This window comes from Hydrogenophaga sp. PBL-H3, from assembly GCF_010104355.1.
Taxonomy (GTDB): domain Bacteria; phylum Pseudomonadota; class Gammaproteobacteria; order Burkholderiales; family Burkholderiaceae_C; genus Hydrogenophaga.
In genome coordinates this window covers 4,186,611-4,238,831 of record NZ_CP044972.1, presented here as the reverse complement: position 1 = coordinate 4,238,831, position 52,221 = coordinate 4,186,611, and the positions used below count along the sequence as shown (strand labels likewise).

Genomic DNA, 52,221 nt, shown 5'->3' with positions numbered 1-52,221 from the left:
CGCGCGCAGCGGCGCCATGGCCGCGCCCGCCAGCGGGAAGGCGGGCGCCACCGGGTTCATGGGGCCGAGTTCGCGCATCACCCGGTTGACGATGCCGCGCGCCGGGCGGCCCGTGAAGAGGTGGGTCAGGGCCGTGTGGTGCGCCGCCTCGCTTTGCAGCGCGGCGCGGTGCAGGGCGCTGGTGGTGGCCTCAAGGCTGCACAGGTAGGTCGTGCCCACCTGCACGCCCGAGGCGCCCAGCGCCATGGCCGCAGCCACGCCTGCCGCATCGGCAATGCTGCCCGCGGCAATCACTGGCAGGCTCACCGCCGCCACGATCTGCGGCAGCAATGCAAACGTGCCCACCTGCGTGGTGAGGTCGTCGGTGAGGAACATGCCGCGGTGGCCACCGGCCTCCACCCCCTGGGCAATGATCGCGTCGACGCCGAAGGCTTCCAGCCAGCGGGCCTCCTCCACCGTGGTGGCCGAGGACAGCACCACGCTGCCCCAGCTCTTCACGCGGTCCAGCAGGTCCAGGTCGGGCAGGCCGAAGTGAAAGCTCACCACCTTGGGCTTGAAACGCTCCAGGATGTCGGCCGCCGCGCGGTTGAAGGGCACGCGCCCGGGGCCGGCCGGCACGCTGTCGATGTCCAGCCCGGCCTCACGGTAGTAGGTGGCCAGCCAGGCGCGCCAGGCCGCTTCGCGCGCCTCGTCGGGCACGGGCGGTGTGTGACAGAAAAAGTTGACGTTGTAGGGGCGCGTGGTGCCGGCGGTCAGCGCGGTGAGTTCGCGCTCCATGGCCTCGGGCGTGAGCATGGCGCAGGGCAGCGAGCCGAGCGCGCCGGCGTTGCTCACGGCCACGGCCAGTGCGCAGTCCTGCACGCCGGCCATGGGCGCCTGGATCAGGGGGAAGTCGGTACCGATCAACGAGGTGAGTGCGTTCATGCGCGCATTCTCCGCGCCGGCCCCTGCCGGGTAAACCCTCAAACGTGTAACAGCGCATTCATTTAATATATTAACTAAATGAGTGAGCCCACCCCCTTCATCCACCGCAACCTGCCGCGCCTGCTGCTCGAAGCGCGCGAGGCCGTGATGCTGCACACCCGCCCCAGCCTGCGCGAACACGGTCTGAGCGACCAGCAGTGGCGCGTGCTGCGCGTGCTCGGTGAACACGCCCGCCTGCCCGGTGGCGTGGAAACCGGCCGCGTGGCGCGTGAGGCGTTTCTGCTCGGCCCCAGCCTCACCGGCGTGCTCACCCGCATGGAGCGCGACGGCCTGATCGCGCGCGGCCGTTGCCCGCAGGACGCGCGCCGCACCGTGGTGCGCGCCACACCCGCCGGTCTCAAGCTGGTCAAGCGCCTCTCCAGCACCATCGAGTCGCACTACGCGTGGATGGAAGAGCGCCTGGGCAAGGCGCGGCTGGCGCAGCTGTACGGCTTGCTCGACGAGGTGATCGCGCTGGAGTTGCCGGGCGACACCGACGAACAGGCCATCGAGGAAGACACCGAATGAACACCCACTGGATGCCCGAGGGCACGGTCTACGGCACGCTGCTGAACTTTCAGCGCGAGCACGCGCTGTGGGCGCCGCGCATGAACGAGGCCCCGTACAAGGCGCCGCCGAACGCGCCGGTGTTGTATGTGAAAACCGCCAACACCTTCACCGCCGCCGGCCACAGCATCGCCCTGCCCGCCGGCCAGCCGGTGGCGGTGGCCGCCACGCTCGGGCTGGTGATGGGCGCCACGGGTGTGGCCGGTGCCGTGCTGTTCAACGACGTGGCCATCGTGCACGAGAGCTACTACCGCCCGCCCGTGAAGTTCCAGTGTGTGGACGGCTTCCTGGGCGTGGGCCCCGAGTGCGTGCCGCTGCAGCGCCTGGGCGGGCTCAATGGTTTGTCGGCTTTGCAACTGGAGCTGCGCATCAACGGCGTTCACCGCCAGACCACCGCGCTGGCCGAGCTGATGCGCGACGCCGCCACGCTGCTGGCCGACGTGGGCGAGTTCATGACGCTGCGCCCTGGCGACGTGCTGATGCTGGGCAGCGACTGCCTGCCCGACGGCACACGACCCCGGGTGCACGACGGCGACACGGTGGAGATCAGCGCCGCCGGCTTCAAACCGGCCGTGCACAGCTTCCACGCGGAAGAGAAGCCATGAGGGACAAGCCATGAAACACGCCCGCATCGCCTGGGCCGGCGCGGTCCACGAGGCCGTGGAAGCCGATGGCCAACTGGAGTTGCGCACCCCCGCGTTCAAGGGTCGCCGCGTTGCCTTCGACGAGGTGGTGTGGCTGCCGCCGCTGGCGCCGAATCCACCCACGCGCCCGCGCACCATCCTCGCGCTCGGCCTGAACTACGCCGACCACGCCAGGGAACTTGCATTCAAGGCACCCGACGAACCGCTCGCCTTCCTCAAGGGTGAAGCCAGCCTCACCGGCCACCGCGGTTTCACCGTGCGCCCGGCCGGTGTGCAGCACATGCACTACGAATGCGAACTCGCCGTGGTGATCGGGCGCACCGCCACGCGTGTGAAAAAAGCCGACGCACTCGGCTTCGTGGCCGGCTACACCGTGGCCAACGACTACGCGATCCGCGACTACCTCGAAAACTGGTACCGGCCCAACCTGCGTGTGAAGAACCGCGACACCTGCACGCCCATCGGTCCCTGGTTGGTGGACGCGGCGGATGTGCATGAACGTCACGGTGGGCCGATGAACCTCGCGCTGCAGACCACCGTCAACGGCAAAGTCACGCAGCAGGGCAATACGCGCGACATGATCTTCGACGTGCCCACGCTGATCGAATATTTCAGCGCCTTCATGACCCTGCAACCCGGCGACCTGATCCTCACCGGCACGCCCGACGGCGTGGTCGACTGCCAGCCGGGCGACGTGGTCGTCACGTCCATCGAAGGTATCGGCGACCTGGTCAACACCATCACCTCACCCACCGCATCCGCATGACGATCCAGCACCTCATCAACGGCCAGTCCGTGGCCAGCGCCACCACCTTCGAGACGATCAACCCCGCCACGCAAGAGGTGCTCGCCGAGGTCAGCGCCGGGAGCGCCGACGAGATCAACGCAGCGGTGCAAGCCGCCAAAGACGCGTTCCCCAAGTGGGCCGGACTGCCCGCCACCGAGCGCGCCAAACTCATGCGCAAGCTCGGCGAACTGATCGCCGCGCACGTGCCCGAGATCGCGCAGACCGAGACCAACGACAGCGGCCAGGTGATTTCGCAGACCGGCAAGCAGTTGATCCCGCGCGCCGCGGACAACTTCCACTACTTCGCCGAGATGTGCACCCGCGTGGACGGCCACACCTACCCCACGCCCACGCACCTGAACTACACGCTGTTCCACCCGGTGGGCGTGTGCGCGCTCATCAGCCCGTGGAACGTGCCCTTCATGACGGCCACCTGGAAGGTCGCGCCGTGCCTGGCCTTCGGCAACACGGCGGTGCTGAAGATGAGCGAGCTCAGCCCACTCACCGCCGCGCGCCTGGGCGAACTGGCGCTGGAAGCCGGCATTCCGCCTGGCGTGTTGAACGTGGTGCACGGCATGGGCAAGGAAGCGGGCGAGCCGCTGTGCGCGCACCCGGACGTGCGCGCGATTTCCTTCACCGGGTCCACCGCCACGGGCAACCGCATCGTGCAAAGCGCGGGCCTCAAAAAGTTCAGCATGGAGCTCGGCGGCAAGAGCCCGTTTGTGATCTTTGACGACGCGGATCTGGACCGCGCGCTGGACGCCGCCGTGTTCATGATCTTCAGCAACAACGGCGAGCGCTGCACCGCAGGCAGCCGCATCCTGGTGCAGCAAAACATCTACGCCGACTTCGCGCAGAAGTTCGCTGAGCGCGCCAAGCGCATCACCGTGGGCGATCCGCTCGACGAGAAAACCATCGTCGGCCCGATGATCAGCCGGGCGCATCTGGCGAAGGTGCGCAGCTACATCGAGCTGGGTCCGAAAGAGGGCGCCACGCTGTTGTGTGGCGGGCTGGACCGGCCTTCTTACGCGGCTGAACTGCCGTCGCGCGTGGCCCAGGGCAACTACGTGTGGCCCACCGTGTTCGCCGACGTGGACAACCGCATGCGCATTGCACAAGAGGAAATCTTCGGCCCGGTGGCCTGCCTGATTCCGTTCCGCGACGAGGCGCATGCGATCGAGCTGGCCAACGACATCCAGTACGGTCTCTCCAGCTATGTGTGGACGGAGAACCTGGGGCGTGCGCACCGGGTGGCGGCTGCGGTGGAGGCGGGCATGTGTTTCGTGAATTCGCAAAACGTGCGGGATCTGCGTCAGCCGTTTGGCGGCACCAAGGCCAGTGGCACGGGGCGCGAAGGAGGCACCTGGAGTTATGAGGTGTTTCTGGAGCCCAAGAACGTTGCTGTTTCTCTTGGGTCGCATCACATTCCGCATTGGGGTGTTTGAGTGATCGCCTGTGTTTCGCGCCAGCGGGTTGGCGGGATCGAGAAGGTCGGCATCTCTTGCCTCGGAGCAAACAACAAACACAGGAGGAACAAGACATGGGAAAACTAGCACTCGTGGCCAAGGTCACCCATGTCCCTTCGATGTACTTGAGCGAACTCGACGGCCCCAGAAAAGGCACACGACAGGACGCCATCGACGGCCACAAAGAAATCAGCCGGCGCTGCAGAGAACTCGGTGTGGACACCATCGTCGTGTTCGACACCCACTGGCTCGTCAACGCCAGCTACCACCTCAACTGCGCGTCGCACTTTGAAGGCCGTTACACCAGCAACGAACTGCCTCACTTCATCAGCAACATGCCGTTTGAGATCCCGGGCAACCCGACGCTGGGACAACTGCTGGCGAAGGTGTGCAACGAACACGGCGTGGAAACCCTGGCCCACGACGCCACCACCCTCGGCCCCGAGTACGGGACGCTGGTACCCATGCGCTACATGAACGCCGACCAGCACTTCAAGGCCATCTCGGTCTCCGCGCTGTGCCAGGCGCATTACCTCAATGACAGCGCCCGCCTGGGCTGGGCCATGCGCCGCGCGGTGGAAGATCACTACGACGGCACCGTGGCGTTTCTCGCCAGTGGCTCACTCAGCCACCGCTTCGCACAGAACGGGTTGGCACCCGACTACGCGTTCAAGATCTGGAGCCCCTTCCTCGAAACGCTGGACCGCCGCGTGGTGCAGATGTGGGAGCAGGGTGAATGGAAAACCTTCTGCGAAATGCTGCCCGAGTACGCCGCCAAGGGCCATGGTGAAGGCTTCATGCACGACACCGCCATGATGCTGGGCGCGCTCGGCTGGAGCGACTACACCGGCCGGGCCGAGGTCATCACGCCCTACTTCGGCGCCTCCGGCACCGGCCAGATCAACGCCATCTTTCCTGTCACGCCGCAGACCGGCAACGCCATCCCCGCCGCGCAGGCCTCGGCTGCGAAAGGCTTCCAGACCGTCTCCCGACTCTGACCACCATGCCCCACCTCGTCATCCTCTACACCCCCAACCTCGACCAGCCCGAAGCCCAAGGCGGCATCGACATGAGCCGCCTGTGCCGCGCCCTGTGCGACGCCATGCTGGCCGTGCGAGACGAGGCGGACAAACAAGTCTTCCCAACGGGCGGCACACGCGTGCTGGCCTACCCGGCCGCGCACAGCGCCGTGGCCGACGGCGGTGCGGCCGGTGAGGCTGCGGGCCTGGGTGGTGACTACGCCTTCGTCTACATGAACGTGCGCATGGCCAAGGGCCGCAGCGCGCTCACGCACCAGCGCGTGGGCGACGCGCTGCAGGCTTGCGTGAAGACCCACTTCGCCGCGCAGCTGGCCGCGCGCCCCATCGGCATCACGGTGCAGGTGGACGAGGGCCACGAGGTGTTCGATGCCAAGAACAGCTCCATCCACCCGCTGTTCAACCGGTCATGAACCCGTTCTCCAATCGACCTTTGCAAGGACTTCGACAGGCTCAGTCCGAACGGGCTGGGTGGGCGCTCTTTCTTCCGAACCATCCCACAACCCACTCCGTTCGGGCTGAGCCTGTCGAAGCCCTCGCACACAACCATGTTTGACGACACCCTCATCCAGCAGCTCGCCGCTGAGCTTGACCACGCCGAGAAGACCCGCACGCCGCTGGAGCATTTCTCCCAACGCTTCCCCGGCATGACCATCGAAGACGGTTACCGCGTCGGCCGCGCCTGGGTCGCGTTGCAGGTGGCCGGCGGCAACCCGGTGATTGGCCACAAGATCGGCCTCACCAGCCGCGCCATGCAGATGGCCAGCCAGATCGACGAGCCCGACTTCGGCACCTTGCTGCAAAGCATGTTGTTCACCGCGCAGGCCGGCCAGGTGCTGGAGATTCCCGCCAGCCGCTTCATCGCGCCGCGCGTGGAGGTGGAGCTCGCTTTCGTGCTCAAGGCACCGCTGCAAGGCACCGGCGTGACCGTGGCCGACGTGATCAAGGCCACCGATTACGTGACGCCCGCCATTGAAATCATCGACGCGCGCATCGAACAGTTCGACCGCCACACCAAGGCCATGCGCAAGGTGTTCGACACCATCAGCGACAACGCGGCCAACGCCGGCATCGTGCTGGGTACGGGCGATGCGCGTTACCGCGCCGACCCGCTCACCACCGACCTGCCGTGGTGCGGCGCCGTGCTCAAGCAGAACGGCGTGGTGGAAGAAACGGGTCTGGCCGCCGGCGTGCAGGGCCACCCCGCCATCGGCATAGCGTGGCTCGCGCACAAGCTCGCGCCCTGGGGCGAATCGCTCAAGCCCGGCCAGATCGTGCTGGCTGGTTCATTCGCGCGGCCCGTGGCCGCGAAGGCGGGTGACCTTTTCGAGGCCGACTACGGCCCGCTCGGCTGCCTCAAGTTCAAGTTCGTTTGATCCCCACCATGCACACCCCCATCAACACCTTCAAACAGGCGCTTGCCGCCGGCACGCCGCAGATCGGTCTGTGGGCCGCGCTGGCCAGCGCCTACAGCACCGAGCTGCTGGCCGGCATCGGATACGACTGGCTGCTGATCGACGGCGAGCACGCGCCCAACGATGTGCGCAACACGCTGGCGCAGATGCAGGCCGTGGCCAGTGCGCAGCACGCGTTTGGCGACGCGCGTTCGCATCCGATCGTGCGCGTGCCGGTGGGCACGGGCGACGTGGGCGTGGCCCTCATCAAGCAGTACCTGGACATCGGCGCGCAGACCCTGCTGGTGCCCATGATCGACACCGTCGAGCAGGCCGAGCTGGTGGTGAAGGCCACGCGCTACGCACCCGCCGGTATCCGAGGCATGGGCAGTGCGCTGGCCCGCGCCTCGCGCTGGCAGACGCACGCGCGCTATGTTCACGAGGCGAACGACCAGGTGTGTGTGCTGGTGCAGGCCGAAACGGTGGAGGCCATGAAAAACCTCGACGCCATCGCCGCCACGCCGGGGGTGGACGGCGTCTTCATCGGTCCGGCCGACCTGAGTGCTTCCATGGGCCACCCGGGCAACGCGGCCCACCCCGATGTGCAGGCCGCCATTGCCGATGGCGTGCAACGCATCCGCGCCGCCGGCAAGGCGCCCGGCATCCTGGCCACCAGCCAGGCGAGCGCGCAGCAGTGGCTGGCCGCTGGCGCGCTGTTTGTGGCGGTGGGGGCCGACACGATGCTGCTGGCCTCCGGCGCCTCGCAGCTGCTCGCGCAGTTCAAGGGACCGGTGACGACCGGCCCCAACACCTACTGAAGGAGACCGCCATGAACGCTGCCCTGCAAGCCAGCACCGTGTTGCCCCCCGGCATGCACCCCGATGAGTGGGCCGCGCGCCTGGAGCTCGCCGCCTGCTACCGCGTGTTCGCCATGCTGGGCTGGACCGAGATGATCTACAACCACATCACGCTGCGGCTGCCCGATTCGGTGGCCGGGAGTGAAAAACAGTTTCTGATCAACCCGTTTGGCTTGCACTACGCCGAAGTCACGGCCAGCAACCTGGTCAAGATCAACCTGAGAGGCGAGGTGCTCGATGGTTCGGCGCACCGCGTCAACCCGGCCGGCTTCACGGTGCACGCCGCCATTCATGACGGCATCGAGGGGGCTCACTGCGTGATGCACACCCACACCACCGCCGGTGTGGCCGTGGCCTGCCTGAAAGACGGCCTGCAGCAGACCAACTTCTACACTGCGCAGCTGCACGGCATGCTCGCGTACCACGACTTCGAAGGCATCACCATCCACGCCGAGGAGGCGCCTCGCCTGCTCAGGAGCATCGGCCAGCAGCCAGCCGTGATCCTGCGCAACCACGGCTTGCTGGCCTGGGGTGCCACGGTGCCGCAGACCTTTGCCATCCTGTGGACGCTGCAGCGCGCCTGCGAGATCCAGATGGCCACCTTCAGCATGGGCGGGGCGGCGGCGGCCATCCCCGTTGCGCAGGCCATCGCTGAAAAATGCACGCGCGACGCGCTACAGTTCAGCCCCCACCACGGCGCAGGCCGTGACGTGTTTGACGCGCTGGTCCGGCAGGTGAACCGCCTGGACAGCAGCTACCTGGAGTGACCGCTTGACGCAAACCGATTTCCAGCGAGTGGCCATCGTCGGTGCCGGCGCCATCGGCGGCTGGCTGGGGGTGCTGCTCTCGCACACCGGCTGCATCGTCAGTGCGCTGGCCCGTGGTGACACGCTCGCGGTGCTCCAGCGCGAAGGCCTCCAGCTGCATGCGAACGGACGCCTCATCGGCGCGCCGGTGGAGGCCTCGGCGAACGCGGTGACCCTGGGCGTGCAAGACCTCGTGATCGTGGCGGTGAAGGCACCGGCGCTGGCCGAAGTGGCGCGCAGCATCGCCCCCCTGATCGGGCGCCACACGGTGGTGCTCACCGCCATGAACGGCGTGCCCTGGTGGTTCTTCAACGGCTTCGGCGGCGAACGTGCCGGAACAAAGCTGCAGTCGGTGGACCCCACCGGTGCGATCGACCAGGCCATTCCCGCGCGCAACGTGATCGGCGGGGTGGTGCACGCCAGCTGTTCGGTGGATGCGCCCGGCGTCATCCGCCACCACTTCGGCAACGGCTTGATCATCGGCGAGCCTTCTGGGGCGGCCAGCGAGCGCGTGGCTGCCCTGGCCGCGCTGCTGCAGCGCGCCGGGCTCAACGCCAGCGTGTCGCCGCAAATTCAGAAAGACGTCTGGTACAAGCTCTGGGGCAACATGACGGTGAACCCGGTGAGCGCGCTCACGGGCGCGACCACCGACCGCATCATGGGCGACGAACTCGTGCGCGGCTTCATCAGCAGCGTGATGCTGGAGGCCAAGGCCATCGGTGCCAGGATCGGCATCCCAATCGACCAGCAACCCGAGGACCGCCACGCCGTCACGCTCAAGCTGGGCGCCTTCAAGACCTCGATGCTGCAGGACGTGCAGGCGAAGAAGCCGGTGGAGCTCGATGCGCTGGTGACCGTGGTGCGCGAACTCGGCCAGCTCACCGGCGTGGCCACGCCGTTCACCGATGCGCTGCTGGGGCTGTCGCGCCTGCAGGCGCAGACGCTGGGGCTGTATCCGCAGTGAACAGCGTCGACAATCGAACAGCTCGGTTCGATTGTCGACGTAGGAATGGAGTTGTCGTGAAAATCGATCTGAAGCCATCGATTTCTTGACCGGCCTCGCTTCTGCGGAAAAAATCGATTCGACCCAATCGATTCAAGGTCGCCATGCAACTCCCTATCCGCTCCGTTTCCGATTTGGGGATGGCCGTGCGCGCCGTCCGCAATGAACAAGGTTTGCGCCAGGACGACACCGCGGGCAGCGCAGGCGTCGGCCATGTGTTCTTGCGCGATGTCGAGCGCGGCAAGGAGACTGTGCAGTTCGGTCTGGTGCTGAAGGTGCTGGATGAACTGGGCATTCAGATGAGCATCGACATCCCGGCTGAGTCCTTGGCGCGCCTCAACGAGCTTCGCGCCAAGGCCCTGAAACCCTTGCCAGGTGGTGGGGTGATTCGCCCATGAGCTCCGAGCGCAGTCTCTCGGTGTCCACCAACGACCGTGAGATCGGCGTGCTCCTGGAACATGACGGCAGCTGGACATGGGTCTACGCAGACAGCTGGCTTCATGCCCCGGACGCGTTCCCGCTCTCGCCAGCGCTCCCCCTGTCGGACAAGCCCATGCGCGACGGCTCAACGCAGCGAACGGTGCAGTGGTACTTCGACAACCTGTTGCCCGAGGAGCAGATGCGCGAACTGCTTGGCAGGGAGCAGAACGTCGGGGCCAGTGACGCCTTTGGCCTGCTGGAGCGGCTGGGCGCTGAATCGGCCGGCTCCCTCGTGCTGTCGCCCCCGGGCGGTCCGCAGCCCGAGCGGGGCGATCAGGCGCTGACCCTTGAGGAGCTTTCAGCGAGGATTCAGAACCTGCCGCGGGCCTCCCTCACGTCCCGGTCGCCCAAACGCATGTCGCTGGCCGGCGCCCAGCACAAGATGGTGGTCTTGTTCAACCCCAAGACCAGCGAGCTGCGCGAGCCCTGGAGGGCCAGTGCCTCATCGCACATCCTCAAGCCCAACAGCCGCGCCGAGCAGTACCCACATTCGGTGATCAATGAAGCTTTCACCATGCGCCTGGCGCGCCTGCTGGGCCTCAACGTGCCTGCGGTGCACCGCCTGTACCTGCCCGAGCCTGTGTACATCATCGAGCGCTTCGACCGCGCGTGGGACGATGAAGCCAAGGTGTGGACACGCAAACACGTGATCGATGCCTGCCAGTTGCTGGACCAGCCTGCGGTCTTCAAGTACAGCAACGCCAACCTGGACACGCTCACACGCCTGATCCATCTGTGCCGCTCGAAGGCGGCGGCGCGCATGGCGTTGTTTCGCTGGCTGCTGTTCAACACCCTGGTGGGCAACTCGGACAGCCACCTCAAGAACATCTCGTTCCTCATCAGCCACGAGGGCGTGCAGATCGCACCGTTCTACGACCTGCTGCGGCAACCCGTGAGGTGGCGAAGCTGGTTCAGCAATTGCCGCTGGCTGCAGATGCGCTCATGGTTGAGATGGAGCGCGAGTTCGAAGCGCTCAAGGCCGCGTCCCCTCAGACCGAAGCCTTGCGCGCCATCCAGGGCTCAGAAGCTCACCTGTTGCGCGGGGTGCGAAAACTCGTGATCTCCGACATGCTCAAGCGCGTGTCTTGAGCGCTGCCGGCATTCAACCCAGCAGAGCTGGAAACAGCTTCACCAGCCCGGTGGCCATCACCTCCACCGACAACGCCGCGAGGATCAACCCCATCAAGCGCGTCATCACGTTGATGCCGGTCTGCCCCAGAAAGCGCGCGATCGGCTCGGCCAGCGTGAAGCAGATGGCGGTGGCCAGCGCGATCACCACGCCATAACCGACCAGCGCGGCGTGCTGGAAAAAAGTCTTGGCCTGGTCGGCGTAGATCACCACGGTGGACATGGTGGCCGGGCCGGTGAGCAGCGGAATGGTGAGCGGGACCACGGCGATCGAGGCGCGAGCGGAGGCGTCGCTCACCTCCTGCTCGTTGGTCTTAGCTTCGGCCGGTTGTGCGTTCAGCATGGACAGCGCCGAGGTCAGCAACAGCATGCCGCCGCCGACCTGGAAGCTGGCCAGCGAGATGCTGAAGAACTCCAGGATCTGCAGGCCGATGATGGCGCAGGTGGCGATCACCGCGAACGCACTGATGGACGAAATCATCACCGTGCGTCGCCGCTGCTTGCGGCTGAAACCCTGCGTGTAATGGATGAAAAACGGCACGATCGCCAACGGGTTGACGATGGCCAGCAGGGTGATGAGCGGCTTGAAATCCATGCTGGATTGTGACCCACCCCCGCCGCGCTGCGCGCGTCCCCCTCAAGGGGTCTACGGCTGTCCCGGCTCCCGTCGTCTGAACATGCCGTAGCCTTCCATGAACAACACCTTGTCCCCATGCTGGTTGAACATCTCCCAGGTGGTGCGCACCAGGCCCACGTCCAGCCTTTTGCTCATGGGCCGTTTTTCCAGAACGGTGTGCTGCAGGCGCAGCGTGTCGCCGGGGAACACCGGCTTGAGCCATTTCAGACTCTCCAGCCCGGGCGAGCCCAGGCTGGAGCTCTCATTCAGGAAGTTGGTCACCATCAGCCGCATGGCCATGGCGCAGGTGTGCCAGCCGCTGGCACTCAGCGCGCCGAACACCGAGGCCTGGGCGGCTTCGTGGTCCAGGTGAAACGGCTGTGGGTCGAACTGGCGCGCGAAGGCCAGGGTCTCTTCTTCGGTCGGGGTGATGGTGCCGAGGTCGCGTGTGCTGCCTACCTCAAGGTCTTCCCACCAGTACTTGATATGTGATGTGTTCATGATGTTTCGCCGCCGGGCCGCCCCAAGGCGAAATGCGCCCCCTTGGGGAGCAGCGACCCGCGCAGCGGCGGAGCGTGGGGGTTGTCCATCACGTGGGGGTTGTCCATCATCTTCCTCCAGACACGTCCAACAAACTCATGGTGGTGTAGCTCGCCGCGTCCGACAGCAGCCACACGATGGCCTGCGCCACCTCGTCGGCCGTGCCGCCGCGCTGCATGGGCACCAGGTGCTGCAGGTCGCGCACCCGGGTGGGCAGGCCGCCCGAGGCGTGGATCTCGGTCTCGATCAAGCCCGGGCGCACCGCATTCACGCGAATGCCTTCAGTCGCCACCTCCTTGGCCAGGCCGATGGTGAAGGCGTCGATGGCGCCCTTGGCCGCAGCGTAGTCCACGTACTGGCCGGGCGAGCCCAGGCGAGACGCAGCGCTGGACACGTTGACGATCGCGCCCCCCTCGCCGCCGTGTTTCGTGCTCATGCGGCGCACCGCTTCCCGCGCGCACAGCATTGAGCCGATCACGTTGATGTCGAACATGCGGCGCCAGCGCGCCACGCTCATCTCGTCGATCCGCGCGCTCACATCGACCACGCCCGCGTTGTTCACCAGTCCGCTCAGGCGGCCGAGCTTGGCGTCGATCTTCTGGAACATCGCCAGCACCTGGGCTTCGTCCGCCACATCGGCCTGCGCCGTGATGGCCGTGCCGCCGAGCTCGCGGATGGCGCGCACCACCTCGTCGGCGGCCAGCGAGTTCGCGGTGTAGTTCACCGCCACCGCCCAGCCCTGGGAGGCCGCCAGCCGCGCCGTGGCCGCGCCAATGCCGCGCCCACCACCGGTGACCAGCAACACCCGGCCACTCACCTTGTCCATAACCTGTCTCCTGCAGAAAGTGGTGGCATCGCGTACAACACTGGCTCGCCACGAAACAACCATTACAACAGCGCGAGGAGACCCGCATGCGTCACACAGTCGACTACTTCCTGGCCCCGCAGAGCCCCTGGACCTACCTGGGCCACGAGCGTTTTGCCGCCCTGGTGCGTGAGACCGGCTCAGCAGTGCGCGTGCGGCCCATGGACCTGGGCAAGATCTTTCCCCTCTCGGGCGGCCTGCCGCTGCCCAAGCGCGCGCCACAGCGCCAGGCCTACCGGCTGCTGGAGCTGCGCCGCTTCAGCGAAGCGCTCGGTGTGCCACTGCACCCGCAGCCGCGCTTCTTCCCGGTGGCCGGCGATCCGGCTGCGCGTCTGATCACCGCAGTGGCCCTGCACGACGGCGCCGACGCTGCGATGAAGCTGACCGGTGCGGTGACCACCGCCGTGTGGGCGCAGGAGCGTGACATCGCCGACCCGGGCACGCTGGCCGCCCTGCTCGCCGAGTGCGCACTGGATGAGACCCGGCTGGGCCAGTCGGAGCAGCCCGACGTGCAGGCCCTTTATGACGAAAACACACAGGCCGCGATCGACGCCAGCGTGTTCGGCGCGCCAAGCTATGTGATCGACGGCGAGCTGTTCTGGGGCCAGGACCGGCTCGACTTCGTGGCGCGCAAGCTGCGCACCTGATTCTTTTCAACCAACAACAGGAGCCATCCCATGGGACACATGATCGAACTCAAGGCCGCCGACGGCACTACCTTTCCCGCTTACGTGGCCGGGCCCGCCGGCAATCCCAAAGCCAAGGGTGGCCTGGTCGTGCTGCAGGAAATTTTCGGCGTCAATTCGCACATCCGCTCGGTGGCCGACGGTTACGCGGCCGATGGCTATTTCGTGGTCGCACCGGCCACCTTTCACCGCGTGAAGGCCGGGGTGGACCTGGGCTACACCGAGGCCGACATGGGCACCGGTTTCGGTTTCAAGACCGCTGTGGAAGCACTGCCCGCACCCGGCGTGATGGCCGACATCCAGGCCGCCATCGACCACGCCGCGCAGGCCGGCAAGGTCGGCATCGTGGGTTACTGCTGGGGTGGCCTGCTCACATGGCGTGCGGCCTGCGCGCTCAAGGGCTTGTCCGCCGCCGCGCCGTACTACGGTGGCGGCATGACCGGTGAAGCCGATGCCCACCGCGTGCCGCAGGTGCCGGTGCTGGCGCATTTCGGCGACCAGGACCACTGGATTCCGCTCGACACGGTCGAGGCGTTCAAGAAGGCGCAGCCCGGCGTGACGGTGCACGTCTACAACGCCAACCACGGCTTCAACTGCGACCAGCGTGGTTCGTACAACGAAGCCGCCGCGAAGCTCGCGCGCCAGCGCACGCTGGCTTTCTTCGCCCAGCACATCGGTTGACGCCATGTGGCGCGCTGGGCTGCTCAGTGGTCTGATGGCGGTCTGTGTGGGCGCGGCGAACGCCGCCGACTACAGCGGCCCGTTGTTCGATGCCCACCTGCACTACAACGACGAGGCCTGCGTGCACACCATGCCGACGCCGGGCTGTCCCCACCCGCTGGCCGATGTGCTGGAGCGCATGCAGAAAAATGGCGTGCGTGCCATCGTGGCCAACTCGCGACCCAACGATGGCACCAGGGTATTGGCCAGCGCACGCGATCAGACGCGGGCGGCCGGCGTCACCGTGGTGCCCTTCGTGCGCCTGTACCGCGACCGCGCCGACTACAGCAACTGGTTCCGCGACCCCACCATCGTGGACATGGTGCAGACCGAACTGGCGCGCGGCACACCCGCCGGTCCTTACCGCGGCCTGGGGGAGTTCCACCTGTACGACAGCGCGAACGCCAACGGCCCGGTGGCCCGGCAGCTCATGGCGCTGGCCGAGGAGAAGAGCCTCGCCATCCTCGCGCACGTGGACGACGCGGCGATCGACCTGCTGATGGCGAACACGCCCTCCAAGGGTCAGAAGCTGGGCTTGATCTGGGCACACACCGGCATTGGTGGCTCGTCGGTCGCCCGGGTGGACGAGCTGCTCTCGCGCTATCCGAGGCTGATGGGGGAGCTGTCCTACCGCCCGGGCCTCACCTGCGGCGACGGCCAGCTGTGCCCCGAGTGGCGCGCTCTGCTGCTCAAGCACCCGGACCGCTTCATGATCGGCTCCGACACCTGGGTGAACCAGCGCTGGCAGTCTTATGGCGAGCTCATGCGGGGCTACCGCACCTGGCTGGGTGGCCTGCCGGTCGATGTTGCGCGGCGCATCGCGTGGGACAACGGCGCAAGACTCTTTGGTCTGCCCACACCGACACCCTGAACGTGATCCAGCTGCACTTCGCTCCCAGCACCGCGGCCATGGTGCCGCACATCCTGCTCGAAGACATCGGTGTGCCTTACGAGCGCGTGCCGGTCGACAGGCTGAACGGTGGGCACAAGACGCCGGAGCACCTCGCGCTCAACCCCAATGGGCTGATCCCGGTGCTGGTCGATGGCGATACGGTGCTGTATGAGACAGCTGCGATCTGCCTGCACCTGTGCGACACCCATCCGCAGGCCGGGCTGCTGCCCGCGCCAGGCACGCCGGAGCGAGCTCAGGCCTACAAATGGCTGGTGTGGCTCACCAACACGCTGCAGGCCACGCTCATCGTTTACTTCTACCCCGAGCGCTGGATGAACGAAGGCAACACCGCCGGCGTGGCCGAGCTCAAAGCCCACGCGCAGGCGCGTGTGGGTCCCTTGCTCGACCAGCTCGACGCCGAACTCGCGCGCCATGGCGGGCCGTGGTTCATGGGGTCCGCCTACTCGGCGCTCGACCCCTATGTTTTCACGCTGTGCCGCTGGACGCGCAACTTCTCCAGCGCGCCGGCGCGCGAACGTGCTCACCTGGGCCCGTACCTGCGGCGCGTGCTGGAGCGCCCAGCGGTCCAGCGCATGTTGGCCAACGAAGGCCTGAGCGCACCGTATTTCTGAGGCGTTCAGCGCGCCGTGCGCGCCAGGTAGCGCTTGCGCCAGAACACCACGCCCAGCACCGCGGCAGTGAGCGCCATGGAGCCCATGGCCCACCAGAAACCACTCTTCAGGTGGGTCAGCGGGATGAACTCGAAGTTCATGCCGAAGATGCCGGCGATCAGGTTCAGCGGCAGGAAGATCGCAGTGAGTGCCGTGAGCGTGCGCATGATGTCGTTCGTGCGGTTGCTCTGGGCCGAGAAGTGCATCTGCACGGCGGTCTCGGCGTTCTGCTCCAGCCGGCGCACGTGGTGCACCACACGCTCGATGTGTTCGAGCACGTCGCGCGAACGCACCTTGAGCAGCTCCAGCCCGCGCTGGCCGCCGTTGTGCTCGTTGGGCTCCCAGGTGTTCAGTGCCTCGATCCAGTCCTGGATCGCCGAGCGCTGGTCTTCGCAGATTTCGTCGAGGTGGTGCAGTGAGATGCGGGCATCCAGCAGGGAGCCCCAGTTGCTGAAGCGCGCGCGCGGGCTCAGCAGTTCTCCTTGCCAGTGGTCGAGCTGGCGCGTGAGTTCGCGCCGCAGGTCCAGGTAACCGTCGACCATCTGGTTGACGATGCGCAGCATCAGGTCGGCCGGGCTCGGCGGCAGGGCAATGCCGGCGGCGCGAGAGGCTGCGGTGGTCGCTGTCATGAGCCGTGTGGCGTAGTGGTCCAGCACCTGGCAACCCGCGGGGTGGACGGTGAGCAGCACGCGGTCGAACACCGCGAACCCGACCGGGCTGGTGTCGATGCGCCGCAGCACCGGGGGGCCGCCGCGTTTGAGGGTCTGCGTCAACACCGCGCCCGGGTGGGCCAGGTCGGTTTCGCTGTGGCCCGTGGTGAGCCGCCGGAACACCAAGATGTCGTACTGCGAGGTGTAGTCGTAGTGCGAGGGCAGCTGGTTGTTGAGCAGGTCCGAGATGTGCAGGTCCACCAGCGTCATGCCCGACAGCACCTGCAAAGTGGATTGCACCGCGCCTTGCTCCAGCTCGAATTCCCGCCGCCCGCAGGCGATCCAGACGTAGCCTTTGGCGGGCAGCACCATCGGCAGGTTCGTGGACTCGCTCACCGAGCCGGGCAGGATGTGGAAGACGCGCATGGGGTGGGACCTCAGCCGCGCAGCAGCCGGGCGGCGTCGCGCGCGAAATAGGTCAGTACACCGTCCGCGCCCGCGCGCTTGAAGGCCAGCAGGCTCTCCATCATCACCGCGTCGTGGTCCAGCCAGCCGTTGAGGGCGGCAGCCTTGAGCATGGCGTACTCGCCGCTGACCTGGTAGGCGAAGGTGGGCACGGCGAACTCGTCTTTTACCCGGCGCACGATGTCCAGATAGGGCATGCCGGGTTTGACCATCACCATGTCGGCGCCTTCGGCCAGATCCAGGGCCACCTCGCGCAGGGCCTCGTTGGAATTGCCCGGGTCCATCTGGTAGACCTTCTTGTCGGCCTTGCCCAGGTTGGCGGCCGAGCCCACCGCGTCGCGGAACGGGCCGTAGAACGCGCTGGCGTACTTGGCGCTGTAGGCCATGATCTTCGTGTGCACCAGGCCGTGGGCCTCGAGCGCGGCGCGAATGGCGCCGATGCGCCCGTCCATCATGTCGCTGGGCGCGACCATGTCCACGCCCGCCTGGGCCTGGTTCACAGCCTGCTTCACCAGGATCTCCACCGTGGGGTCGTTCAGGATGTAGTTGTGCTCGTCGAGCAGCCCGTCCTGACCGTGGCTGGTGTAGGGGTCGAGCGCCACGTCGGTCATCACGCCGAGCTGCGGGAAGCGCCTTTTCAGCTCGCGCACCACGCGCGGTACAAGGCCGTCGGGGTTCAGCGCCTCCTGGCCGTCGGGCGTCTTCAGCGACTGGTCGATCACCGGGAACAGCGCCATCACCGGAATGCCCAGCGCCACACACTCTTCGGCCACCGGCAGCAGCAGGTCCAGGCTCAGGCGTTCCACGCCCGGCATGGAGCTCACCGCCTCGCGGCGGTTCGCGCCGTCGAGCACGAACACGGGGTAGATCAGGTCGGCCGCGCTCAGCCGGTGTTCACGCACCAGATCGCGGGTGAACGGATCCCGGCGCAGGCGGCGGGGGCGGCTGAAGGGGTAGGGGGCGGGGGTGTGCATCGGCCTATTGTGGCAAACAGAAGCGCCCGGCGTGTGTCGCACGGGTCCCCGTTTCGGGGCGCAGGCGAGGTGTCCAGGATCTAAAAGTTGGCGCCATTGTGTTGAACTCCACAGTAAGAAGAAATGATTGATACCTCCCCACGGTTCACACCGGGCGCACGGTGATATTTTCGGGTCCCAGCCTGCGTGCGCCCCACTCCAACGTCCCATGCTCTCAGTCAAAAAGAACATTGCCAGCGTGCCTGCCGCCGTGAAACCGGGCAGTCAAGCCGATCTGCCCTGGTCACTGGAAGAGCACTGGCCCGTCCTGGTGGCGGGTCTGGCCGACCAGATCACCGAAGGCATCAGCGCGCTGCAAAACAGCATCGACCTTCTGCTTTCCAAGGAGCGCATCACCCGTCTGGAGCACCGTGCATTGAGCATTCCCACCGAGCGTCTGAAGGTGGCCGGGATCAGCGCGCAGCAAATCAACCGTTTCTACGGTGGTCGCATCCGCCAGTCGCATGAAAAGGTCGACATGGCTCAGTTGGTCGAAGGCGTGTTGCAGGAGCGCAAGAACGAGTTCAGCGTGCTCGGCATCGAATTGCGCCGCAAGCTCAAGCCGGTGGAAGTGCTGGTGGATCCCACGGTGGGTTACACATTCGTGAACGCGGTACTCGACTGGGGGCTGCCCTTTGGCAGTCGCATCGATGTGCGAATGGACTTGAACGCATGGCCAAAACACGCTCGACTGCAGGTTCGCGTCTCCAACGACGGCCTGCCGCCTTCCAGCACCGCCATGATGGACAGCCTGAGCTGGGTGCTTATCCGCCAGATTGCACAGACCGCGGGCGGCATTGAAATCGACCGCGAGACCACCGACGATGGCGTGAACTTCACGGCCATGTTCACGCGCACGGTGCAGGCCGTGGATGGCATCTCCGCCGTAGAACTCTCCGACGACCATTCGTCGATGTTCAAGTCGCTCTCCGGGGTCTATGTGTTGACGGTTTCGTCGGCCCTGCAGATCCGTGCCGACGTGCGCGATGCCCTGCGCGAGATCGGCGTCATGTCCGACAGCGTGGTCGATTTCGAGCAAGCGCGTCAGGCAGTCCGCAGCCGCATGCCCAACCTGATCGTTGTGGATGCGGGGCTCAAGGGCGATGCCTTTGAATTGTTCCGGCGCGAACTGCTGCGCGAAGTTTTCGAGTTCCCTTTCGTCGAAATTTCACCGGATGACAGCTCGTTCGACATGTCGGGTTTTGGAGAGCTGTCCATGGCCAAGGTGGGGCGCGGCAACATTCGTGAAGCGCTGGGCACGGCCGTCATGTTCGAGCTCGCCAAGATGATGTAGCAAGATTTTCTTACACCATATTTTCCGCCATTTCAATGTCAAAGTTGACAGGTCAAAGTTGGATATCCGATTTGATTGGTGTACCATTTCAGCGGGCTGCTGCGAGGTAGCTCCCCGCTTTTCCTCCCTGAGCGGGTGCCTTAGTGTGTGACAGCAAAAAGGCTTCCCAACCCGGCCCAACTGGCCGGGTTTTTTTTGTCTGCCCGTTGGCGGTGCTCCGTGCGATACCCGGTCAATGCCGACACTGCGCACTACACTGACCCACATGCTCTGGGTCAAATCCTTTCACATCGTTTTCGTGGCCAGCTGGTTTGCCGGTCTCTTTTACCTGCCCCGAATTTTCGTGAATCTGGCGATGGTTCCACCCGAAAGTGTGGCCGAGCGTGAGCGCTTGCTCTTGATGGCGCGCAAGCTGATGCGCTTCACCAGTCTGTTGGCGGTTCCCGCGTTGGCTCTTGGTCTGTGGCTGTGGCTGGGTTATGGCATCGGCATGGGCGCTGGCAACGGATGGATGCATGCCAAGCTGTTCGTGGTCCTGCTGGTCCTGGGCTACCACCACACATGCGGCGTGATGCTCCGGCAGTTCGCACGGGGCGCCAACCGCCGCAACCATGTCTGGTACCGCTGGTTCAACGAGGCCCCGGTGATCTTGCTGGTGGCAGCGGTGGTGCTGGTGGTCGTCAAGCCGTTCTGACGTTTTGAATGCGCGCTCATCCGCCTGGCCGCTGGCGTTTCTGTTCGCCTGCCTGGTGGTGTACGCCAGCCTGTACCCGTTCACCGGCTGGCGCGACCAGGGCGTGGTGCCGCTCGCGTTCCTGCAGGCACCTTTGCCCCAGTACTGGACGGGCTTTGACATTGCCTCCAACTTGGTCGGGTATGCCCCGCTGGGATTCCTGTTGGCGCTGGCATCGCAGCGCTCCGGCACCGGAGCCGCCCGCTGGTCGTGGGTGGTGGCGCTGGGTCTGCCGACGTTGCTGTCCTTGGCGGTGGAAATGTTGCAGAGCTACCTGCCCATGCGGGTGTCTTCCAATGTGGATCTGGTTTTGAACGTCGCAGGCGCTGCCCTGGGGGTGGCGCTGGCGCTGTTGATCGAGCGCCTGGGAGCGCTGCGCCGCTGGAGCCAGATCCGCGCCAACTGGTTCGAGCCTTCGGCACACGGGAGTCTTGTGCTGCTGGCGCTGTGGCCTTTTGCCCTGCTGTATCCCCAACCGGTTCCATTCGGCCTTGGTCATGTCTGGGACCGCCTTGAATCGGGCCTCACCGCGTTGCTGATCGACACGCCGTTTCTGGAGTGGGTGCCTGTGCGCGAGTTCGCTCCCGTTCCCCTGAGTCCGCTGGCAGAGGCGTTCTGCATTGGTCTGAGCGTGCTGGCTCCCCTCCTCATGGGCTATGCCGACATGCGTTCGCGTGCTCGTCGTTTGGTGTTCTGCGGTTTGCTGCTGGGCGGCGCCGTGTGCGTGGCGGGCCTGTCGGCTGCCCTGACCTACGGCCCTGACCATGCCTGGGCCTGGATCACGCCGCAAGCCCAGCTCGGCCTGGCTGCGACCCTGGTTGCGGGAGTGCTTTTTGTGGCCATGCCGCGCCGGATGTGCAACGTGGTAATGCTGTTGTGCTTGGCGGTGTCGCTGAGCCTTCTTAATGGCGCGCCCATCAGTCCCTACTTCGCCCAGTCTCTGGAGGCTTGGGAGCAGGGACGATTCATCCGTTTCCACGGCTTGTCCCAATGGCTGGGCTGGTTGTGGCCCTTTGCCGCACTCGTGTTCGGCCTGCTGGCAGTGTCCCGCTCAACGTATGTGTCCTCGCACACCTCTAAAATCGATCTATGAGTGAAAACAAGTCTTATTACGAACGCCACATTTTCTTCTGTCTCAATCAGCGGAACAACGGCGAAGCCTCCTGCGCCGACCACAATGCTCAGGCGGCATTCGACCGCTGTAAATCACAGGCCAAGGCGCAGGGGCTTCTGGGCGCGGGCAAGGTTCGCGTGAACAAGGCGGGTTGCCTGGATCGCTGTGCAGGTGGTCCGATCGCCGTGGTTTACCCGGAAGCCGTCTGGTACAGCTACGTTGACGAGCACGACATTGATGATATTGTGCAGTCGCATCTGCGCGATGGCGTGGTGGTCCAGCGGCTGGTGACGCCGTCCGATGTGGGGCGCTGAGCCTCCGGTGTCTGCCCGTTGCATGGTGAATCCAGACCCCAAGGCAGGAGCATGAACGCCCAGACCGAAAGCTTGACGATGGCTGGCCCTGCGGGGCAGATTGAGCTGGCCATTGACCGGCCCGATGGTGCGGCGCGGGGTACCGCGGTCATCGCGCACCCCCATCCGCTGCATGGCGGCACGCTGACCAACAAGGTGGTGCAAACGCTGGCCCGGGCCAGTGTGTTGGCGGGCTGGACAGCGGTGCGGTTCAATTTCAGGGGCGTGGGCGCCAGCGAGGGCGTGTACGACGAAGGTCGTGGTGAACTCGACGACCTGCTGGCTGTGGTCGCCGCTCACGCGGCCGAGGGCCCGCTGTGTCTGGCAGGCTTCTCGTTTGGGGCCTTTGTCACCAGCCACGCTGCCGCGAACCTGCATGCTTCGCGCGACATCCAGCGCCTGGTGCTCGTCGGCACGGCAACCAGCCGATTCGACGCCGCCCCCGTTCCTGCGGAACTCCACACCCGAACCCTGGTCGTTCATGGGGAGCAGGACGATACTGTCCCACTGGCCAGCGTGATGGACTGGGCCAGGCCCCAGGTGCTGCCAGTGCTGGTGGTGCCGGGTGGAGGTCATTTTTTTCACGGCCAGCTCCCGATGTTGCGGGAACTGGTGTTGCGTCACCTGCGCGCCTGAGGGCGCGCCGGCTTTTCTTTTTGATTCCCCTCTAAGGACCGGATTTTGTTGCGTCGTCTTTCTTCTCTCCTCTTGTCTGCCTGCCTGATCGTTGGCTCGGCGTTGCCCGCATCGGCCCAGATGCCCCAAGCCCCCGAGGTGGCTGCCAAGGCTTACCTCTTGATGGATGTGACGTCCGGGCAGGTTCTGGCCTCCATGAATCCCGACCAGGCTGTGGAGCCGGCATCGCTGACCAAGCTGATGACGGCCTACATCGTTTTTGACGCCCTCAAGGCCGGCAAGATCAGCCTCACGCAGACCATGCCTGTGAGCGAGCGCGCCTGGAAGATGCCCGGATCGCGCATGTTCATCGACCCCAAGATGCAAGTCCCGGTGGAAGACCTCATCAAAGGCATGATCGTGCAGTCGGGTAACGATGCCACCGTGGCCCTGGCCGAAGGCGTGGCGGGTTCGGTGGAGCGTTTTGTGGAGCTCATGAACGCTCAGGCCAAATCCCTGGGCATGACGGCGACCGGCTATCGCAACGCGGAAGGCTTGACCGAAGCGGGGCACACCACCACCGCCCGCGATCTGGCCACCCTGGCCAACCGCCTGATGACCGACTTCCCGCAATACGTTCCGTACTACGCGATCCAGCGATACCGCTACCCCGGCACGCCGGCGACCAACGACACCAACCGCAACCTCCTGTTGTTTCGCGATCCCAGCGTCGACGGCTTGAAGACGGGTCACACCAGCGCGGCCGGTTATTGCCTGGTAGCAACCGCACGCCGCCAGGTGCCTGGCCTGGGCGAGGGCGCACAAGGCCAGCGACGCCTCATCAGCATCCTGCTGGGTGCATCCAGCGAAAACGCCCGCGCAGCCGAAACCCAGAAGCTCCTGAACTGGGGCTACACGGCCTTTGACGCCGTGCGCCTGTTTCCTGCGGGCCAACCCGTGGCCACACCGCGGGTCTGGAAGGGCAAAGCCGAACAAGTGCGCCTCGGGCGTCCTGAAGGCGTGGTCGTTTCCGTGCCGGCGGGCGAAGGCGCCAAGCTCAAGACTGAGGTGGTCCGCCCTGACCCCCTGGTGGCACCGCTCAACCGCGGTGACGCTCTGGGCACGCTGCGCGTGAGCCTGGCCAGCGGCACGAAAGTGGCCGACATTCCCCTGGTCGTCATGGACACGGTGGAAGAAAGCGGCGTATTCGGCCGCGCCTGGGACGCCATCCGCCTCTGGATTCAGTGACACAACCGGCCCCTGCATTGCCAGGGTGCCACCCCCGTGCTACATTAGCGGGCTTTTCGGAATTTTCCGAAGAGCTTTCCGTTTTCGCTTTTTTCAAACGTTTAGGGACGTTTTCAATGCCAACCATCAATCAACTCGTGCGCCACGGCCGGGAGGTCGAAAAGACCAAATCCAAGAGCCCGGCCATGGAAAACTCTCCGCAGCGTCGCGGTGTGTGCACCCGTGTGTACACCACGACCCCCAAGAAGCCCAACTCCGCTCTGCGTAAAGTCGCCAAAGTGCGCCTGACCAACGGTTTTGAGGTGATCTCCTACATCGGCGGCGAAGGCCACAACCTCCAGGAACACAGCGTCGTGCTGGTTCGCGGTGGTCGTGTCAAGGACTTGCCCGGTGTGCGTTATCACATCGTGCGTGGCTCGCTCGACTTGCAAGGCGTGAAAGACCGCAAGCAGTCGCGCTCCAAGTACGGTGCGAAGAAGCCCAAGGCCAAGTAATCTGGTTTGAATTCAAGGTGCTGTTTCCCGCGTGGCGCGGTGAATCAGCGTAGTGACCCCAAGCACGGAATTGTCCGTGTGGGTCGAGTAAGTGGGGGTTCCAATGACCTCCGCGGTGTCTGCCAAGGCGCCAACTGAAGCAATATGAGGTGAAAAAATGCCACGTCGTCGCGAAGTCCCTAAACGTGAAATCCTGCCGGATCCCAAGTTCGGCAATGTCGAGCTCTCCAAGTTCATGAACGTGATCATGGAAGGCGGCAAGAAAGCTGTCGCCGAGCGCATCATTTATGGCGCGCTGGAGCAGATCGAGAAGAAGAGCGGCAAAGACCCTGTCGAAATCTTCTCGGTCGCCATCAACAACGTCAAGCCCATGGTGGAAGTGAAGTCCCGCCGTGTTGGTGGCGCCAACTACCAGGTGCCCGTTGAAGTGCGCCCTGTCCGTCGTCTGGCGCTCTCCATGCGCTGGATCAAGGAAGCCGCGCGCAAGCGCAGCGAAAAGTCCATGGCCCTGCGCCTGGCGAACGAACTGATTGAAGCCACCGAAGGCCGTGGCGGCGCCATGAAAAAGCGCGATGAAGTGCACCGCATGGCCGAGGCCAACAAGGCCTTCAGCCACTTCCGCTTCTGATCCGGGCCACCGCCCCTTAGAGCATCCAGAACCGAGAGCCCGCATCCCTTGTTCCAAGGGTGGCGGGCTCGATCCCTTTTCGGAGTATTTCCATGTCCCGCATCACGCCCCTCGAGCGCTATCGCAACATTGGTATTTCCGCGCACATCGATGCCGGCAAGACCACCACCACCGAACGCATCCTGTTCTACACCGGTGTGAACCACAAGATCGGTGAAGTTCACGATGGCGCTGCCACCATGGACTGGATGGAGCAGGAGCAGGAGCGCGGCATCACGATCACCTCGGCTGCCACCACCTGCTTCTGGAAGGGCATGGACATGTCCTTCCCCGAGCACCGCATCAACATCATCGACACCCCCGGCCACGTGGACTTCACCATCGAGGTGGAGCGTTCCATGCGCGTGCTGGACGGTGCCTGCATGGTGTACTGCGCCGTGGGTGGCGTGCAGCCCCAGTCGGAAACCGTCTGGCGCCAAGCCAACAAGTACAAGGTGCCGCGCCTGGCCTTCGTGAACAAGATGGACCGCACCGGTGCCAACTTCTTCAAGGTCGTCGAGCAGATGAAGCTGCGCCTGAAGGCCAACCCCGTGCCGATCGTGATCCCGATCGGCGCCGAGGAAAACTTCACCGGCGTGGTTGACCTGCGCAAGATGAAAGCCATCATCTGGGACGAAGCTTCGCAGGGCATGAAGTTCGAATTCCAGGAAATTCCGGCCGAGCTGCTCGAGACCGCCAAGATCTGGCGCGAGAAGATGGTCGAGGCTGCTGCCGAGGCGTCCGAAGAGCTGATGAACAAGTACCTGGAAGAGGGCGACCTCTCCGAGGAAGAGATCACCCACGGCCTGCGCGTGCGCACGCTGGCGGTCGAGATCCAGCCGATGCTGTGTGGCACCGCGTTCAAGAACAAGGGTGTGCAACGCATGTTGGACGCCGTGATCGAACTCATGCCTTCGCCAGTGGACATCGCCGACGTCAAGGGCACGGATGACGACGAAGAAGTCACGACCCGCAAGGCCGACGACAACGAGAAGTTTTCTGCTCTGGCATTCAAGCTCATGACCGACCCGTACGTGGGCCAGCTCACGTTCGTGCGCGTGTACTCGGGCGTGATGAAAAAAGGCGACTCCGTCTACAACCCCATCAAGGGCAAGAAAGAGCGTATCGGCCGTATCGTGCAGATGCACGCCAACAACCGCCAGGAAGTCGAAGAAATTCGCGCCGGCGACATTGCTGCCTGCGTGGGCCTGAAAGACGTGACCACGGGCGAAACCCTGTGCGATCCGGACGCCATCATCATGCTCGAGCGCATGGTCTTCCCCGAGCCGGTGATTGCACAGGCCGTGGAACCCAAGACCAAGGCCGACCAGGAAAAGATGGGCATCGCCCTGCAGCGCCTGGCCGCTGAAGATCCTTCGTTCCGCGTCAAGACCGACGAAGAATCGGGCCAGACCATCATCGCCGGCATGGGCGAGCTCCACCTGGAAATTCTGGTGGACCGCATGAAGCGTGAATTCGGCGTGGAAGCTAACGTGGGCAAGCCTCAGGTGGCCTACCGCGAAACCATCCGCAAGACGGTGGAAGATTCCGAAGGCAAGTTCGTTCGCCAGTCGGGCGGCAAGGGCCAGTACGGTCACGTGGTGTTCAAGATCGAACCCAACGAAGCCGGCAAGGGCTTCGAGTTCGTCGATGCCATCAAGGGCGGTGTGGTGCCGCGCGAGTACATCCCTGCGGTGGAAAAGGGCGTCATCGAAGCGCTGACCACGGGCGTGCTGGCCGGTTATCCGGTGGTGGACGTCAAGGTCACCCTGCATTTCGGTTCGTACCACGACGTGGACTCGTCCGAAATGGCCTTCAAGATGGCCGCCATCTTCGGTTTCAAGGAAGGCTGCCGCAAGGCAAGCCCGGTGATCCTGGAGCCCATGATGGCCGTGGAAGTGGAAACGCCTGAAGACTACGCCGGCAACGTGATGGGCGATCTGTCCAGCCGCCGCGGCATGGTGCAGGGCATGGAAGACATGGTGGGTGGCGGCAAGGCCATCAAGGCCGAAGTGCCCCTGTCCGAAATGTTCGGCTACTCCACGACCCTGCGTTCGATGTCGCAAGGCCGTGCCACGTACTCGATGGAGTTCAAGCACTACGCAGAAGCACCGCGCAACGTGGCTGAAGCCATCGTTGCCGCGCGCGCCAAGTAAGTTTTTAGCCGGTCTGCGATCACGCGCCGCCCTGTCCCCGTGCGGGGCGAACCAGCAGTGTGATGCAGACCTTAAACCGTGACACGGGTTTGTTCTTTAGGAATTGAAAAATGGCAAAAGAGAAATTTGAGCGGACCAAGCCGCACGTGAACGTGGGCACGATTGGTCACGTTGACCACGGCAAGACGACGCTGACGGCGGCGATCACGACCGTGCTGGCGGCCAAGTTTGGCGGTGCCGCCAAGGCCTACGACCAGATCGATGCAGCGCCCGAAGAGAAGGCCCGCGGCATCACGATCAACACCGCACACGTGGAATACGAGACGGCCAACCGCCACTACGCCCACGTTGACTGCCCCGGCCACGCCGACTACGTGAAGAACATGATCACCGGTGCTGCCCAGATGGACGGCGCCGTGCTGGTGTGCTCGGCCGCTGACGGCCCGATGCCCCAGACCCGCGAGCACATCCTGCTGGCCCGTCAGGTGGGCGTGCCTTACATCATCGTGTTCCTGAACAAGTGCGACATGGTCGACGACGCCGAGTTGCTCGAGCTGGTCGAAATGGAAGTGCGCGAGCTTCTGGACAAGTACGACTTCCCAGGCGACGCCACCCCCATCATCCACGGCTCGGCCAAGCTCGCCCTGGAAGGCGACAAGGGCCCGCTGGGTGAAGAGGCCATCATGAAGCTGGCCGAAGCACTGGACACCTACATTCCGCTGCCAGAGCGTGCCGTTGATGGCGCGTTCCTGATGCCAGTGGAAGACGTGTTCTCCATCTCGGGTCGCGGCACCGTGGTGACCGGCCGTATCGAGCGCGGCATCATCAAGGTCGGCGAAGAAATTGAGATCGTTGGCATCTCCGACACCCAGAAGACCACCTGCACCGGCGTGGAAATGTTCCGCAAGCTGCTGGACCAGGGCCAGGCGGGCGACAACGTCGGTATCTTGCTGCGCGGCACCAAGCGCGAAGACGTGCAGCGCGGCCAGGTGCTGTGCAAGCCCGGTTCGATCAAGCCGCACACGCACTTCACCGGCGAGATCTACGTGCTGTCCAAAGACGAAGGTGGCCGTCACACGCCGTTCTTCAACAACTACCGCCCGCAGTTCTACTTCCGCACGACCGACGTGACTGGCTCGATCGAGCTGCCCGAAGGCAAGGAAATGGTCATGCCGGGTGACAACGTGTCGATCACGGTGAAGCTGATCAACCCCATCGCCATGGAAGAAGGCCTGCGCTTCGCCATCCGCGAAGGTGGCCGCACCGTCGGTGCCGGCGTCGTTGCGAAAATCATCGCCTAAGGAGCGGACATGTCTACCAAGCAGAAAATCCGCATCCGCCTGAAAGCGTTTGACTACAAACTGATCGACAGCTCTGCCGCCGAGATCGTCGACACCGCCAAGCGCACCGGCGCGATCGTCAAGGGCCCAGTGCCTCTGCCGACCCGCATGAAGCGCTTCGACATCCTGCGTTCGCCACACGTCAACAAGACCAGCCGCGACCAGCTCGAAATCCGCACGCACCAGCGTCTGATGGACATCGTGGACCCGACCGACAAAACGGTTGACGCCCTGATGAAGCTCGACCTGCCGGCTGGCGTGGACGTCGAAATCAAGCTGCAGTAATTGCGGTTTTCAAGCCGGTCGGCGCACCATGCGCTGGTCGGCTTGCACAAACAAAGCCTGCTGGTTATACTGGCAGGCTCTTCCGGATTTCGGTCCGGGGAGTTCGGCTTTGCCGATGCGGCTTGTCAATGATGCAAGTCGTACCTTTAAAACGTGTCGGCGCCCTTCGGGGAGAGTCGATGCACCATCAGCCCCGGCCAATTGAAGTCGGGAACGGAGAAAACAATGAGTCTTAGCAACTCCCTCGGGTTGTTGGGTCGCAAGGTGGGCATGATGCGCCTGTTCACCGATGACGGGGACGCAGTTCCTGTCACGGTGGTCGATGTGTCGAACAACCGCGTGACTCAGGTCAAAACCCTGGCCCATGATGGCTACGATGCGCTGCAGGTCACCTTTGGTGCCCGCCGCGCTTCCCGCGTGACCAAGCCCGAAGCGGGCCACCTGGCCAAAGCCGGTGTTGAAGCGGGCGAGATCATCCAGGAATTCCGCGTCGCTTCTGACGTTGCTGCCCAGTACCAGCCCGGTGCCGTGGTGGCCCCCAACGCGATTTTCGCGGTGGGCCAGAAGGTTGACGTGCAAGGCACCTCGATCGGTAAAGGCTTCGCCGGCACCATCAAGCGCCACAACTTCAAATCCCAGCGCGCGTCGCACGGCAACAGCCGTTCGCACAACGTGCCAGGTTCCATCTCCATGGCCCAGGATCCGGGTCGCGTGTTTCCGGGCAAGAAGATGACCGGTCACATGGGTGATGACACCAAAACCATCCAGAACCTCGACATCGTGCGCGTGGACGAAGCCCGTCAACTGCTCATGATCCGTGGCGCTGTGCCCGGCTCGAACGGCGGTTTCCTGACCGTGCGCCCAGCCATCAAGGCCAAATCCAAGGGAGCAAACTGATGCAAGTTGAACTCCTGAACGACCAGGGTCAGTCATCGTCCAACGTGGACGTGCCTGAGACCGTGTTTGGTCGCGATTACAACGAAGCCCTGATCCACCAACTCGTGGTGGCCTACCAGGCGAACGCCCGTCAAGGCACGCGTGCACAAAAAGACCGCCAGATGGTCAAGCACTCGACCAAGAAGCCGTTCAAGCAAAAAGGCACGGGCCGCGCCCGCGCTGGTATGACGTCTTCGCCTCTGTGGCGTGGCGGTGGTCGGATTTTCCCGAACAGCCCCGACGAGAACTTCACCCAGAAGATCAACAAGAAGATGTACCGCGCCGGCATGGCCTCCATCTTCTCGCAGCTGGTGCGTGAAGGCCGTCTGGCCGTGGTCGACTCCATGAAAGTGGACTCGCCCAAGACCAAGCAGCTGGCCGACAAGTTCAAGGCCATGAACCTGCAATCGGTTCTGGTGATCGCCGAAGAAGTCGACGAGAACCTGTACCTCGCCTCGCGCAACCTGCCCAACGTGCTGGTGGTCGAGCCGCGTTACGCCGATCCGCTGTCGCTGGTGCATTACAAGAAGGTCATCGTCACCAAGGCGGCGATCGACCAGCTCAAGGAGATGTTCGCATGAGCGTCACAAAATACGACGAAGGCCGCCTGATGCAGGTCCTCGTGGCACCCATCGTGTCCGAGAAGGCCACTCAAGTAGCCGAGCAGACCAATGCCGTGATGTTCAAGGTGTTGCGCGATGCTTCCAAGCCCGAGATCAAGGCCGCTGTTGAACTGATGTTCAAGGTACAGGTCAAGGGCGTTTCCGTGCTCAACCAAAAGGGCAAGGCCAAACGCTTTGGCAAGACCGTGGGTCGTCGCGACCACGTTCGCAAAGCGTATGTGACCCTCATGCCGGGTCAAGAGCTGAACTTCGGCGGGGAGGGCGTTTAATCATGGCAGTCATCAAGATGAAACCCACCTCACCAGGCCGTCGTGGCATGGTGAAGGTGACGCGTGACCACCTGCACAAGGGTGAAGGCTACGCGCCGCTGCTGGAACCCCAGTTCCAGAAAGCAGGCCGCAACAACAACGGCCACATCACCACCCGCCACAAGGGCGGTGGTCACAAGCACCACTACCGCGTTGTCGATTTCCGTCGCAACAAGGATGGCATTCCGGCCAAGGTCGAACGCATCGAGTACGACCCGAACCGCACTGCGCACATTGCGCTGGTGTGCTACGCCGACGGCGAGCGTCGCTACATCATCGCCCCGCGTGGCGTTGAGGTGGGCGCAACCCTGCTGTCCGGCTCGGAGTCGCCGATCCGCGTGGGCAACACCCTGCCGATCCGCAACATCCCGGTCGGCTCGACCATCCACTGCATCGAGTTGCAGGTCGGCAAGGGCGCACAAATCGCCCGTTCCGCCGGCGCCTCGGCCGTGCTGCTTGCTCGCGAAGGCATCTACGCCCAGGTCCGCATGCGTTCCGGCGAGGTCCGCAAGGTCCACGTGGATTGCCGCGCCACCATCGGCGAAGTGTCCAACCAGGAACACAGCCTGCGCCAGTTGGGCAAGGCTGGTGTAAAGCGTCACATGGGCATTCGCCCGACCGTTCGCGGTACCGCGATGAACCCGATCGACCACCCGCACGGTGGTGGTGAAGGCAAGACCGGCGAAGGCCGCGCTCCGGTGGATCCGTGGGGCAACCTGACCAAGGGCTACCGCACCCGCAACAACCGCCGCACGCAGTCGATGATCGTCTCGCGTCGCAAGAAGTAAAGGGTTGACAACATGACTCGCTCACTGAAAAAAGGCCCTTTCGTTGACCATCACCTGATGGCCAAAGTGGAAAAGGCCGTGTCCACCAAGGACAAAAAGCCCGTCAAGACCTGGTCGCGTCGCTCGATGATCCTGCCCGATTTCATCGGCCTGACCATTGCCGTGCACAACGGCAAGCAGCACGTGCCCGTGTACATCACCGATCAGATGGTTGGACACAAGCTCGGCGAGTTTTCGCTGACGCGCACGTTCAAAGGCCATCCGGCCGACAAAAAAGCGAAGAAGTAAGGAACAACCATGGAAACCCGTTCAATCGTTCGAGGCGTTCGCCTCTCGGTCGACAAAGGCCGACTGGTTGCCGACCTGATTCGCGGCAAAAAAGTCGACCAGGCCCTCAACATCCTGGCGTTCACGCAGAAGAAGGCCGCTGGCATCGTCAAGAAAGCTCTTGAGTCCGCCATCGCCAATGCTGAACACAACGACGGCGCCGATATCGACGAACTGAAGGTCACGACCATCTACGTCGAGCAAGGCACCACGCTCAAGCGCTTCTCGGCCCGCGCCAAAGGCCGCGGCAACCGCATCAGCAAACCCACGTGTCACATCTACGTGACGGTTGGCAACTGAAGAGGTCACAGGAATATGGGACAAAAAATCAACCCCACCGGGTTCCGCCTCGCCGTTTCGCGCAACTGGGCCAGCCGCTGGTACGCGAGCAACCGTGACTTCGCCGGCATGCTGGCCGAAGACATCAAGGTGCGTGAGTACCTCAAGGGCAAGCTGAAGAACGCCGCCGTTTCGCGCGTCGTGATCGAGCGTCCTGCCAAGAACGCCCGCATCACCATTTACTCGGCACGTCCGGGCGTGGTGATCGGCAAGAAGGGCGAAGACATCGAGAAGCTGAAGAAAGAACTGGCCGCCAAGCTGGGCGTGCCGGTTGCGGTCAACATCGAAGAAGTGCGCAAGCCCGAGATCGATGCCAAGCTGATCGCCGACAGCATCACGCAACAGCTCGAAAAACGCATCATGTTCCGCCGCGCCATGAAGCGCGCCATGCAGAACGCGATGCGCCTGGGCGCACAGGGCATCAAGATCATGTCGTCGGGTCGCCTGAACGGCATCGAGATCGCCCGTTGCGAGTGGTACCGCGAAGGTCGCGTGCCACTTCACACCCTGCGTGCAGACATCGACTACGGTACGTCCGAAGCCAAGACCACCTACGGCATCATTGGTGTCAAGGTCTGGGTCTACAAGGGCGACACCCTGGGCCGCAACGATGCGCCCGTGGCCGCCGAGCCCCGTGTTGAAGAAGAGCGCCGCCCACGTGGTCCGCGCCGTGAGCGTCCTGCAGGTCCTCCTGCTCGCGCTGCGGTTCGTCGCCCCGGTGCGAACGCTGCTCCGGCCGATGGCAGCGACAAGCCTGCCGAAGCCACGACCGGAACCGAAACCAAACCCGCCGTTAAGCGCGTTCGCAAAGACGCCGCGCCCGCATCTGCAGCTGCGGACGGCAAAGGAGAATAACCATGTTGCAACCTGCTCGCCGCAAATTCCGCAAGGAACAAAAAGGCCGCAATACCGGTGTCGCCACCAGCGGCGCCACCGTCGCGTTTGGTGACTTCGGTCTGAAGTCCACCGACCGCGGTCGCCTGACGGCCCGCCAGATCGAAGCCGCGCGTCGCGCGATTTCCCGTCACGTCAAACGTGGCGGCCGCATCTGGATCCGCGTGTTCCCGGACAAGCCGATCTCCCAGAAACCTGCCGAAGTCCGCATGGGCAACGGCAAGGGTTCGGTGGAGTACTACGTGGCCGAGATCCAGCCCGGCAAGGTGCTGTACGAGATCGTCGGCGTGCCGGAACAGCTGGCCCGTGAGGCGTTCCAGCTGGCCGCCGCCAAACTTCCCCTGCGCACCACGTTCGTGACGCGCTTGTTGGGTCAGTGATTCAGGAGAACACAAGATGAAAACTGCTGAACTGCGCCAAAAGGATGTGGCCGGCCTCGAAGCCGAAGTGAAATCGCTGCAAAAGGCCCACTTCGGTCTGCGCATGCAAAAAGCCACGCAACAACTCAACAACAACGCCGTGCTGGGCGACACCCGCCGCGCCATCGCTCGTGCCAAGACCATTCTTGCCGAGAAGCAGCGCAACGCGGCTTCTGCCAAATAAGGAGTGACCATGACGGAAGCTAAAACATCCCTCAAGCGCACCTTGATCGGCAAGGTCGTCAGTGACAAGCGCGCAAAGACCGTGACGGTTCTGGTCGAGCGCCGTGTGAAGCACGAGCTCTACGACAAGATCGTGGCGAAGTCGAGCAAGTACCACGCCCATGACGAAAAGGGCGAGTACAAGACCGGCGATACGATCGAGATCACCGAGAGCCGCCCGCTGTCGAAGACGAAAAACTGGGTCGCCACCCGCCTGGTCCAAAAAGCCGAGCTGGTTTAAGCGCGATTCGCGCTGCCTGCAGCGCCGAACTGAAAAGCGACCGACAATGCCGGTCGCTTTTTCTTTTTCCGGGCTCGATTCCTGAGCCCTCACACTAAGGCCCAAGGGCCCAAATCCACGAGGAGCACAGCATGATTCAGGTTGGCGAAAAGATCCCCGCAGCAACGTTGATGGAGTACAGCGAGGTTGAAGGCAACGGTTGCAGCATCGGGCCCAACGCCGTGGATGCCCAAAAAGCAGCAGCCGGAAAGACGATCGCTGTGTTCGCGTTGCCCGGCGCGTTCACACCGACCTGCTCTGCCAAACACGTGCCCGGTTTTGTCGAGCACGCGGCTGACTTCAAGGCTGCCGGCGTGGACGAGATCTGGTGCCTGAGTGTGAACGACGCCTTCGTGATGGGTGCCTGGGCGCGCGATCAGAAGACCGGCGACAAGGTGCGCATGCTGGCCGATGGCAGCGCCGACTTTGCCAAGGCCACCGGTCTGACGCTGGACCTGACCGGCCGCGGCATGGGTCTGCGCAGCAACCGCTACTCGATGTTGATCAAGGACGGCGTGGTCAAGGCGCTGAACGTCGAAGGTCCGGGCAAGTTCGAAGTGAGCGACGCTGCCACCCTGCTGGCCCAGGCCAAAGCCGGCGTCTGATCGCAGGCTGACTCAAAAAAAAAGCCGGCGGTGGCAACACCGGCGGCTTTTTTCATGGTGTCTGCCCTGGCTACGGATTCAGAGATCGACCTTCAGGTAGTGGGCGCCGGGAATGGGGTTGTGGTAGTAGGGTGCGACCTCCACAAAGCCCGATTCCTGGTAGAGGGCGCGCGCCGTTTCCATGTCGCTGAGCGTGTCCAGCAGCATGGTGGTGTAGCCGGCGAGCCGCGCGTCGCCCAGGACCCGCTCGACCAGCAAGCGGCCAAGGCCGAAGCCCCGGAACGCGCGGCGCACGAACAGGCGTTTCATTTCGCATGCGTCGAGGTGGTCGGTGTTGGTGAGGGCGCGAAAGGCACAGCAGCCGGCGGGCTCGTCGTCCACACTGGCCAGAAAAACGGAGCCGTTCGGTGGTGCGTATTCACCGGGCAGGCCGGCCAGCTCGGCGTCAAAGCCCTGAAAACACAGATCGATGCCCATGTCGGCCTGGTAGTCCAGGAACAGCGACCTGACCGTCGACAGGTCGGCGGGAAACTGGGCCAACCTGAGCGTGACGCTGGCAGTCTCGGAGGGTTTCATGCGAGGGAGATGCGGACGGGGCCGAAAGATCGGCCGGGCGCTCACTATACGACAGGCGCTGCACTTCAGAAGGCATTGCCCTGCCGGACCAGCCACGTCACCGCGCCGCCACACAAGGCCAACACCAGCAGGGCCAGAGCGCGGGTGGAGGTCGAATCGCGGGTTTCAGGAACGTTCGCGACGCGGGTCACATGCTTGTCGCCCACCACCATGGGACGGATCAGGTTGTCCTTCTTCACCCACTTGTAAAAGAAGACGGCCAGGACGTGCAAGACGACCAGACCGATCACGATGAACTTGCCGACGTTCTTGTGGTAACCCGTGGCCAGGGCCACCGTGTCGCCGGAGACGAAACGCACCAGGGGACCGAAGAAGGCGATCTCGTCGTCGCTCATCAGCCCCGTGCCCACCTGGGCCAGCAGCACCGTCAGCAGGGCGAACACCGACAGGGCACCCAAGGGGGAGTGACCCACCCTGTGTTCGGGCTGGGTCTTTCCACGCAAGTACGAAACGACCGTGGATGGCGCAAACAGGAAACTGCCGAAGCGCGACCAATGACCGCCCACAAAACCCCAAACCACGCGGAACAACAGCAGGGCCAGCACCGCATAGCCCAGGCGCAAGTGCCAGTTCATCCAGTTGCCGCCGATGTTGGCTGTGATGACAAGGCCCACGACGGCGGCCGCGAGCAGCCAGTGGAACAGGCGGGTGGGCAGGTCCCAGACGCGAATGGTTTGCATGGTTGGCAGTGGAAAAGTCAAAGAGAAGTGGAGCCGCAGACTTCAAGACAGTTCCGGCGGAACTTAATACCGGGTCGAACACTCACGCGGTGGTAGCTGTTGTGCTACGTTTTTTGTATCAAGTATTCAACCACGCTCAGGAGTGTTCATGAAATTTCTTGCCCCGTTGGCCATGGCCGTTGCAATCACCGGCCTGTCCGCCCCGGCTTTCGCCCAGTTCCAGAAACCTGAAGATGCGATCAAGTACCGCAAGGCGACCTTCACGGTGATGGCCAGCCATTTCGGCCGCCTGGGTGCCATGGCCAGCGGGCGTGCGCCGTTCGACGCCAAGGTGGCGGCCGAGAGCGCCGCCATCGTCGAGACCATGAGCAAGCTGCCGTGGGAGGGCTTTGGCCCCGGCACCGATAAGGGCGACACCCGCGCACTGCCTGCGATCTGGACCGAGCAGGCCAAGTTCAAGGAAAGCGCCGGCAAACTGCAAGCCGAGACGACCAAACTGAGCGCAGCCGCCAAGACGGGCAATCTGGACGCGGTGAAGACCGCCTTCGGCGCCGCAGGTCAGACCTGCAAGGCCTGTCACGACGCTTTCCGCAAAGAGTGACGTCCCATCTGGTGTGAGCCGGAATGCAAAAAGCCGGGACCTGGGTCCCGGCTTTTTGCTGTGTGGGGCACGGATTGCCTCAGGTTTGCGCCAGCAGTTTTTCGATGAGCTGGTGCAGGGCAGCGAAGTCGGGCTCTCCCACGAACCGTTTGACGATGCGCCCCTGCTTGTCCACCAGGTAGGTGGTGGGGGTGAGTTTGACGTCGCCCCATTGCTGGGCGATCTCGCCAGTGTTGTCGAGCGCGACCTTGAACGGCAACTGGCGGCTCTGCGCGAAATTGAGCACCCAGTTGGGTGGGTCGTATTCCATGGCCACGGCCACGGTGTCGAAGCCCTGACCCTGGTACTTGTTCCAGGTGGCGACGATCTGCGGCATTTCCTTCACGCACGACACGCAGGTGGTGGCCCAGAAATTCACCAAGGTCACCTTGCCTTTGAGGTCGGCGGTGGTGGCCTTGGAGCCGTCGAGCAGCACGAAGGTCGATTGGGGCGCGGCCTCGCCACCGGCGCAGCCGGCCAGACCCATCACGGCGGCAGCGCCCAGCGCAGCCACCACGGCCATGCCGCGGCGGCGCAAGAGGCCAGGTCGATCAAGTTCGGTCATTGTGTTTTCATTTCCCGGGGACTACATTGCCCCACGTCGTTCGTTCATCCGCATCTCAGGAGACACCGCATGCAGCGCCGCCAGTTTACCCAGTCCACCGCCGCCATCGGCCTTCTCATCCTGGCCGCCCATCAGCAGGCGCGAGCCTTGTCGTTGGGCGATCTCACCGAAGGCGACGCCAGCAAGGGCATCAAGGCGGCTCTGGAAAAGGGGGCTCTTGCGGCCGTGGCGCTGCTGGGCAAGACCGATGGATTCCTGGGCAACCCGAAAGTTCGGATTCCTTTGCCGGGATTTCTCGAAGACGCGTCCAAGCTGCTGAAAATGACCGGCCAGGGCAAGCGGGTCGACGAACTCGTCACCAGCATGAACCGCGCGGCCGAAGCGGCCGTGCCCATGGGCAAGGACCTGCTGGTCGGCGCGGTGAAGTCCATGAGCGTGACCGATGCCAAGAACATCCTGGGGGGCGGCGACGACTCCGTGACCCGCTTTTTTGCCGAAAAAACCCGCACGCCCCTGGGCGAGAAGTTCCTGCCGGTGGTGACCAAGGCCACCGAAAAGGTGGGCCTGGCCAACCAGTACAACAAGGTGGCGGGCAAGGCCGCAGGCATCGGTCTCGTCAAATCCGAAGACGCCAACATCCAGAAGTACGTGACCGGCAAGTCGCTGGACGGCCTCTACACCATCATCGGCGAGGAAGAGCGCAAGATTCGCCAGGACCCGGTGGGCACCGGCAGTGCCATTCTGCAAAAGGTGTTCGGTGCACTGAAGTGAGCGCCGGCTGTCGTTGCATCTTCAGTTTTTCTTGAGCTTACTGCGCGCCTCGGTCAGGCGCGCGTTCAGGTACTCGCCGAAGAAGTCGGGCACGGCCACACCCACCAGGCGCTCGGCGAGTTCCTGGCCGTCGGGGCCGAAGAACATCACCGTGGGCGTGAAGCGCGCCTTCCAGGCCCGGGCCTGATCGGCTGGCGTGGTCATGTCGCCGGCAAAGCCCTGCAGGTTGGTCTGGCGGTCCTGGACGTCGATCTGCACCGCCACCAGCTCGCCATCTCGGCGCATCGGCGCCAGGTAGTTGTTGCGCACCAACTCGCAGTAAACGCAGCCTTTGAGCGTGGTCATGACCACCAGAGGCTCGCCGCGCGCGGCCGCGGCCTGGGCGGCGCCGCGCAACGAGGCGGGTGTGGGCAGGTTCGGCGCAGCGGTGGCCATGGTGGTTCGGCTCAGACCGCGCCGCTTCGTTGCAGCTCGGTCAGCTGCTCGGGTGTGCTGCCCAGCCAGTCGCCCAGCACCTCGGCGGTGTGCTGACCGAGCAGCGGTGGGGGAAGGTCGTTGCGCACGGGGGTGACGCTCAGTTTGAGCGGGCTGGCGACCAGATCCACCTGATCGGCCAGCGGGTGCGACCAGCGCTGCACCATGCCACGCGACACCACGTGTTCGTCGGCAAACACCTCGGCCAGGTTGTTGATCGGACCGCAGGGCACCTTGGCGGCTTCCAGCGCCGCGAGCCAGTCGGCTTTGCTGCGGGTCTTGAGGATGGTTTCAAGCAGTGGCACCAGCTCGGCGCGGTGGCGCACGCGGTTCTGGTTCTGGGCATATCTTGGGTCCAGCGCCAGCTCGGGCTGGCCCGCCACGGCGCAGAACTTGGCGAACTGGCCGTCGTTGCCCACCGCCAGGATGATGTGTTGCGCCTGGCCCTGTGCATCGGGCGCCACCTCGAACACCTGGTAGGGAACGATGTTGGCATGGGCGTTGCCTGCGCGGCCCGGTACCTTGCCGTCTTCGCGACCGCGCACGAGGTAGTTGGCGCCCAGGTTGGCCAGCATGGCCACCTGCGTGTCGAGCAGGGCCATGTCGATGTGCTGGCCCTCGCCCGTGCGCTCGGCGTGGCGCAGCGCGGCCTGGATGGCCACCGTGGCGTACAGGCCGGTGAACAGATCGGCCACGGCCACGCCCACTTTCTGCGGGCCACCGCCGGCCAGGTCGTCGCGCTCGCCGGTCACGCTCATGAGGCCGCCCATGGCCTGGATGGCGAAGTCGTAGCCCGCGCGATCCTTGTACGGGCCTGTCTGGCCGAAGCCGGTGATGGAGCAGTACACCAGCTTGGGGTTGATGGCACGCAGACTCTCGAAGTCAAGCCCATAGCGCGCCATGTCGCCGACCTTGTAGTTCTCCACGAACACATCGGCCTTGGCCGCGAGTTCGCGGATCAGCGCCTGGCCCGCGGGCGTGGCGATGTCGCAGGTGATGGAGCGCTTGTTGCGGTTGGCACCCAGGTAATAGGCGGCCTCGGCCGTGTCCGCCCCATCGCGTCCGCGCAGGAAGGGCGGACCCCAGCCGCGCGTGTCGTCACCCCCAGGGTGGTTGTCGCCGGGCGGGCGTTCGACCTTCACCACATCGGCGCCCAGATCGGCCAGCGTCTGCGTGCACCAGGGGCCGGCGAGCACGCGGGACAAATCGAGTATGCGGATACCATCCAGAGCATTCATGTTTGCCATTGTGCGCGACGCTGCCGGCACTGCGCTGTCCCCACGGTGGCGTGCTCCACCCCATCCCATGTCATCAAATGCATACCGCCACGCGATGCGCCGACGCGGGCTCATCGGCGCGCTGATAGCCTTGGCTCTGACCGCCTGCAACCCCACTTTCAACTGGCGCGAATGGCGCCCCGAGGGCACGCCGCTGCAGGCGCTCATGCCGTGCAAGCCCGAGACCGCCGAACGCTCGGTGCCCCTGGGTGGTTCGCCCACCGTGCTGCACATGCACAGCTGCCAGGCCGGCGGCCTCACCTTTGCGCTGGCCTGGGCCGATGCACCCGACGCCGCTGCCGTGCCCGCCACGCTGATCGACTGGCAACGCGCCGCGCTCGCCGCGATCCGTGTGGACCCGGCGCTGCAGGCCGATCCGGGCCACCGCTGGACCACGACTGTGGCCGGCGCCACGCTGACGCAAGGCATCGTCGCGCAGGGCACCGATCCACAAGGCCAGTCCGTGCAGACCCGGGCGGTGTACTTCGCGCGTGGTGCGCAGGTGTTCCAGGCCGCGATCTATGGCCCGACCATCACCGACGAGGTGCGCACCACCTTTGTTGACGGACTGAAGCTGCCATGACAAGCGCGCCGACAGACACGCGCGGCGACGCGCTGGGGACGCGCGCCGCGGTCATCGTTTTCCTCACGTTTGCGGTCGCGTACTTTTTCTCCGCCCTGGTGCGCGCCATCACGGCCACGCTCTCGCCCACCCTGAGCCGGGAACTCGACCTCAACGCTGGCGACCTCGGCCTGCTCGCGGGTGGCTACTTCCTGGGCTTCGCCATGACCCAGCTGCCGTTGGGCAATTGGCTGGACCGCCACGGGCCGCGCAAGGTGATCCTGGCCTTTCTCACGGTGGCCGTGCTCGGCTGCATGGCGTTTGCGCTGGCCACGAGTTTCTCGGGCTTGCTGGCCGCGCGCGTGCTCACCGGCATGGGGGTGAGCGCCTGCCTGATGGCGCCGCTCACCGGCTTTCGCCGCTGGCTCACGCCGGCCACACAACTGCGCGCGAACTCGTGGATGCTCATGACCGGTTCGCTGGGCATGGTGGCGGCCACGCTGCCGGTGCAGTGGTTGATGCCCTACACCGGCTGGCGCGGGCTGTTCTGGCTGCTGGCCGGGCTGATTGCGCTGTCGATGATCGGTATTGCGATCACCGTGCCACGATGGCGTCAGGCGACGCCGGCGCAGTCCGAAAGCCAGCCGTTGCCGTCCGGGGGGTACGGCCTGATCTGGCGCAACCCTTACTTTCGCCAGATGTTGCCAATCGGTTTCGTCAACTACGGTGGCATGGTAGCCGTGCAGACCCTGTGGGCCGGGCCGTGGATGGTGAAAGTGGCGGGCTACACCCCGCAGGAGGCAGCCGCTGGCCTGTTCGGCATCAACCTGTCGATGCTCTGCACCTTCTGGCTCTGGGGCGTGGTCAACCCCCACCTGGCGCGCCGTGGCTTGCGGCCCGAGCGGCTGATCGCCTGGGGATTGCCCGCGAGCTTCCTTGTGCTGGCCGCCATCGTGCTGCTGGGCGCAGGCGCGGGCTGGGAGCTGTGGGCCCTGTTCTGCGTGACCAGCACATTCGTGTCGCTGTCGCAGCCGGCGGTGGCGCTGGCGTTGCCGCCCGAAGCCGCCGGGCGCGCCCTGTCGGCGTACAACCTGGCCATCTTCGCCGGGGTCTTCGGTGTGCAGTGGGGCATTGGCCTGCTGATCGAGGCGCTCACGGTGTTCGGTTGGAGCGAGTCTGTTCGTTACCGGGGTGCCATGGCCTTCTTCGGCGTGTGTTGCGTGTTCGCCTACCTGGCTTTCTGGCGTGCCTGGCGAGCCCGCCCGCGCACCCAGGCCGGCTAAACTGCGCTCATGAACGGCATCCTCATCATCGCGCACGCGCCTCTGGCTTCGGCCTTGCGCCAGTGCGTCATGCATGTGTTCCCCGACAGCGCCGAGGCCGTCTCGGCGCTGGATGTCCAACCCAACGTACCGCCTGAAGAATCGCTGGCACAGGCGCGCGCACTCATGCGCCAGATGCACCTGCCCCAAACCCTGGTGGTGACCGACGTGTTCGGCGCCACGCCATGCAACGTGGCGCAGAAACTCATCGACGGCATCAACTCCAAGTTGATCACCGGCGTGAACCTGCCCATGTTGCTGCGCACCGTGTCTTACCGCCACGAGTCGCTGGACGCGCTGATCTCGCGCGCCATGATCGGTGCCACGCAGGGGGTGATTCAGGTGGCGGTGACCGCTCCGCAGAACCAGGCCAGACGAGCCACCCATGATCAAGACCACCGTGACCATCAGCAATAAGCTCGGGCTGCACGCACGCGCCTCGGCCAAACTCACCAAACTCGCGGGCAGCTTCGCCAGCGATGTGTGGATGTCCCGGGGTGATCGCCGCGTCAATGCCAAAAGCATCATGGGCGTGATGATGTTGGCCGCGGGTCTGGGCAGCACCGTCGAGGTGGAGACCATCGGGGCGGACGAGGCGGTGGCCATGGACGCTCTCGTTGCACTCATCAACGACAAGTTCGGCGAGGGCGAATGAGCTTCTCCGTCCACGGTCTCGCCGTCTCCCGGGGCATTGCCATCGGGCGGGCGGTGATCGTGGCGTCGAGCCGGATCGATGTGGCGCACTACTTCGTGCAGGCCGAGCAGGTTCAGGGCGAGATCGAGCGGCTGCGCCATGCGCGCAACGAGGTGGCCGCAGAAATCCTGAAGGTGCAGCAGAGCCTGCATGAGCTGGGTCCCTCGGATGCGCATCCCGAACTCACCGCCCTGCTCGACGTGCACCTCATGCTGTTGCAGGACGAGCAGCTCACCGGCGGCGTGAAACACTGGATCGTCGAGCGCCACTACAACGCCGAATGGGCGCTCACCACGCAGCTGGAGGTGATCGCGCGCCAGTTTGACGAGATGGAAGACCCCTACCTGCGCGAGCGCAAGGCCGACCTGGAACAGGTGGTCGAGCGCATCCTGCGCGTGATGCGCGGCGTGGCATCGCCCGTGGGTGCCGGCCAGTCGCGCCCCGGGCAGGACAGCGCGGTCGACGTGCCGCTGGTGCTGATCGCGCACGACCTCTCGCCGGCCGACATGCTGCAGTTCAAGCAAAGCGTGTTTGCCGGCTTCGTCACCGACGTGGGTGGCAAGACCAGCCACACCGCTATCGTCGCGCGCAGCATGGACATCCCTGCCGTGGTCGGTGCGCGTTCGGCCAGCCAGCTGATCGAGCAGGACGACTGGGTCATCATCGACGGCGATGCCGGCGTGGTGGTGGTCGATCCCTCACCCATCCTGTTGGCCGAATACGGCTTCAAGCAGCGCCAGGGTGAAGTCGAGCGCGAGCGCCTCTCGCGCCTGAAGAACACGCCCGCCGTCACGCTCGACGGACAAAAGATCGAACTGCTGGCCAACATCGAACAGCCCGAAGACGCCGTGGGCGCCCTCAAAGCCGGTGCCGTGGGCGTGGGGCTGTTCCGCAGCGAGTTCCTGTTCATGGGGCGCAATGGCAAGCTGCCCGACGAGGAGGAGCAGTACCAGGCCTACAAGCGCGCGGTGGAGGGCATGCAGGGCCTGCCGGTGACCATCCGCACCGTGGACGTGGGCGCCGACAAGCCGCTGGACCGCGTGGCCCCGCGCGCTGGCGAAGACCACCTCAACCCGGCGCTGGGCCTGCGCGCCATCCGCTGGAGCCTGGCCGACCCCGCCATGTTTCTCGCGCAGTTGCGCGCCATCTTGCGCGCAGCCGCGCACGGCCCGGTGCACCTGCTCATTCCCATGCTCGCGCACGCCAGCGAAATCCGCCAGACGCTGGCGCTGGTGCACCGTGCGCGCGAACAGCTGCTGGCCGCCGGCGTGACCCATGGCGCGGTGAAGCTGGGCGCCATGATCGAGGTGCCGGCGGCGGCGCTCACCATCCCGCTGTTCCTCAAGCACTTCGACTTTCTCTCCATCGGCACCAACGACCTGATCCAGTACACGCTGGCCATCGACCGCGCCGACGAGGCCGTGTCTCACCTGTACGACCCGGTGCACCCCGCTGTGCTGCAGCTGCTGGCCAGCACCATCACGCAATGTCACGCGCAGGGCAAGGGCGTGAGCGTGTGCGGCGAAATGGCGGGCGACGTGGCCATGACGCGCCTCCTGCTTGGCCTGGGCTTGCGCAGCTTCTCCATGCACCCGTCGCAGATCCTGGCGGTCAAGCAGCAGATATTGCGCTGCGACACGACCCGCCTGCAGACCTGGGCCCAGACCGTGCTGTCGGCGGAAGATCCCGCCGCGCTCATGACCGACTGATCCGTTGGCCCCCGCGCTGCGCTGCGCGGGTCGTCCGTCAGCGGCGCGTGGCCATCACCGCCGCACCCACGATCATCAGCGCCGCCAGTCCGATCGCAGGACTCGGCATCTCCCCCCGAAGCAACAGCAGTGTCAGCGTGGAGAGCAGCGGCGTGAGAAAACTCAGCACACCGATCTGGCGCGCGTCGCCGCGTTTGAGGGCGGCGTCCCACAGAAAGAATGCACCACCGAGCGGACCCAGGCCCAGCACGGCGATGAGCAGCATGTCCTGGGTCGAGAGCGAGACGGCGGGCTCCAGCAGCGCGTGGCAGAACAGCGAGAGCACGCCCGACAGCAAGGCGAAGCTGCCGATGGCCGCGGTGGGAAAGGCGCGCACGCGCTTGGTCATCAACGAATAGCTCGCCCACATGAAGGCCGAGGCCAGCGCCGGGATGTAGCCCCAGGCCCAGCGAGCTTCACCCGCACCACCGGCGCCTCCCACAATGGCCAGTGCCGCGCCCGCGAAGCCCAGCAAGGCGGCAAAGATGTGGTGGCCGGTGAGCTTCATGCCGGGCAGGAACAGCGGCGCCATCACCACGATGCCCAGCGGCCAGAGGTAGTTCACCAGGTTGGCCTGCACCGGTGGCGCGTGGCGCAGCGCGATGAAGAGCAGGAAGTGGTAGCCGAACAGGCCGTACACACCCAGCGCCAAGGTGCTGGCCGGCACGCGCCATTGGCGGAAGTCGAAGCGCGAGAGCGGCAGCGCGATCAGGCTGCCGATCAGCAGCGAGAGGCCGGTGAGCAGAAAGGGCGGGACATGCGACAGGGCCACACCGAGTGCGGCGAGGGAGGCCCACAGCGCGATGGCGCCCAGGGCAAGGAGGTTGGCGTTCATGCCGGTAGGTTACCGTGCCGCGCCGGTGGTTCCTGTTGGGGCAGGCTCGTCATGCGCCAGTCATGGTGTCGTCATGCGTTCGTCGCACGGGCCACACAACATCGCGGCATGCTCAACGTCGATTTGGTCTGGTTCAACGCGGGTGGCGGCCACCGCGCCGCCGCCGAGGCGCTGTCGCTGGCCATCGAGGCCCAGGGCCTGCCCTGGCGTGTGCGCAAGGTGAACTTCACCGAAGTCATCGATCCCGCGGGCAAGTTCCGCCGGGTCATGGGCTTCGATCCGGAAGACCTCTACAACAAGCGTCTGGCCAGTGGCTTCACGCTGGGTCTCTCGCAAGAACTCAAGCTGCTGCAGCGCGCCATCCGCTGGAGCCACCCCTTGCTGGTGGAACGGCTGGCGGCTCACTGGCGCGCGACGAAGCCCGACATGGTGGTTTCGCTGATTCCGAATTTCAACCGGGCGCTGCACGACAGCCTGGCGCAGGCCCAGCCGCAGACCCCGTTTGTCACGGTGTTGACCGACATGGCCGATCACCCGCCCGCGTTCTGGATGGAGCCGGGCACGGGTCAGCATGTGGTTTGCGGCACGGCGCACGCCCATGCGCAGGCGCTGCAGGCGGGCTGCACACCTGAGCAGGTGCACCGTGTCAGCGGCATGCTGCTGCGCCCGGCCTTCCACGCGCCCGCAACGCTGGACCGCAGCCAGGAGCGCGCGGCACTGGGACTCGATCCACAGCAACCGGTGGGGCTGGTGATGTTCGGTGGCGCTGGCTCGCGCGTCATGAAGCGCATCGCCACTGCCTTGCCCGAGGTGCCTCTGATCCTGCTGTGCGGGCGCAACGAGGCGCTGGCGCAGTCGCTGCGGGTCTTGCCGGCGGTGGCGCCGCGTGTGGTGGTGGGCTTCACGCCCGATGTGGCGCGCTGGATGCAGCTGGCCGATTTTTTTGTCGGCAAGCCGGGACCCGGTGCCATCAGCGAGGCGGTGCAGATGGGTTTGCCGGTGATCGTGACGCGCAACGCCTGGACCATGCCGCAGGAGCGCTGGAACACCGATTGGGTGCGCGAGCAAGGCGTTGGCCTGACGCTGCGCAGCTTCAGCCGGATTGGCACTGCGGTGGAGCAGCTGCTGCCACGGCTGGCGGACTTTCAGCAACGTGCTGCCGCCGTCGAGAACCGCGCGGCGCTGGAGGTGCCACAACGTCTTGCGGCCATTCTGAAGGCGAGGCAGGCCACCGCCGCAGAGCGGTTGGTGGAGCCTGCACTGTCATCCAATTGACGCCGAGGCTTCATTGACGCGTCGCAAGTGATCTTCACACTGAACCTCCATGCGACGCGACCTCCTTCCCTTGCTGGACACCACGGACACCACGGACTCAACGGATGCCGACGCGGATGCGCCCGACAGCCTTCGCGTGCGCACCGTGTGGATATCGGACCTGCACCTGGGCACACCGGGCTGCCAGGCGGTGCCGTTGCTGGATTTCTTGAAGCGTGTGGAGTGCGACACGCTCTATCTGGTGGGCGACATCATCGACGGCTGGCAGCTCAGGCGGCAGTGGTACTGGCCGCAGACCCACAACGACGTGGTGCAGAAGCTGCTGCGCAAGGTGCGCAAGGGCACGCGCGTGGTCTTTGTGCCGGGCAACCACGACGAGTTCGCACGCAAGTACCTGGGCCACAACTTCGGCGGCGTCGAAGTGGTTGACGAGGCCATTCATCAGACTGCGGACGGGCGACTCCTGTGGATCACGCACGGTGACTACTTCGATGGCGTGATCCAGTGCGCCAAGTGGCTCGCCCATGTGGGTGACTGGGCCTACGAGCTCACCTTGCGCATCAACCGGCATCTCAACTCCACGCGCGCGCGCCTGGGTTTGCCGTACTGGAGCTTGTCGCGCTACCTCAAGCTCAAGGTGAAGCGCGCGGTGAGCTACGTGGGCGACTTCGAGGTCGCGGTGGCACGCGAGGCGCGAGAGCGAGGCGTGCACGGCGTGGTCTGCGGCCACATCCACCACGCCGAGATCCGCACGATCGACGGCATCCTGTATTGCAACGACGGCGACTGGGTGGAGAGCCTCACGGCGCTGGTGGAACACGCCGATGGGCGGCTTGAAATTCTCGACTGGTCGGACCCACCGGGCCTGCCTGCGATCGAGGGTATGGCCGTCACCCCCGCCCTGTACCCTGCAACGGCCTGATCCAGCTCAGCGCGCGGTGTTGAGCACGTCGTGTGCTTGCTGGTCGGCGTGGTACGAGCTGCGCACCATGGCGCCCACGGCGGCGTGGCTGAAACCCATCTTGTAGGCCTCGGCCTCGAACATCTTGAAGGTGTCGGGGTGCACGTAGCGGCGCACCGGCAGGTGGTGGCCGCTGGGCGCGAGGTACTGGCCGATGGTGAGCATGTCGATGCCGTGCGCACGCATGTCGCGCATGACCTCCAGGATCTCTTCGTCCGTCTCGCCCAGGCCGACCATCAGACCGCTCTTGGTCGGAACGTCGGGGAAGAGCGCCTTGAACTTCTTTAGCAGGTTCAGGCTGAACTGGTAGTCGGAGCCCGGGCGTGCTTCCTTGTAGAGGCGCGGCACGGTCTCCATGTTGTGGTTCATCACGTCGGGCGGTGCTGCCTTGAGGATCTCCAGCGCACGGTCGTCGCGGCCACGGAAATCGGGCACCAGCACCTCGATCTGCGTCAGCGGCGACAAGGCCCGGGTCTTCTCGATGCAGGCCACGAAGTGGCCGGCGCCACCGTCGCGCAGGTCGTCGCGGTCCACGCTGGTGATCACCACGTATTTCAGCTTGAGCTGGGCAATCGTCCTGGCAAGGTTGTCGGGTTCGTCCACGTCCAGCGGGTCGGGGCGGCCGTGGCCCACGTCGCAGAACGGGCAGCGCCGCGTGCACTTGTCGCCCATGATCATGAAGGTGGCCGTGCCCTTGCCGAAGCACTCGCCGATGTTGGGGCAGCTGGCCTCCTCACACACCGTCACCAGCTTGTTGGCGCGCAGGATGTCCTTGATCTCGTAGAAGCGCGTGGTGGGGCTGCCGGCCTTGACGCGGATCCACTCGGGCTTCTTCAACACCTCGGCCGGCACGATCTTGATGGGGATGCGCGCGGTCTTGGCCTGGCTCTTTTGCTTGGCCGAGGCGTCGTAGCTGGCGGCGGGCTGGGCTTCGCGCACGGTGGTGTCGGCGGGTGCGGCGGGTGTGTCGGAGCGGTTCATGGCGTCGGCGCGCAGGGCGCTTGGAGTCAGGGTGAGAGGGTGGCGCTGAGCTTCTGGCCCAGCACGTGCGCGGCCTCGTCCCATGAAACCGCCACCCCGATTGTAGAAAGGTCCACGGTTTGCAGGCCCTGGTAGCCGCACGGGTTGATGCGCTGGAAGGGTTGCAGGTCCATCGCCACATTGAGCGCCACACCGTGGTAGGTGCAATGGCGGCTGACCTTGATGCCCAGCGCAGCGATCTTGCCCAGCCCGGTGAATTCAGGCTCTGGCGCCGGCTCTCCGGGGACGCGCCGCTGCGGACGCTGGGGCAGCACGGCATGGCTGAACGGGTCGTCCAGCCGCACGTAGATGCCAGGAGCGCCGGCCACGCGGTGCCCCGTGACCTGGAAGGCGGCCAGCGTGCGGATCACCGCCTCTTCGACGCGGTAGACGTACTCCTTGACGTAGTAGCCTGCGCGCTGCAGATCAACCAGCGGATACGCCACCACCTGGCCGGGCCCGTGGTAGGTCACCTGCCCGCCCCGGTTGGTCTGCACCACGGGGATGTTGCCGGGAGCAAGCAGGTGGTCTTCGCGGCCAGCGAGGCCCTTGGTGAAGACGGGTGGGTGTTCGCAGAGCCAGAGTTCGTTGGGGGTGTCGGCCGCGCGTTCCGCCGTGAAGGCCTGCATGGCCTGGTAGGTAGTGTCGTAAGGCACCCGACCGATGGACCTGACCAGCATGCCCGGAGGAAGGCGATCCGGCGCCGGGTCGCCCCAAGCTGGATCAGCCCCCCCGGGGGGCAGCGACCCGCGCAGCGGAGGAGCGTGGGGGCCTTGTGTCACAAGACGATCTTGACCATCGGGTGCGTGGTCAGCGTGCGGTAGAGCTCGTCGAGCTGCGCGCGGCTGGTCACGTGCACGCTCAAGGTGAGCCCCATGTAGTTCCCCGCTTTGCTGGGGCGCTGCTCCACGGTGCCGGGGTCGAAGGTGGCGTCAAACGCCTTGGCCACGTGCACCATCGCGTCGACGAAGCCTTCCACGTTCGCCCCCATCACCTTGATGGGGAATTGCGTGGGGTACTCGATCAGGGATTGTTCGGGTGGGATCTCGCGGGGTTGTTCCATCGTGTTTCTCCGTTTCAGGCCGACAGGGCGGCGACGGCTTGCTGGTAACCAGCGTACAGGCGTGCGTAGGTGGGTCCGGGTCGGCCTTGGCCCACAGGCTGATCATCCAGGCGGGCGATGGGCAGCACTTCCTTGGAGGCGGACGACAGCAGCAGCTCGTCGGCGCTGAACACCTCGGCCCGGGTGATGGGGCGCAATTCAAACCGAAGGCCCTGGGCCCGGCAGATCTCTTCGATCAGCCCGAAGCGAATGCCTTCGAGCACGCGATTGTCTTTGGGCGGTCCCATGACCACGCCGTCCTTCACCACCCACACGTTGCTGGACGCCGCCTCACTCAGGTGGTCTCCGCGGAACATCACGGTTTCCACGGCACCCGCGTCGATGCTGATCTGGCGAGCAAACACCGCGCCCAACAGGCTGGTGCTCTTGATGTGGGCCTTCTCCCAGCGGAAGTCGTCGGCGGTGACGCAGGCCACGCCGTGCTCGCGTTGCACCGGGGTGGCCAGTTTCATTTCGCTGGCCATCACGAAAACCGTGGGCAGGAGGCCAGAAGGCATGGCGTGATCCCGCACGGCCACGCCCCGTGTGACCTGTATGTAGATCAGCTGGTGAGCTGCACCGTGGGTGTCCCGCAGTGCGTGCGACAAGCGTTGCGCGATCGCTGCCCACTCGGCACGAGGCAACGGATTGGTCATGCGCAACTCGGCCAGCGACCGGTCCAGCCGGTCCATGTGCTGCCCAAACCGGAAGGGTTGACCGCCGTAGCAAGGCAGCACCTCGTACACGCCATCGCCGAAAATGAAGCCCCGATCCAGCACGCTGACCCGTGCATCGCGCAGCTGCGTGAATGCGCCATTGAGGTAACAGGTGGTGTCGGGCAGGGCGGCAGTTTCGCCCCAGTTCGCAGCATTCATGAAAAGATTATCGGCGGCTGCACACGCTGCGGACAGGCGAACGCCTTCTCACCTTGACGGAGCCATGGGGTTTCTACGTATAATCAGCGGCTTTGCGAACGTCGCCCAACCGTAACCTACCTGTAACCTTTCATGTCGACAATGCAACGCGTCGACGCGGAGTCACAGGGCCAGGTCGAGAGCCTGACTGACGGAGAAGATGGTGCGCAAGAGCCCGAATTCAAGCCACTGACGCGCGAAGAAGCGCAGCAGTGGCGAGCGAGCCAGCCGAGTTTCTCGTTGTGGCGGTTGGTGGTGGCGCAGTTGCTGGTGGGTTTGGCTGCTGGTGCGCTGGCTGGGTTGCTCACGCAATCGGCCCCGGTGGTGTGGTCGGTTCTGTATGGCGCGGCTGCGGTGGTGGTGCCTTCGGCCTTGATGGCCTACGGTTTGACCTCCAGTGCACTGAGTCGCCTGCTGGCGGGTTATGCGCAAGCTGCATTTGCCGGATTTTTGTTGTGGGAGGGGGTCAAGGTTCTGTTGGTGGTGGCCATGTTGTGGTCGGCCCCCTGGATCGTCCCCGGGTTGAATTGGCTGGGCCTGTTGGCCGGCTTGGTGGTGGTTCTCAAGGTGTACTGGTTTGGATTCTGGATCCAGGCCCGGCGCGCAAATCAAAACAGTTGAATTTCCGACTAATCGGTGCAAACGAACATGGCTACTGAAGGTATCGGTCCCACCCCTGGCGAGTACATCCGCCATCACTTGACGCATCTGACGAACCACAAGCAGGGCTTCATCGTCGACTTCTCGGTGATCAACATCGACTCGGTGATCGTGAGTTCGCTCATGGGTGCATTGGTGTGCTTCGTGCTCTGGCGTGCCGCCCGCATCGCCACGTCGGGCGTCCCCGGCCGTTTCCAGGCTGCGGTGGAAATGCTGGTCGAGATGGTCGACACCCAAGCCAAAGGTGTGATCCACAACGCAACCAGCCGCAAGCTGGTTGCGCCTCTGGCGCTCACCGTGTTCTGCTGGATCTTCATGATGAACTTCATGGACATGCTGCCGGTGGATGCGCTGCCCGAGCTGTGGGCCAAGATCTACGGCGCCGCTGGTCACGATCCGCATCACGCTTACTTGCGTGTGGTGCCCACGGCCGACCTGTCCACCACGCTGGGCCTGTCGATCTCCGTCTTGCTCATGTGCGTGTTCTACAACCTGAAGATCAAAGGTCTGGGTGGTTGGACGCATGAGCTCGTCACAGCGCCTTTCGGCACCAGCAAGAATCCCATTTGGGCCGTGCTGCTGGGCCTGATCAACTTCCTGATGCAAATGATCGAATTCGTGGCCAAGACGGTGTCCCACGGCATGCGGTTGTTCGGAAACATGTTCGCGGGTGAGTTGGTCTTCATGCTGATTGCGTTGCTGGGTGGCTTTGCTTCCTTGTCGCTCAGTGGTGGCCTGTTCTTTGTCGGACATGTGATCGCAGGCACGGTTTGGACCTTGTTCCACATCCTGGTCATTACCTTGCAGGCGTTCATTTTCATGATGCTGGCCCTGATTTATCTCGGGCAGGCGCATGACGCTCACTGAGTTGCGCGGCCTGTCCTCGCTCTGAGTTCTCGTTTCTCTCTTTCCCTTTCTCAACTTTCGTTCATCTCATAGGAGTCATCATGGAAAACGTTCTGGGTCTTGTCGCACTGGCTTGCGGTCTCATCGTCGGTCTGGGCGCCATCGGCGCATCCATCGGCATCGCGCTGATGGGCGGCAAATTTCTGGAATCGTCGGCCCGTCAGCCCGAGCTGATGAACGACCTGCAGACCAAGATGTTCATCTTGGCCGGTCTGATCGATGCTGCCTTCCTGATCGGCGTGGCCATTGCCCTGCTGTTCGCCTTCGCCAACCCCTTCACGCTGTAATCGGGTTTGCTGCCCGAGGCAGCGCGGGTGTTGGCCATGATCAGAAATCTTGATCGTTTCGGCTCCTCCCCGCGCTCTTGGGCAACAAGTGCGTCACCACTCTTGTCAACACACAGAAAGGCGTTGCGATGAATATCAATGCAACCCTCTTTGCGCAAGCCATCGTCTTTGCAATCCTGGTGTGGTTCACGATGAAATTCGTGTGGCCTCCGATTGCCAAAGCGCTCGATGAGCGTGCGTTGAAGATTTCCGAAGGCCTGGCGGCTTCCGAAAAAGCCAAGTCCGAACTGGCCGTGGCCAACAAGCGCGTGGAAGAAGAGTTGGGCAAGTCGCGCAACGAAGCTGCCACCCGTCTGGCCGATGCCGAGCGCCGTGCACAGACCGTGATCGAAGAGGCCAAGGCGCGTGCGACCGATGAAGCCACCAAGATCGTGGCCGCCGCTCACCAGGAAGCCGAGCAACAGGTCGTCAAGGCCCGCGAAGCCCTGCGCGAGCAGGTTGCCGCGCTGGCTGTCAAAGGGGCCGAGCAGATCCTCAAGCGCGAAGTCAACGCCGGCGTTCACGCCGAGTTGCTGGGTCGCCTGAAGACCGAGCTTTGATCC

67 protein-coding genes (1 of these 67 cut by a window edge) are annotated in these 52,221 nt (G+C 64.6%); 51 read left to right on the top strand and 16 right to left on the bottom strand.

Annotation, left to right across the window (positions count from 1 at the left end; all coding sequences use genetic code 11):
• Window positions 1–924 carry the 5' portion of an NAD(P)H-dependent flavin oxidoreductase gene (locus F9Z44_RS19875; RefSeq protein ID WP_159608406.1) on the bottom strand. The gene continues 129 nt to the left of window position 1, outside the view, so only the first 924 of its 1,053 coding nucleotides appear in the window; its start codon is at window positions 922–924; its stop codon lies off the left edge, out of view.
• 78 nt (window positions 925–1,002) lie between these two features.
• On the opposite strand from F9Z44_RS19875, the gene hpaR reads away from it, so the two are divergent.
• The 12 genes from hpaR to F9Z44_RS19815 all read left to right on the top strand — a co-directional run bounded on the left by hpaR (window position 1,003) and on the right by F9Z44_RS19815 (window position 11,064).
• The gene (gene hpaR, locus F9Z44_RS19870) at window positions 1,003–1,491 is read left to right on the top strand and encodes a homoprotocatechuate degradation operon regulator HpaR (protein ID WP_159608405.1); all 489 of its coding nucleotides are present in this window, start codon (window positions 1,003–1,005) and stop codon (window positions 1,489–1,491) included.
• On the top strand, window positions 1,488–2,135 hold the full coding sequence (locus tag F9Z44_RS19865) for a fumarylacetoacetate hydrolase family protein (protein ID WP_159608404.1): 648 nt from the start codon (window positions 1,488–1,490) through the stop codon (window positions 2,133–2,135). The genes hpaR and F9Z44_RS19865 overlap by 4 nt, the downstream gene beginning before the upstream one ends.
• A 10-nt stretch (window positions 2,136–2,145) precedes the next feature.
• Window positions 2,146–2,940 carry a fumarylacetoacetate hydrolase family protein gene (locus tag F9Z44_RS19860; RefSeq protein WP_159608403.1) on the top strand — a complete coding sequence of 265 codons (795 nt, stop codon included), beginning with the start codon at window positions 2,146–2,148 and terminating at the stop codon, window positions 2,938–2,940.
• Window positions 2,937–4,406, top strand: coding sequence for a 5-carboxymethyl-2-hydroxymuconate semialdehyde dehydrogenase (gene hpaE / locus F9Z44_RS19855; protein WP_159608402.1), 1,470 nt, complete (start codon window positions 2,937–2,939; stop codon window positions 4,404–4,406). Before F9Z44_RS19860 ends, hpaE begins: the two co-directional genes overlap by 4 nt.
• Before the next feature lie 95 nt (window positions 4,407–4,501).
• A complete protein-coding gene (hpaD, locus tag F9Z44_RS19850) occupies window positions 4,502–5,425 on the top strand; it encodes a 3,4-dihydroxyphenylacetate 2,3-dioxygenase (RefSeq protein ID WP_159608401.1) in 924 nt (307 codons plus the stop codon).
• Window positions 5,426–5,430: 5 nt separating this feature from the next.
• Window positions 5,431–5,877, top strand: a complete 447-nt coding sequence (locus F9Z44_RS19845) for a 5-carboxymethyl-2-hydroxymuconate isomerase (RefSeq protein ID WP_159608400.1) — start codon at window positions 5,431–5,433, stop codon at window positions 5,875–5,877.
• Between the two features lie 135 nt (window positions 5,878–6,012).
• A complete protein-coding gene (gene hpaH, locus F9Z44_RS19840) occupies window positions 6,013–6,840 on the top strand; it encodes a 2-oxo-hept-4-ene-1,7-dioate hydratase (RefSeq protein ID WP_159608399.1) in 828 nt (275 codons plus the stop codon).
• An 8-nt stretch (window positions 6,841–6,848) separates the two neighbouring features.
• Entirely contained in the window at window positions 6,849–7,676 is an 828-nt protein-coding gene (locus tag F9Z44_RS19835) for an aldolase/citrate lyase family protein (protein ID WP_159608398.1), read from the top strand.
• A gap of 11 nt (window positions 7,677–7,687) precedes the next feature.
• On the top strand, window positions 7,688–8,482 hold the full coding sequence (locus F9Z44_RS19830) for a class II aldolase/adducin family protein (protein WP_159608397.1): 795 nt from the start codon (window positions 7,688–7,690) through the stop codon (window positions 8,480–8,482).
• A 4-nt stretch (window positions 8,483–8,486) separates the two neighbouring features.
• Window positions 8,487–9,485: a 2-dehydropantoate 2-reductase gene (locus F9Z44_RS19825; protein WP_159608396.1), complete on the top strand. Its 999-nt coding sequence runs from the start codon at window positions 8,487–8,489 to the stop codon at window positions 9,483–9,485.
• A gap of 179 nt (window positions 9,486–9,664) precedes the next feature.
• Window positions 9,665–9,922 carry a helix-turn-helix transcriptional regulator gene (locus F9Z44_RS19820; protein WP_236574200.1) on the top strand — a complete coding sequence of 86 codons (258 nt, stop codon included), beginning with the start codon at window positions 9,665–9,667 and terminating at the stop codon, window positions 9,920–9,922.
• Entirely contained in the window at window positions 9,919–11,064 is a 1,146-nt protein-coding gene (locus F9Z44_RS19815; protein ID WP_236574199.1) for a HipA domain-containing protein, read from the top strand. The genes F9Z44_RS19820 and F9Z44_RS19815 overlap by 4 nt, the downstream gene beginning before the upstream one ends.
• 42 nt (window positions 11,065–11,106) lie before the next feature.
• On the opposite strand, the gene F9Z44_RS19810 is transcribed toward F9Z44_RS19815, so the two are convergent.
• The 3 genes from F9Z44_RS19810 to F9Z44_RS19800 all read right to left on the bottom strand — a co-directional run bounded on the left by F9Z44_RS19810 (window position 11,107) and on the right by F9Z44_RS19800 (window position 13,114).
• Window positions 11,107–11,727 carry a MarC family protein gene (locus tag F9Z44_RS19810; protein ID WP_159608394.1) on the bottom strand — a complete coding sequence of 207 codons (621 nt, stop codon included), beginning with the start codon at window positions 11,725–11,727 and terminating at the stop codon, window positions 11,107–11,109.
• Between the two features lie 51 nt (window positions 11,728–11,778).
• Complete coding sequence (locus tag F9Z44_RS19805) at window positions 11,779–12,249, bottom strand: MaoC family dehydratase (RefSeq protein WP_159608393.1); 471 nt, start codon at window positions 12,247–12,249, stop codon at window positions 11,779–11,781.
• A 106-nt stretch (window positions 12,250–12,355) separates the two neighbouring features.
• Window positions 12,356–13,114 (bottom strand): SDR family oxidoreductase, encoded by a 759-nt coding sequence (locus F9Z44_RS19800; protein ID WP_159608392.1) that lies wholly within the window; start codon window positions 13,112–13,114, stop codon window positions 12,356–12,358.
• Between the two features lie 86 nt (window positions 13,115–13,200).
• On the opposite strand from F9Z44_RS19800, the gene F9Z44_RS19795 reads away from it, so the two are divergent.
• Genes F9Z44_RS19795 through F9Z44_RS19780 form a run of 4 tightly spaced genes read left to right on the top strand, consistent with a single transcriptional unit; the run spans window position 13,201 to window position 16,083 of the window.
• Window positions 13,201–13,800: a 2-hydroxychromene-2-carboxylate isomerase gene (locus F9Z44_RS19795; RefSeq protein WP_159608391.1), complete on the top strand. Its 600-nt coding sequence runs from the start codon at window positions 13,201–13,203 to the stop codon at window positions 13,798–13,800.
• 30 nt (window positions 13,801–13,830) lie between these two features.
• Window positions 13,831–14,520 (top strand): dienelactone hydrolase family protein, encoded by a 690-nt coding sequence (locus F9Z44_RS19790; RefSeq protein WP_159608390.1) that lies wholly within the window; start codon window positions 13,831–13,833, stop codon window positions 14,518–14,520.
• Window positions 14,521–14,524: 4 nt separating this feature from the next.
• Window positions 14,525–15,430 carry an amidohydrolase family protein gene (locus tag F9Z44_RS19785; RefSeq protein ID WP_159608389.1) on the top strand — a complete coding sequence of 302 codons (906 nt, stop codon included), beginning with the start codon at window positions 14,525–14,527 and terminating at the stop codon, window positions 15,428–15,430.
• Window positions 15,431–15,432: 2 nt separating this feature from the next.
• Window positions 15,433–16,083 (top strand): glutathione S-transferase family protein, encoded by a 651-nt coding sequence (locus F9Z44_RS19780; RefSeq protein ID WP_159608388.1) that lies wholly within the window; start codon window positions 15,433–15,435, stop codon window positions 16,081–16,083.
• Window positions 16,084–16,088: 5 nt separating this feature from the next.
• Here F9Z44_RS19780 and F9Z44_RS19775 read toward each other — a convergent pair whose 3' ends face one another.
• Window positions 16,089–17,198, bottom strand: coding sequence for a magnesium transporter CorA family protein (locus tag F9Z44_RS19775; RefSeq protein ID WP_159608387.1), 1,110 nt, complete (start codon window positions 17,196–17,198; stop codon window positions 16,089–16,091).
• A gap of 11 nt (window positions 17,199–17,209) precedes the next feature.
• Entirely contained in the window at window positions 17,210–18,211 is a 1,002-nt protein-coding gene (hemB, locus tag F9Z44_RS19770; protein ID WP_159608386.1) for a porphobilinogen synthase, read from the bottom strand.
• Between the two features lie 208 nt (window positions 18,212–18,419).
• Between hemB and F9Z44_RS19765 the strand changes: the two genes are divergently transcribed.
• From F9Z44_RS19765 to F9Z44_RS19660, 22 genes are all read left to right on the top strand, one after another.
• Window positions 18,420–19,544 (top strand): hypothetical protein, encoded by a 1,125-nt coding sequence (locus F9Z44_RS19765; protein ID WP_159608385.1) that lies wholly within the window; start codon window positions 18,420–18,422, stop codon window positions 19,542–19,544.
• Between the two features lie 265 nt (window positions 19,545–19,809).
• Complete coding sequence (locus F9Z44_RS19760; protein ID WP_159608384.1) at window positions 19,810–20,238, top strand: CopD family protein; 429 nt, start codon at window positions 19,810–19,812, stop codon at window positions 20,236–20,238.
• Window positions 20,239–20,242: 4 nt separating this feature from the next.
• Entirely contained in the window at window positions 20,243–21,370 is a 1,128-nt protein-coding gene (locus tag F9Z44_RS19755) for a VanZ family protein (RefSeq protein WP_159608383.1), read from the top strand.
• The gene (locus F9Z44_RS19750; protein ID WP_159608382.1) at window positions 21,367–21,705 is read left to right on the top strand and encodes a (2Fe-2S) ferredoxin domain-containing protein; all 339 of its coding nucleotides are present in this window, start codon (window positions 21,367–21,369) and stop codon (window positions 21,703–21,705) included. Before F9Z44_RS19755 ends, F9Z44_RS19750 begins: the two co-directional genes overlap by 4 nt.
• A gap of 51 nt (window positions 21,706–21,756) precedes the next feature.
• Window positions 21,757–22,380, top strand: a complete 624-nt coding sequence (locus tag F9Z44_RS19745) for an alpha/beta hydrolase (RefSeq protein WP_159608381.1) — start codon at window positions 21,757–21,759, stop codon at window positions 22,378–22,380.
• 120 nt (window positions 22,381–22,500) lie between these two features.
• Window positions 22,501–23,607 (top strand): D-alanyl-D-alanine carboxypeptidase family protein, encoded by a 1,107-nt coding sequence (locus F9Z44_RS19740; protein ID WP_159608820.1) that lies wholly within the window; start codon window positions 22,501–22,503, stop codon window positions 23,605–23,607.
• A gap of 116 nt (window positions 23,608–23,723) precedes the next feature.
• On the top strand, window positions 23,724–24,101 hold the full coding sequence (rpsL, locus tag F9Z44_RS19735) for a 30S ribosomal protein S12 (protein ID WP_056266875.1): 378 nt from the start codon (window positions 23,724–23,726) through the stop codon (window positions 24,099–24,101).
• A gap of 157 nt (window positions 24,102–24,258) precedes the next feature.
• The gene (gene rpsG / locus F9Z44_RS19730) at window positions 24,259–24,729 is read left to right on the top strand and encodes a 30S ribosomal protein S7 (protein WP_056266870.1); all 471 of its coding nucleotides are present in this window, start codon (window positions 24,259–24,261) and stop codon (window positions 24,727–24,729) included.
• Window positions 24,730–24,821: 92 nt separating this feature from the next.
• Window positions 24,822–26,924 (top strand): elongation factor G, encoded by a 2,103-nt coding sequence (fusA, locus tag F9Z44_RS19725; RefSeq protein ID WP_159608380.1) that lies wholly within the window; start codon window positions 24,822–24,824, stop codon window positions 26,922–26,924.
• A 110-nt stretch (window positions 26,925–27,034) separates the two neighbouring features.
• Complete coding sequence (gene tuf, locus F9Z44_RS19720; RefSeq protein WP_159603254.1) at window positions 27,035–28,225, top strand: elongation factor Tu; 1,191 nt, start codon at window positions 27,035–27,037, stop codon at window positions 28,223–28,225.
• A gap of 9 nt (window positions 28,226–28,234) precedes the next feature.
• Window positions 28,235–28,549 (top strand): 30S ribosomal protein S10, encoded by a 315-nt coding sequence (rpsJ, locus tag F9Z44_RS19715; RefSeq protein ID WP_056266806.1) that lies wholly within the window; start codon window positions 28,235–28,237, stop codon window positions 28,547–28,549.
• A 225-nt stretch (window positions 28,550–28,774) separates the two neighbouring features.
• The gene (gene rplC, locus F9Z44_RS19710) at window positions 28,775–29,446 is read left to right on the top strand and encodes a 50S ribosomal protein L3 (RefSeq protein ID WP_056266802.1); all 672 of its coding nucleotides are present in this window, start codon (window positions 28,775–28,777) and stop codon (window positions 29,444–29,446) included.
• On the top strand, window positions 29,446–30,066 hold the full coding sequence (rplD, locus tag F9Z44_RS19705) for a 50S ribosomal protein L4 (protein ID WP_056266799.1): 621 nt from the start codon (window positions 29,446–29,448) through the stop codon (window positions 30,064–30,066). The genes rplC and rplD overlap by 1 nt, the downstream gene beginning before the upstream one ends.
• The gene (rplW, locus tag F9Z44_RS19700; protein WP_056266794.1) at window positions 30,063–30,377 is read left to right on the top strand and encodes a 50S ribosomal protein L23; all 315 of its coding nucleotides are present in this window, start codon (window positions 30,063–30,065) and stop codon (window positions 30,375–30,377) included. Before rplD ends, rplW begins: the two co-directional genes overlap by 4 nt.
• A gap of 2 nt (window positions 30,378–30,379) precedes the next feature.
• A complete protein-coding gene (gene rplB, locus F9Z44_RS19695; RefSeq protein ID WP_056266790.1) occupies window positions 30,380–31,204 on the top strand; it encodes a 50S ribosomal protein L2 in 825 nt (274 codons plus the stop codon).
• A gap of 12 nt (window positions 31,205–31,216) precedes the next feature.
• Window positions 31,217–31,492: a 30S ribosomal protein S19 gene (gene rpsS / locus F9Z44_RS19690; RefSeq protein ID WP_056266785.1), complete on the top strand. Its 276-nt coding sequence runs from the start codon at window positions 31,217–31,219 to the stop codon at window positions 31,490–31,492.
• Window positions 31,493–31,501: 9 nt separating this feature from the next.
• The gene (rplV, locus tag F9Z44_RS19685; protein WP_056266781.1) at window positions 31,502–31,831 is read left to right on the top strand and encodes a 50S ribosomal protein L22; all 330 of its coding nucleotides are present in this window, start codon (window positions 31,502–31,504) and stop codon (window positions 31,829–31,831) included.
• A gap of 15 nt (window positions 31,832–31,846) precedes the next feature.
• Window positions 31,847–32,725, top strand: coding sequence for a 30S ribosomal protein S3 (rpsC, locus tag F9Z44_RS19680; RefSeq protein ID WP_159608379.1), 879 nt, complete (start codon window positions 31,847–31,849; stop codon window positions 32,723–32,725).
• Window positions 32,726–32,727: 2 nt separating this feature from the next.
• The gene (gene rplP / locus F9Z44_RS19675; protein WP_056266773.1) at window positions 32,728–33,144 is read left to right on the top strand and encodes a 50S ribosomal protein L16; all 417 of its coding nucleotides are present in this window, start codon (window positions 32,728–32,730) and stop codon (window positions 33,142–33,144) included.
• 16 nt (window positions 33,145–33,160) lie between these two features.
• Window positions 33,161–33,367, top strand: coding sequence for a 50S ribosomal protein L29 (gene rpmC / locus F9Z44_RS19670; protein ID WP_159608378.1), 207 nt, complete (start codon window positions 33,161–33,163; stop codon window positions 33,365–33,367).
• Between the two features lie 9 nt (window positions 33,368–33,376).
• Entirely contained in the window at window positions 33,377–33,646 is a 270-nt protein-coding gene (gene rpsQ, locus F9Z44_RS19665) for a 30S ribosomal protein S17 (protein WP_159608377.1), read from the top strand.
• 131 nt (window positions 33,647–33,777) lie between these two features.
• Window positions 33,778–34,290, top strand: a complete 513-nt coding sequence (locus tag F9Z44_RS19660) for a peroxiredoxin (protein WP_159608376.1) — start codon at window positions 33,778–33,780, stop codon at window positions 34,288–34,290.
• A 78-nt stretch (window positions 34,291–34,368) separates the two neighbouring features.
• Here F9Z44_RS19660 and F9Z44_RS19655 read toward each other — a convergent pair whose 3' ends face one another.
• Window positions 34,369–34,866 carry a GNAT family N-acetyltransferase gene (locus F9Z44_RS19655; RefSeq protein ID WP_159608375.1) on the bottom strand — a complete coding sequence of 166 codons (498 nt, stop codon included), beginning with the start codon at window positions 34,864–34,866 and terminating at the stop codon, window positions 34,369–34,371.
• Between the two features lie 65 nt (window positions 34,867–34,931).
• Window positions 34,932–35,606 carry a cytochrome b/b6 domain-containing protein gene (locus tag F9Z44_RS19650; RefSeq protein ID WP_159608374.1) on the bottom strand — a complete coding sequence of 225 codons (675 nt, stop codon included), beginning with the start codon at window positions 35,604–35,606 and terminating at the stop codon, window positions 34,932–34,934.
• A 148-nt stretch (window positions 35,607–35,754) separates the two neighbouring features.
• On the opposite strand from F9Z44_RS19650, the gene F9Z44_RS19645 reads away from it, so the two are divergent.
• Window positions 35,755–36,207, top strand: a complete 453-nt coding sequence (locus F9Z44_RS19645; protein WP_159608373.1) for a c-type cytochrome — start codon at window positions 35,755–35,757, stop codon at window positions 36,205–36,207.
• A 79-nt stretch (window positions 36,208–36,286) separates the two neighbouring features.
• On the opposite strand, the gene F9Z44_RS19640 is transcribed toward F9Z44_RS19645, so the two are convergent.
• Window positions 36,287–36,811, bottom strand: coding sequence for a TlpA family protein disulfide reductase (locus tag F9Z44_RS19640; RefSeq protein WP_442907221.1), 525 nt, complete (start codon window positions 36,809–36,811; stop codon window positions 36,287–36,289).
• Window positions 36,812–36,880: 69 nt separating this feature from the next.
• Here F9Z44_RS19640 and F9Z44_RS19635 point away from each other — a divergent pair, with 69 nt between their 5' ends.
• Window positions 36,881–37,582 (top strand): DUF4197 domain-containing protein, encoded by a 702-nt coding sequence (locus F9Z44_RS19635; protein ID WP_159608372.1) that lies wholly within the window; start codon window positions 36,881–36,883, stop codon window positions 37,580–37,582.
• Between the two features lie 21 nt (window positions 37,583–37,603).
• Here F9Z44_RS19635 and F9Z44_RS19630 read toward each other — a convergent pair whose 3' ends face one another.
• The gene (locus tag F9Z44_RS19630) at window positions 37,604–38,017 is read right to left on the bottom strand and encodes a thioredoxin fold domain-containing protein (protein ID WP_159608371.1); all 414 of its coding nucleotides are present in this window, start codon (window positions 38,015–38,017) and stop codon (window positions 37,604–37,606) included.
• Window positions 38,018–38,028: 11 nt separating this feature from the next.
• On the bottom strand, window positions 38,029–39,294 hold the full coding sequence (locus F9Z44_RS19625; RefSeq protein WP_159608370.1) for a CaiB/BaiF CoA transferase family protein: 1,266 nt from the start codon (window positions 39,292–39,294) through the stop codon (window positions 38,029–38,031).
• 67 nt (window positions 39,295–39,361) lie between these two features.
• On the opposite strand from F9Z44_RS19625, the gene F9Z44_RS19620 reads away from it, so the two are divergent.
• From F9Z44_RS19620 to ptsP, 5 genes are read left to right on the top strand one after another with little or no spacing between them, the layout of a single operon-like run.
• Window positions 39,362–39,916: a hypothetical protein gene (locus F9Z44_RS19620; protein WP_159608369.1), complete on the top strand. Its 555-nt coding sequence runs from the start codon at window positions 39,362–39,364 to the stop codon at window positions 39,914–39,916.
• Window positions 39,913–41,178: an MFS transporter gene (locus tag F9Z44_RS19615; protein WP_159608368.1), complete on the top strand. Its 1,266-nt coding sequence runs from the start codon at window positions 39,913–39,915 to the stop codon at window positions 41,176–41,178. The genes F9Z44_RS19620 and F9Z44_RS19615 overlap by 4 nt, the downstream gene beginning before the upstream one ends.
• 9 nt (window positions 41,179–41,187) lie before the next feature.
• Window positions 41,188–41,634 (top strand): PTS sugar transporter subunit IIA, encoded by a 447-nt coding sequence (locus F9Z44_RS19610; protein ID WP_159608367.1) that lies wholly within the window; start codon window positions 41,188–41,190, stop codon window positions 41,632–41,634.
• On the top strand, window positions 41,603–41,872 hold the full coding sequence (locus F9Z44_RS19605; protein WP_159608366.1) for an HPr family phosphocarrier protein: 270 nt from the start codon (window positions 41,603–41,605) through the stop codon (window positions 41,870–41,872). Before F9Z44_RS19610 ends, F9Z44_RS19605 begins: the two co-directional genes overlap by 32 nt.
• Window positions 41,869–43,620 carry a phosphoenolpyruvate--protein phosphotransferase gene (ptsP, locus tag F9Z44_RS19600; RefSeq protein ID WP_159608365.1) on the top strand — a complete coding sequence of 584 codons (1,752 nt, stop codon included), beginning with the start codon at window positions 41,869–41,871 and terminating at the stop codon, window positions 43,618–43,620. Before F9Z44_RS19605 ends, ptsP begins: the two co-directional genes overlap by 4 nt.
• A gap of 37 nt (window positions 43,621–43,657) precedes the next feature.
• On the opposite strand, the gene F9Z44_RS19595 is transcribed toward ptsP, so the two are convergent.
• A complete protein-coding gene (locus tag F9Z44_RS19595; RefSeq protein ID WP_159608364.1) occupies window positions 43,658–44,494 on the bottom strand; it encodes a DMT family transporter in 837 nt (278 codons plus the stop codon).
• A 108-nt stretch (window positions 44,495–44,602) separates the two neighbouring features.
• Here F9Z44_RS19595 and F9Z44_RS19590 point away from each other — a divergent pair, with 108 nt between their 5' ends.
• Window positions 44,603–45,769 (top strand): galactosyldiacylglycerol synthase, encoded by a 1,167-nt coding sequence (locus F9Z44_RS19590; RefSeq protein WP_159608363.1) that lies wholly within the window; start codon window positions 44,603–44,605, stop codon window positions 45,767–45,769.
• A gap of 49 nt (window positions 45,770–45,818) precedes the next feature.
• Window positions 45,819–46,691, top strand: coding sequence for a UDP-2,3-diacylglucosamine diphosphatase (locus F9Z44_RS19585; RefSeq protein ID WP_159608362.1), 873 nt, complete (start codon window positions 45,819–45,821; stop codon window positions 46,689–46,691).
• Between the two features lie 6 nt (window positions 46,692–46,697).
• Here F9Z44_RS19585 and lipA read toward each other — a convergent pair whose 3' ends face one another.
• From lipA to F9Z44_RS19565, 4 genes are all read right to left on the bottom strand, one after another.
• Window positions 46,698–47,711: a lipoyl synthase gene (lipA, locus tag F9Z44_RS19580; RefSeq protein ID WP_159608361.1), complete on the bottom strand. Its 1,014-nt coding sequence runs from the start codon at window positions 47,709–47,711 to the stop codon at window positions 46,698–46,700.
• A 26-nt stretch (window positions 47,712–47,737) separates the two neighbouring features.
• Entirely contained in the window at window positions 47,738–48,430 is a 693-nt protein-coding gene (lipB, locus tag F9Z44_RS19575; RefSeq protein WP_159608360.1) for a lipoyl(octanoyl) transferase LipB, read from the bottom strand.
• Between the two features lie 98 nt (window positions 48,431–48,528).
• A complete protein-coding gene (locus tag F9Z44_RS19570; RefSeq protein ID WP_159608359.1) occupies window positions 48,529–48,813 on the bottom strand; it encodes an HP0495 family protein in 285 nt (94 codons plus the stop codon).
• A 14-nt stretch (window positions 48,814–48,827) separates the two neighbouring features.
• The gene (locus F9Z44_RS19565; protein ID WP_159608358.1) at window positions 48,828–49,727 is read right to left on the bottom strand and encodes an aminotransferase class IV; all 900 of its coding nucleotides are present in this window, start codon (window positions 49,725–49,727) and stop codon (window positions 48,828–48,830) included.
• 141 nt (window positions 49,728–49,868) lie between these two features.
• On the opposite strand from F9Z44_RS19565, the gene F9Z44_RS19560 reads away from it, so the two are divergent.
• The 4 genes from F9Z44_RS19560 (at window position 49,869) to F9Z44_RS19545 (ending at window position 52,218) form a co-directional block, all read left to right on the top strand.
• Window positions 49,869–50,387: an ATP synthase subunit I gene (locus tag F9Z44_RS19560; RefSeq protein WP_236574198.1), complete on the top strand. Its 519-nt coding sequence runs from the start codon at window positions 49,869–49,871 to the stop codon at window positions 50,385–50,387.
• A 27-nt stretch (window positions 50,388–50,414) separates the two neighbouring features.
• On the top strand, window positions 50,415–51,293 hold the full coding sequence (gene atpB / locus F9Z44_RS19555) for a F0F1 ATP synthase subunit A (protein ID WP_159608356.1): 879 nt from the start codon (window positions 50,415–50,417) through the stop codon (window positions 51,291–51,293).
• An 80-nt stretch (window positions 51,294–51,373) separates the two neighbouring features.
• Window positions 51,374–51,619 (top strand): F0F1 ATP synthase subunit C, encoded by a 246-nt coding sequence (gene atpE / locus F9Z44_RS19550; protein WP_009519254.1) that lies wholly within the window; start codon window positions 51,374–51,376, stop codon window positions 51,617–51,619.
• Window positions 51,620–51,747: 128 nt separating this feature from the next.
• The gene (locus F9Z44_RS19545) at window positions 51,748–52,218 is read left to right on the top strand and encodes a F0F1 ATP synthase subunit B (protein ID WP_159608355.1); all 471 of its coding nucleotides are present in this window, start codon (window positions 51,748–51,750) and stop codon (window positions 52,216–52,218) included.
• Window positions 52,219–52,221 lie beyond the last annotated feature (3 nt).

Excerpts from the sequence above, each read along its gene's own strand:
- fusA (WP_159608380.1), top strand. The coding sequence starts at position 24,822 with ATGTCCCGCATCACGCCCCTCGAGCGCTATCGCAACATTGGTATTTCC.
- atpE (WP_009519254.1), top strand. The coding sequence starts at position 51,374 with ATGGAAAACGTTCTGGGTCTTGTCGCACTGGCTTGCGGTCTCATCGTC.
- F9Z44_RS19615 (WP_159608368.1), top strand. The coding sequence starts at position 39,913 with ATGACAAGCGCGCCGACAGACACGCGCGGCGACGCGCTGGGGACGCGC.
- rplV (WP_056266781.1), top strand. The coding sequence starts at position 31,502 with ATGGAAACCCGTTCAATCGTTCGAGGCGTTCGCCTCTCGGTCGACAAA.
- F9Z44_RS19640 (WP_442907221.1), bottom strand. The coding sequence starts at position 36,811 with ATGACCGAACTTGATCGACCTGGCCTCTTGCGCCGCCGCGGCATGGCC.
- hpaE (WP_159608402.1), top strand. The coding sequence starts at position 2,937 with ATGACGATCCAGCACCTCATCAACGGCCAGTCCGTGGCCAGCGCCACC.
- rpsC (WP_159608379.1), top strand. The coding sequence starts at position 31,847 with ATGGGACAAAAAATCAACCCCACCGGGTTCCGCCTCGCCGTTTCGCGC.
- F9Z44_RS19820 (WP_236574200.1), top strand. The coding sequence starts at position 9,665 with ATGGCCGTGCGCGCCGTCCGCAATGAACAAGGTTTGCGCCAGGACGAC.
- hpaD (WP_159608401.1), top strand. The coding sequence starts at position 4,502 with ATGGGAAAACTAGCACTCGTGGCCAAGGTCACCCATGTCCCTTCGATG.
- rpsS (WP_056266785.1), top strand. The coding sequence starts at position 31,217 with ATGACTCGCTCACTGAAAAAAGGCCCTTTCGTTGACCATCACCTGATG.
- F9Z44_RS19750 (WP_159608382.1), top strand. The coding sequence starts at position 21,367 with ATGAGTGAAAACAAGTCTTATTACGAACGCCACATTTTCTTCTGTCTC.
- rplB (WP_056266790.1), top strand. The coding sequence starts at position 30,380 with ATGGCAGTCATCAAGATGAAACCCACCTCACCAGGCCGTCGTGGCATG.
- F9Z44_RS19630 (WP_159608371.1), bottom strand. The coding sequence starts at position 38,017 with ATGGCCACCGCTGCGCCGAACCTGCCCACACCCGCCTCGTTGCGCGGC.
- F9Z44_RS19785 (WP_159608389.1), top strand. The coding sequence starts at position 14,525 with ATGTGGCGCGCTGGGCTGCTCAGTGGTCTGATGGCGGTCTGTGTGGGC.
- F9Z44_RS19610 (WP_159608367.1), top strand. The coding sequence starts at position 41,188 with ATGAACGGCATCCTCATCATCGCGCACGCGCCTCTGGCTTCGGCCTTG.
- rpmC (WP_159608378.1), top strand. The coding sequence starts at position 33,161 with ATGAAAACTGCTGAACTGCGCCAAAAGGATGTGGCCGGCCTCGAAGCC.
- F9Z44_RS19815 (WP_236574199.1), top strand. The coding sequence starts at position 9,919 with ATGAGCTCCGAGCGCAGTCTCTCGGTGTCCACCAACGACCGTGAGATC.
- F9Z44_RS19805 (WP_159608393.1), bottom strand. The coding sequence starts at position 12,249 with ATGAACACATCACATATCAAGTACTGGTGGGAAGACCTTGAGGTAGGC.
- F9Z44_RS19745 (WP_159608381.1), top strand. The coding sequence starts at position 21,757 with ATGAACGCCCAGACCGAAAGCTTGACGATGGCTGGCCCTGCGGGGCAG.
- hemB (WP_159608386.1), bottom strand. The coding sequence starts at position 18,211 with ATGCACACCCCCGCCCCCTACCCCTTCAGCCGCCCCCGCCGCCTGCGC.
- F9Z44_RS19560 (WP_236574198.1), top strand. The coding sequence starts at position 49,869 with ATGCAACGCGTCGACGCGGAGTCACAGGGCCAGGTCGAGAGCCTGACT.
- F9Z44_RS19595 (WP_159608364.1), bottom strand. The coding sequence starts at position 44,494 with ATGAACGCCAACCTCCTTGCCCTGGGCGCCATCGCGCTGTGGGCCTCC.
- F9Z44_RS19845 (WP_159608400.1), top strand. The coding sequence starts at position 5,431 with ATGCCCCACCTCGTCATCCTCTACACCCCCAACCTCGACCAGCCCGAA.
- F9Z44_RS19570 (WP_159608359.1), bottom strand. The coding sequence starts at position 48,813 with ATGGAACAACCCCGCGAGATCCCACCCGAACAATCCCTGATCGAGTAC.
- atpB (WP_159608356.1), top strand. The coding sequence starts at position 50,415 with ATGGCTACTGAAGGTATCGGTCCCACCCCTGGCGAGTACATCCGCCAT.
- tuf (WP_159603254.1), top strand. The coding sequence starts at position 27,035 with ATGGCAAAAGAGAAATTTGAGCGGACCAAGCCGCACGTGAACGTGGGC.
- rplD (WP_056266799.1), top strand. The coding sequence starts at position 29,446 with ATGCAAGTTGAACTCCTGAACGACCAGGGTCAGTCATCGTCCAACGTG.
- F9Z44_RS19800 (WP_159608392.1), bottom strand. The coding sequence starts at position 13,114 with ATGGACAAGGTGAGTGGCCGGGTGTTGCTGGTCACCGGTGGTGGGCGC.
- lipB (WP_159608360.1), bottom strand. The coding sequence starts at position 48,430 with ATGCTGGTCAGGTCCATCGGTCGGGTGCCTTACGACACTACCTACCAG.
- F9Z44_RS19620 (WP_159608369.1), top strand. The coding sequence starts at position 39,362 with ATGTCATCAAATGCATACCGCCACGCGATGCGCCGACGCGGGCTCATC.
- F9Z44_RS19545 (WP_159608355.1), top strand. The coding sequence starts at position 51,748 with ATGAATATCAATGCAACCCTCTTTGCGCAAGCCATCGTCTTTGCAATC.
- F9Z44_RS19830 (WP_159608397.1), top strand. The coding sequence starts at position 7,688 with ATGAACGCTGCCCTGCAAGCCAGCACCGTGTTGCCCCCCGGCATGCAC.
- F9Z44_RS19625 (WP_159608370.1), bottom strand. The coding sequence starts at position 39,294 with ATGAATGCTCTGGATGGTATCCGCATACTCGATTTGTCCCGCGTGCTC.
- F9Z44_RS19865 (WP_159608404.1), top strand. The coding sequence starts at position 1,488 with ATGAACACCCACTGGATGCCCGAGGGCACGGTCTACGGCACGCTGCTG.
- F9Z44_RS19775 (WP_159608387.1), bottom strand. The coding sequence starts at position 17,198 with ATGCGCGTCTTCCACATCCTGCCCGGCTCGGTGAGCGAGTCCACGAAC.
- rpsL (WP_056266875.1), top strand. The coding sequence starts at position 23,724 with ATGCCAACCATCAATCAACTCGTGCGCCACGGCCGGGAGGTCGAAAAG.
- F9Z44_RS19565 (WP_159608358.1), bottom strand. The coding sequence starts at position 49,727 with ATGAATGCTGCGAACTGGGGCGAAACTGCCGCCCTGCCCGACACCACC.
- F9Z44_RS19605 (WP_159608366.1), top strand. The coding sequence starts at position 41,603 with ATGATCAAGACCACCGTGACCATCAGCAATAAGCTCGGGCTGCACGCA.
- F9Z44_RS19795 (WP_159608391.1), top strand. The coding sequence starts at position 13,201 with ATGCGTCACACAGTCGACTACTTCCTGGCCCCGCAGAGCCCCTGGACC.
- F9Z44_RS19585 (WP_159608362.1), top strand. The coding sequence starts at position 45,819 with ATGCGACGCGACCTCCTTCCCTTGCTGGACACCACGGACACCACGGAC.
- F9Z44_RS19650 (WP_159608374.1), bottom strand. The coding sequence starts at position 35,606 with ATGCAAACCATTCGCGTCTGGGACCTGCCCACCCGCCTGTTCCACTGG.
- F9Z44_RS19655 (WP_159608375.1), bottom strand. The coding sequence starts at position 34,866 with ATGAAACCCTCCGAGACTGCCAGCGTCACGCTCAGGTTGGCCCAGTTT.
- rplP (WP_056266773.1), top strand. The coding sequence starts at position 32,728 with ATGTTGCAACCTGCTCGCCGCAAATTCCGCAAGGAACAAAAAGGCCGC.
- F9Z44_RS19765 (WP_159608385.1), top strand. The coding sequence starts at position 18,420 with ATGCTCTCAGTCAAAAAGAACATTGCCAGCGTGCCTGCCGCCGTGAAA.
- rpsQ (WP_159608377.1), top strand. The coding sequence starts at position 33,377 with ATGACGGAAGCTAAAACATCCCTCAAGCGCACCTTGATCGGCAAGGTC.
- rplW (WP_056266794.1), top strand. The coding sequence starts at position 30,063 with ATGAGCGTCACAAAATACGACGAAGGCCGCCTGATGCAGGTCCTCGTG.
- F9Z44_RS19835 (WP_159608398.1), top strand. The coding sequence starts at position 6,849 with ATGCACACCCCCATCAACACCTTCAAACAGGCGCTTGCCGCCGGCACG.
- hpaR (WP_159608405.1), top strand. The coding sequence starts at position 1,003 with ATGAGTGAGCCCACCCCCTTCATCCACCGCAACCTGCCGCGCCTGCTG.
- F9Z44_RS19760 (WP_159608384.1), top strand. The coding sequence starts at position 19,810 with ATGCTCTGGGTCAAATCCTTTCACATCGTTTTCGTGGCCAGCTGGTTT.
- rplC (WP_056266802.1), top strand. The coding sequence starts at position 28,775 with ATGAGTCTTAGCAACTCCCTCGGGTTGTTGGGTCGCAAGGTGGGCATG.
- F9Z44_RS19810 (WP_159608394.1), bottom strand. The coding sequence starts at position 11,727 with ATGGATTTCAAGCCGCTCATCACCCTGCTGGCCATCGTCAACCCGTTG.
- hpaH (WP_159608399.1), top strand. The coding sequence starts at position 6,013 with ATGTTTGACGACACCCTCATCCAGCAGCTCGCCGCTGAGCTTGACCAC.
- F9Z44_RS19740 (WP_159608820.1), top strand. The coding sequence starts at position 22,501 with ATGCCCCAAGCCCCCGAGGTGGCTGCCAAGGCTTACCTCTTGATGGAT.
- F9Z44_RS19590 (WP_159608363.1), top strand. The coding sequence starts at position 44,603 with ATGCTCAACGTCGATTTGGTCTGGTTCAACGCGGGTGGCGGCCACCGC.
- rpsJ (WP_056266806.1), top strand. The coding sequence starts at position 28,235 with ATGTCTACCAAGCAGAAAATCCGCATCCGCCTGAAAGCGTTTGACTAC.
- ptsP (WP_159608365.1), top strand. The coding sequence starts at position 41,869 with ATGAGCTTCTCCGTCCACGGTCTCGCCGTCTCCCGGGGCATTGCCATC.
- F9Z44_RS19660 (WP_159608376.1), top strand. The coding sequence starts at position 33,778 with ATGATTCAGGTTGGCGAAAAGATCCCCGCAGCAACGTTGATGGAGTAC.
- lipA (WP_159608361.1), bottom strand. The coding sequence starts at position 47,711 with ATGAACCGCTCCGACACACCCGCCGCACCCGCCGACACCACCGTGCGC.
- F9Z44_RS19860 (WP_159608403.1), top strand. The coding sequence starts at position 2,146 with ATGAAACACGCCCGCATCGCCTGGGCCGGCGCGGTCCACGAGGCCGTG.
- F9Z44_RS19645 (WP_159608373.1), top strand. The coding sequence starts at position 35,755 with ATGAAATTTCTTGCCCCGTTGGCCATGGCCGTTGCAATCACCGGCCTG.
- rpsG (WP_056266870.1), top strand. The coding sequence starts at position 24,259 with ATGCCACGTCGTCGCGAAGTCCCTAAACGTGAAATCCTGCCGGATCCC.
- F9Z44_RS19790 (WP_159608390.1), top strand. The coding sequence starts at position 13,831 with ATGGGACACATGATCGAACTCAAGGCCGCCGACGGCACTACCTTTCCC.
- F9Z44_RS19635 (WP_159608372.1), top strand. The coding sequence starts at position 36,881 with ATGCAGCGCCGCCAGTTTACCCAGTCCACCGCCGCCATCGGCCTTCTC.